Annotated in this window: 40 protein-coding genes and 1 pseudogene (1 of these 41 only partly in view); 27 read left to right on the top strand and 14 right to left on the bottom strand. The window is 33.5% G+C overall.

The features are described from left to right. Nucleotides 1-385 precede the first annotated feature (385 nt). Entirely contained in the window at nt 386-1,069 is a 684-nt protein-coding gene (locus tag Q0975_RS23030; RefSeq protein ID WP_299441308.1) for a response regulator transcription factor, read from the top strand. 19 nt (nt 1,070-1,088) lie between these two features. Here Q0975_RS23030 and Q0975_RS23025 read toward each other — a convergent pair whose 3' ends face one another. After that, the gene (locus Q0975_RS23025; protein WP_299441305.1) at nt 1,089-1,919 is read right to left on the bottom strand and encodes a type IV pili methyl-accepting chemotaxis transducer N-terminal domain-containing protein; all 831 of its coding nucleotides are present in this window, start codon (nt 1,917-1,919) and stop codon (nt 1,089-1,091) included. Nucleotides 1,920-2,389: 470 nt separating this feature from the next. On the opposite strand from Q0975_RS23025, the gene Q0975_RS23020 reads away from it, so the two are divergent. The 9 genes from Q0975_RS23020 to Q0975_RS22980 all read left to right on the top strand — a co-directional run bounded on the left by Q0975_RS23020 (nt 2,390) and on the right by Q0975_RS22980 (nt 14,954). Then, nucleotides 2,390-3,790, top strand: a complete 1,401-nt coding sequence (locus Q0975_RS23020) for an MFS transporter (protein WP_299441302.1) — start codon at nt 2,390-2,392, stop codon at nt 3,788-3,790. A 348-nt stretch (nt 3,791-4,138) separates the two neighbouring features. Then, entirely contained in the window at nt 4,139-5,545 is a 1,407-nt protein-coding gene (locus Q0975_RS23015; RefSeq protein ID WP_299441298.1) for a CmpA/NrtA family ABC transporter substrate-binding protein, read from the top strand. 99 nt (nt 5,546-5,644) lie between these two features. Next, the gene (locus Q0975_RS23010) at nt 5,645-6,742 is read left to right on the top strand and encodes an ABC transporter permease subunit (protein ID WP_299441295.1); all 1,098 of its coding nucleotides are present in this window, start codon (nt 5,645-5,647) and stop codon (nt 6,740-6,742) included. Between the two features lie 12 nt (nt 6,743-6,754). Continuing rightward, complete coding sequence (locus tag Q0975_RS23005; protein WP_299441292.1) at nt 6,755-7,618, top strand: ABC transporter ATP-binding protein; 864 nt, start codon at nt 6,755-6,757, stop codon at nt 7,616-7,618. An 11-nt stretch (nt 7,619-7,629) separates the two neighbouring features. Next, nucleotides 7,630-8,451, top strand: a complete 822-nt coding sequence (locus Q0975_RS23000; protein ID WP_299441289.1) for an ABC transporter ATP-binding protein — start codon at nt 7,630-7,632, stop codon at nt 8,449-8,451. Between the two features lie 375 nt (nt 8,452-8,826). After that, nucleotides 8,827-9,156, top strand: a complete 330-nt coding sequence (locus tag Q0975_RS22995; RefSeq protein ID WP_299441286.1) for a hypothetical protein — start codon at nt 8,827-8,829, stop codon at nt 9,154-9,156. 89 nt (nt 9,157-9,245) lie between these two features. Further along, entirely contained in the window at nt 9,246-9,572 is a 327-nt protein-coding gene (locus tag Q0975_RS22990) for a hypothetical protein (protein WP_299441283.1), read from the top strand. Nucleotides 9,573-9,993: 421 nt separating this feature from the next. Continuing rightward, complete coding sequence (locus Q0975_RS22985) at nt 9,994-13,515, top strand: nitrate reductase (protein WP_299441281.1); 3,522 nt, start codon at nt 9,994-9,996, stop codon at nt 13,513-13,515. 2 nt (nt 13,516-13,517) lie between these two features. Further along, nucleotides 13,518-14,954: a rubredoxin gene (locus Q0975_RS22980; protein WP_299441278.1), complete on the top strand. Its 1,437-nt coding sequence runs from the start codon at nt 13,518-13,520 to the stop codon at nt 14,952-14,954. Between the two features lie 14 nt (nt 14,955-14,968). Here Q0975_RS22980 and Q0975_RS22975 read toward each other — a convergent pair whose 3' ends face one another. Continuing rightward, entirely contained in the window at nt 14,969-15,487 is a 519-nt protein-coding gene (locus Q0975_RS22975; protein WP_299441275.1) for a lipocalin family protein, read from the bottom strand. Nucleotides 15,488-16,211: 724 nt separating this feature from the next. On the opposite strand from Q0975_RS22975, the gene Q0975_RS22970 reads away from it, so the two are divergent. The 13 genes and pseudogenes from Q0975_RS22970 to Q0975_RS22910 all read left to right on the top strand — a co-directional run bounded on the left by Q0975_RS22970 (nt 16,212) and on the right by Q0975_RS22910 (nt 33,045). Then, a complete protein-coding gene (locus tag Q0975_RS22970) occupies nt 16,212-19,814 on the top strand; it encodes a hypothetical protein (RefSeq protein WP_299441273.1) in 3,603 nt (1,200 codons plus the stop codon). 15 nt (nt 19,815-19,829) lie between these two features. Beyond that, complete coding sequence (locus tag Q0975_RS22965; RefSeq protein ID WP_299441270.1) at nt 19,830-26,699, top strand: DUF6443 domain-containing protein; 6,870 nt, start codon at nt 19,830-19,832, stop codon at nt 26,697-26,699. A 10-nt stretch (nt 26,700-26,709) separates the two neighbouring features. Beyond that, nucleotides 26,710-27,225, top strand: coding sequence for a hypothetical protein (locus Q0975_RS22960; RefSeq protein ID WP_299441267.1), 516 nt, complete (start codon nt 26,710-26,712; stop codon nt 27,223-27,225). A 39-nt stretch (nt 27,226-27,264) separates the two neighbouring features. Continuing rightward, on the top strand, nt 27,265-27,573 hold the full coding sequence (locus Q0975_RS22955) for a hypothetical protein (RefSeq protein ID WP_299441264.1): 309 nt from the start codon (nt 27,265-27,267) through the stop codon (nt 27,571-27,573). A 2-nt stretch (nt 27,574-27,575) separates the two neighbouring features. Next, nucleotides 27,576-28,025 (top strand): hypothetical protein, encoded by a 450-nt coding sequence (locus Q0975_RS22950; RefSeq protein WP_299441261.1) that lies wholly within the window; start codon nt 27,576-27,578, stop codon nt 28,023-28,025. A 344-nt stretch (nt 28,026-28,369) separates the two neighbouring features. Then, nucleotides 28,370-28,510, top strand: a pseudogene (locus Q0975_RS22945) (transposase); the annotation flags it as partial. A gap of 268 nt (nt 28,511-28,778) precedes the next feature. Continuing rightward, the gene (locus Q0975_RS22940) at nt 28,779-29,045 is read left to right on the top strand and encodes an addiction module protein (RefSeq protein WP_299441258.1); all 267 of its coding nucleotides are present in this window, start codon (nt 28,779-28,781) and stop codon (nt 29,043-29,045) included. Beyond that, nucleotides 29,020-29,313 (top strand): type II toxin-antitoxin system RelE/ParE family toxin, encoded by a 294-nt coding sequence (locus tag Q0975_RS22935; RefSeq protein ID WP_366889451.1) that lies wholly within the window; start codon nt 29,020-29,022, stop codon nt 29,311-29,313. Before Q0975_RS22940 ends, Q0975_RS22935 begins: the two co-directional genes overlap by 26 nt. A 507-nt stretch (nt 29,314-29,820) precedes the next feature. Beyond that, the gene (locus Q0975_RS22930; protein ID WP_299441256.1) at nt 29,821-30,339 is read left to right on the top strand and encodes a hypothetical protein; all 519 of its coding nucleotides are present in this window, start codon (nt 29,821-29,823) and stop codon (nt 30,337-30,339) included. 196 nt (nt 30,340-30,535) lie between these two features. Next, complete coding sequence (locus tag Q0975_RS22925; RefSeq protein ID WP_299441253.1) at nt 30,536-31,108, top strand: hypothetical protein; 573 nt, start codon at nt 30,536-30,538, stop codon at nt 31,106-31,108. 162 nt (nt 31,109-31,270) lie between these two features. Continuing rightward, nucleotides 31,271-31,420 (top strand): hypothetical protein, encoded by a 150-nt coding sequence (locus Q0975_RS22920; protein ID WP_299441250.1) that lies wholly within the window; start codon nt 31,271-31,273, stop codon nt 31,418-31,420. 123 nt (nt 31,421-31,543) lie between these two features. After that, nucleotides 31,544-32,017: a hypothetical protein gene (locus Q0975_RS22915; protein ID WP_299441247.1), complete on the top strand. Its 474-nt coding sequence runs from the start codon at nt 31,544-31,546 to the stop codon at nt 32,015-32,017. A 149-nt stretch (nt 32,018-32,166) separates the two neighbouring features. Continuing rightward, a complete protein-coding gene (locus Q0975_RS22910) occupies nt 32,167-33,045 on the top strand; it encodes a hypothetical protein (RefSeq protein ID WP_299441244.1) in 879 nt (292 codons plus the stop codon). Nucleotides 33,046-33,193: 148 nt separating this feature from the next. Here Q0975_RS22910 and Q0975_RS22905 read toward each other — a convergent pair whose 3' ends face one another. The 11 genes from Q0975_RS22905 to Q0975_RS22855 all read right to left on the bottom strand — a co-directional run bounded on the left by Q0975_RS22905 (nt 33,194) and on the right by Q0975_RS22855 (nt 43,510). Then, entirely contained in the window at nt 33,194-34,645 is a 1,452-nt protein-coding gene (locus Q0975_RS22905; RefSeq protein WP_299441241.1) for a S41 family peptidase, read from the bottom strand. A gap of 175 nt (nt 34,646-34,820) precedes the next feature. Continuing rightward, the gene (locus Q0975_RS22900; RefSeq protein ID WP_299441238.1) at nt 34,821-36,128 is read right to left on the bottom strand and encodes a carboxypeptidase-like regulatory domain-containing protein; all 1,308 of its coding nucleotides are present in this window, start codon (nt 36,126-36,128) and stop codon (nt 34,821-34,823) included. A gap of 240 nt (nt 36,129-36,368) precedes the next feature. After that, nucleotides 36,369-37,772 carry an ATP-binding protein gene (locus Q0975_RS22895; RefSeq protein WP_299441235.1) on the bottom strand — a complete coding sequence of 468 codons (1,404 nt, stop codon included), beginning with the start codon at nt 37,770-37,772 and terminating at the stop codon, nt 36,369-36,371. A 127-nt stretch (nt 37,773-37,899) separates the two neighbouring features. After that, entirely contained in the window at nt 37,900-38,928 is a 1,029-nt protein-coding gene (gene moaA, locus Q0975_RS22890; RefSeq protein WP_299441232.1) for a GTP 3',8-cyclase MoaA, read from the bottom strand. Next, nucleotides 38,918-39,832 (bottom strand): bifunctional molybdenum cofactor biosynthesis protein MoaC/MoaB, encoded by a 915-nt coding sequence (gene moaCB, locus Q0975_RS22885; RefSeq protein ID WP_299441229.1) that lies wholly within the window; start codon nt 39,830-39,832, stop codon nt 38,918-38,920. Before moaCB ends, moaA begins: the two co-directional genes overlap by 11 nt. Nucleotides 39,833-39,917: 85 nt before the next feature. Then, nucleotides 39,918-40,358: a molybdenum cofactor biosynthesis protein MoaE gene (locus tag Q0975_RS22880; protein WP_299441226.1), complete on the bottom strand. Its 441-nt coding sequence runs from the start codon at nt 40,356-40,358 to the stop codon at nt 39,918-39,920. 15 nt (nt 40,359-40,373) lie between these two features. Further along, nucleotides 40,374-40,613 (bottom strand): MoaD/ThiS family protein, encoded by a 240-nt coding sequence (locus tag Q0975_RS22875; RefSeq protein WP_299441223.1) that lies wholly within the window; start codon nt 40,611-40,613, stop codon nt 40,374-40,376. Then, entirely contained in the window at nt 40,604-41,176 is a 573-nt protein-coding gene (locus tag Q0975_RS22870) for a molybdenum cofactor guanylyltransferase (RefSeq protein WP_299441221.1), read from the bottom strand. Before Q0975_RS22870 ends, Q0975_RS22875 begins: the two co-directional genes overlap by 10 nt. Beyond that, nucleotides 41,173-41,505, bottom strand: coding sequence for a LysR family transcriptional regulator (locus Q0975_RS22865; RefSeq protein WP_299441219.1), 333 nt, complete (start codon nt 41,503-41,505; stop codon nt 41,173-41,175). The genes Q0975_RS22870 and Q0975_RS22865 overlap by 4 nt, the downstream gene beginning before the upstream one ends. A 143-nt stretch (nt 41,506-41,648) precedes the next feature. Continuing rightward, nucleotides 41,649-42,824 (bottom strand): gephyrin-like molybdotransferase Glp, encoded by a 1,176-nt coding sequence (gene glp, locus Q0975_RS22860; protein WP_299441216.1) that lies wholly within the window; start codon nt 42,822-42,824, stop codon nt 41,649-41,651. Between the two features lie 152 nt (nt 42,825-42,976). Then, nucleotides 42,977-43,510, bottom strand: a complete 534-nt coding sequence (locus tag Q0975_RS22855) for a hypothetical protein (RefSeq protein ID WP_299441213.1) — start codon at nt 43,508-43,510, stop codon at nt 42,977-42,979. 359 nt (nt 43,511-43,869) lie between these two features. Between Q0975_RS22855 and Q0975_RS22850 the strand changes: the two genes are divergently transcribed. The 4 genes from Q0975_RS22850 to Q0975_RS22835 all read left to right on the top strand — a co-directional run bounded on the left by Q0975_RS22850 (nt 43,870) and on the right by Q0975_RS22835 (nt 54,413). Beyond that, nucleotides 43,870-46,191: a hypothetical protein gene (locus Q0975_RS22850; RefSeq protein WP_299441210.1), complete on the top strand. Its 2,322-nt coding sequence runs from the start codon at nt 43,870-43,872 to the stop codon at nt 46,189-46,191. A 55-nt stretch (nt 46,192-46,246) separates the two neighbouring features. Continuing rightward, nucleotides 46,247-46,699 (top strand): antitoxin Xre/MbcA/ParS toxin-binding domain-containing protein, encoded by a 453-nt coding sequence (locus Q0975_RS22845; protein ID WP_299441207.1) that lies wholly within the window; start codon nt 46,247-46,249, stop codon nt 46,697-46,699. Beyond that, nucleotides 46,699-47,154 (top strand): RES family NAD+ phosphorylase, encoded by a 456-nt coding sequence (locus Q0975_RS22840; RefSeq protein WP_299441204.1) that lies wholly within the window; start codon nt 46,699-46,701, stop codon nt 47,152-47,154. The genes Q0975_RS22845 and Q0975_RS22840 overlap by 1 nt, the downstream gene beginning before the upstream one ends. A 488-nt stretch (nt 47,155-47,642) precedes the next feature. Beyond that, a complete protein-coding gene (locus Q0975_RS22835; protein ID WP_299441201.1) occupies nt 47,643-54,413 on the top strand; it encodes a reprolysin-like metallopeptidase in 6,771 nt (2,256 codons plus the stop codon). A 61-nt stretch (nt 54,414-54,474) separates the two neighbouring features. Here the strand turns inward: Q0975_RS22835 and Q0975_RS22830 are convergent, their stop codons facing one another. Then, on the bottom strand, nt 54,475-54,691 hold the 3' portion of the coding sequence (locus Q0975_RS22830; RefSeq protein ID WP_299441198.1) for a hypothetical protein. 428 nt of this gene lie beyond the right edge of the window; 217 of the gene's 645 nt are visible here — the last part of the coding sequence; the start codon falls outside the window, past its right edge; its stop codon occupies nt 54,475-54,477.

Genomic DNA, 54,691 nt, shown 5'->3' with positions numbered 1-54,691 from the left:
GAATGAGATTACCAAAACCGTGTAAATATTCTAATCGTGGTCTTATATCTGCATCAATACTTAATTCCTGAGCTTTTCCCTTAAATACCAGTACTAATAATAGTACGGTAAAGCGTAACTTGTTTTTCATCTCTTAAATTTTGTTTGATGTGTGAGTATGTTGCTCACACAATTGCTATGTTTTTTCAATTAATTCTATTAGCTGATGTATTAATTGAATTACAAAACTAAGTATTTATACTTATTTTTATTGTTTTTTATATTTAAAAATACTTATTTTTTATTCCTAGATTATCAATTTATTAAAGCTATTTTTGAATAATTCATATCTTTGATGGATAAACCGCTTCGTGATAAACAAAAGCTTAATTAAGTAATATAGAATATGGTTAGTATTGTATTGGTAGATGATCATTTTTTAGTAAGAGATGGTATTCGTTCGTTACTGGAAGATGAAAAACAATATGAAGTTGTGGGAGAAGCTTCGGATGGCAGAGAAGCTATAGATCTTGTGCAGTCTTTGCAACCTGATATTGTGATCTGTGATATAAGAATGCCAGAAATGTCTGGTATTGAAACTGTAGAAAAGCTCACTGATTTGTCTGTTTCTTCTAAAACGATTATGTTATCAATGCATGATTCTGATGAGTATATTTTGCAATCTATAAATGCTGGAGCGGATGGTTATTTATTAAAAGATGCTAGTAAAGAAGAGTTTCTTAAGGCCTTATCTACTGTTAGCAAGGGAAATAAGTATTTTAGTGGTGATGTGTCATCCATATTGGTAAAGAACCTTTTGAAAGGAAATGAGAAAGGAGTTGTGGAAAAAATGACTCTCCCATCCGAAGGTGTTAAGAAGGTAAATAGCAATCCATTTGATCTTACAAAAAGAGAAAGCCAGATTTTAGAATTAGCAGTGTCTGGTATGACTAATAAAGATATTGCGGCAAAACTTGATATAAGTAAACGAACTACAGAGGTACATCGTTTTAATTTGATGAAAAAAATGGAAGTTAAAAATGTACTCGAGTTAAGTAAAAAGGCCAGAGAGCATAATATGGTTCCCTGACCTTAGCTAGGGGCGATGACTAGTTATTGGCGATACCTTCGTATAAACCGGTAATCTTATTAAAAGATTTGGTGAGTTGATTTGTGGTTGTAAAGATTTCTTGTAATTCGAAACTTCCGTTTAATAATCCTTTTTGATTTGTTTGAAATTTTTCCCATAATGACATAGTAACTCCTAGTTCTTCTTCTATCTCTGTACTATTGTAGCTGCTAATTAATAAATCGCCTATTGCATTATCGAATTCTGAATAAACATTGTTTAATATTTTCTTATACTCAGCACTATCTTTAAAGAACATTGATGTAGCTGTGTAGTATAAGCACAGTCTTTGTGAAAGCATCCTTTGTCTACCAGACTTATTTATGATGTTTACTAATTCTTTGTTTTTGTTCTGAAAAAACTGATTATTATAATTGAAGCTGTTCTCTATGTTTACGACTGCATCATTACAGGTTTTGAGTAGATTGGTGTTAAGTTTCATTATTTTCAAGGAGTTTTGTGTATCTGGAGTGCTCGTAATCACTTCTTTGAATTCTAGCCAAAGCTTGTTTATCCTTTTTAAGGATAACTTAACGTTAGAGCTTGAGGCATTTTTTATTAATATTTGAAGTTGTTTTTCAAAAATAAACTTACTGGAATTTAACTCCTTCTTAATAGATTCTTCATTTATTCCTTTGGCTAATAATAAATAAGCTTTAGACATTTTCTGGGATAACATTCGTTGTTTTCCCGAAATATTTACTGCTTTAGCATATGTAATCGCTCCAAAATTTTTTGATTGTCCGATTATGTTGTTAAAAGTGCAGGATATCATTAAAACGGTTAGTAGTGTGGTAATTTTTCTTCTCATCACGTGCGGGTTTTAAAAGTGGGTGTTAGTTTATATTCTGGGTATAACGGTAATAAATAGAGATGTAATGCTATTTAATGGTGAAAATACGTACCGTTGTTGTAATAAAATAAGTACGAAAATACTTATTTTTTGTTCAAAACCAAATTTTTAATACTTAGTGGGTGGTAAGTGTGTAAGTAGTGGTTTTTAGCTGATTAAGAATCCATGATAAAAATGTTATTTTTTTATTAAATATTTGTTAATCAGTTTTTTATTTTTTGTTTTTGCTAATTTTCAATATCTTTTTGCTTTCTTGTTAGCTTTATTATTAAATACGTAATTATAAACTATGTAAATTATTAAGTACGTAATTATTACTATAAATACTTATTATTTTATGTAAAACTATTTTTTAATACGTGTTAATACTTAGTTTTGAGGTGTGAATTATTAATTAATAGAAATTTAAACTTCAAAATAATTTAGATATGGATACCATAGGAAAGTCAACGACATTAAGGCTTTTAAACTTTAAGGAACTACCAATTAGAACTTTCTGGATAACCTCTATAGCTTTTTTCTTGTGCTTTTTTGCGTGGTTCGGGATTGTTCCTTTTATGCCTGATGTAATTAAAGATTTGGGTTTAACACCAGATCAAAAATGGAATTCTATTATTGTGGCGGTTACTGGGACAGTTTTTGCCAGGCTCTTGATAGGTAAATTATGTGACAAATACGGTCCTCGTATTTGTTATACTTGGTTATTGATGTTGGGCGCTATTCCTGTAATTTTATTAGGTTTAGTTCAAACTCCGTTACAGTTCATTGTGTGTAGGTTGTTTATTGGTTTTATAGGAGCTTCGTTTGTAATAACGCAATTTCATACATCTATTATGTTTGCTTCGAATATAGTGGGTACAGCTAATGCAACTTCTGCTGGATGGGGTAATCTTGGCGGTGGTGCAAATAGGTTAGGTATGCCTCTTATAGCTGCTGCAGTGGTAAGTTTTGGTGTTGCAGAAACAGAGGCGTGGAGATATTGTATGGTGGTAGCTGGTGTTGTTTGTTTTTTAATGGGTATTGTGTATTACTTTTTTACTCAAGATACTCCTAATGGGAATTACGCGACATTAAAGATTAAAGGAGAGTTGCCTCAATCGAAAAAAGATGAGGTTAGTTTTATGTCTGCTATCAAAGATTATAGAGTTTGGATTCTTTTTGTGGTGTATGCTGCTTGTTTTGGTATGGAGCTAACTGTTTATGGTACTATGGATGATTATCTTCAGAATACATTTAGGTTAGAGAGGGGTACAGCTGGTAATCTGGTTCTTTCCTTTGCTTTAATGAATATTTTTGCAAGAACATTAGGTGGTTTTTTTGGAGATAAATTTGGGAAACTAAAGGGGTTACGTGGTCGTGTATTGTTTTTAGCTGTTATTCTTGCGGTAGAAGGAGTAATGCTTTCCTTGTTTTCTGGAATGAATGGATTGACATTTGGTATTATCTTTTTGGTTGGTTTTAGTTTGACGGTTCAGATGGCAGAAGGAGCTACATTTTCGGTTGTTCCTTTTATTAATAAAAAAGCAATAGGGTCTATTTCTGGGATTGTTGGAGCTGGAGGAAATGTAGGGGCTTTTGTTGCTGCTATGGTTCTAAAGTCTAAGTCAGCAGTGGCGGAGGAAATAGCTATTTCAAAAAATCAGAATTTGGGACAAGAGGCTATAGATGCGGCTCAGGCTATTGCGTCTTCTGAGGCAGTGTCTGAAGGGTATTTTTTAATAGGAGGTTTTGTTATTATAACAGCCGTTATTTCATTATCAATAAAATTTTCTACGGAAGACGAAAAAGCAATACAGCAAGAGATGAAAGGTGCTCCTGTGCTAGGCTAAGTTTTTAGTGTAATTAAGTAAAGTAAAAGGCTTTTATGTAATTGATTTTCTCGACTATATAAAGCCTTTTTTCATTTCCTTCTAGTTGTTTTTTGATGTTTTTCGATGATTTTTCGATGATTTGAGTTTTGTAGCGTGTTGATTTTTAGGGTTTTTGTTAAGGTTTGTTTTGATGGTATTGCGATTCTCTCAAAAATTAGCAGGTAATTTTCTCTAGAAAATAATATTTATCTAAGATTTTTTGCAAATGAGAAATACTTAGTTAAATGTGTTTTATGATTTATTTAATTAAGTATTTATACTTAGTTTTGACTCATTCTATTAGCTGAATAACAAAAAGAATAAATTATGATGAAACTTAATTTTAAAATAATAGCGGTACTCACGGTTTTTATATTGATATCCTGTGGGGGAGAAAAGAAAAAAGAAATTGCATCAAGTGATACTGACTCAAAAGAAGAGGTGTCGAAATTAACTATAGAAAAACCTCAATTAACTTTTGGTTTTATAAAGTTGACTGACATGGCTCCTTTGGCAATAGCTAAAGAAAAAGGTTTTTTTGAAGATGAAGGTTTATTTGTTTCCGTAGAAGCACAGTCAAATTGGAAAAATGTATTAGACCGCGTAATTGATGGACAATTAGATGGTTCTCATATGTTGGCTGGACAACCTATTGCGGCAGGTGCTGGTTTTGGGAGGCAAGCAGAATTAGTAACGCCTTTTTCTATGGATTTAAATGGTAACGGTATTACAGTGTCTAATGATGTTTGGTCTAAAATGAAACCAAACGTACCTAAAGGAGAGGATGGGAAACCTATTCATCCGATTTCTGCCCAGGCGTTGAAGCCTGTAATAGAATCTTATAAGAATGACGGAAAGGCTTTTAAAATGGGAATGGTATTTCCGGTTTCTACTCATAATTATGAAATAAGATATTGGTTAGCAGCAGCAGGAATTAATCCAGGAATGTATTCTAAAGATAATATTCAGGGGCAAATTGATGCTGATGTATTATTGTCTGTAACTCCACCGCCACAAATGCCAGCAACACTTGAAGCTGGTACAATATATGGATATTGCGTTGGTGAACCATGGAATCAGCAAGCTGTTTTTAAGGGTATTGGTGTTCCTGTGGTAACAAATTATGATATCTGGAAAAATAATCCCGAAAAGGTATTTGTAATGACTAAGAAATTTGTTGAAAAATATCCTAATACTGCAACGGCTGTAACTAAAGCTTTGATTAGAGCTGGTAAATGGCTGGATGCACCAGGTAATCGTCCAGAAGCGGTAAAGATATTATCAATGCCAGAATATGTTGGTGCTGATGAAGTCGTGCTGGCAAATTCTATGACTGGAACTTTTGAATTTGAAAAAGGAGATAAAAGAGAGATGCCTGATTTTAACGTGTTTTACAGACATGATGCAACATATCCTTTCTATTCTGATGGAATCTGGTTTTTAACTCAAATGAGACGTTGGGGGCAAATTCCGGAAAGTAAGCCTGTGGAATGGTATGATAAAACAATTAAAGATATCTATCGTCCAGATATTTGGACAAAAGCAGCGAAGCTGTTAGTGGAAGAAGGGCATCTTGAGGCTTCAGAATTACCAAAAACAGATGGTTATAAACCGGCAACTACAGATTTTATTGATGGAAACAAATACGACGCTAAAGATCCGATTGGGTATATAAATAGTTTTGGTATTGGAAATAAAGAAAATGTAGAAGGTGTTTCAAGTATTGAGAAATAAAAAGAGCTTTTATGACTAAAATAATCAAATTATGTCTGGTATTGCATGCGATGAAACATAAAGTAGTAGCTGGAGAAATAAGTTTTTAAAAGAAATAAAATGAAAGATAGATCTATACATATTCTCAATTTTGTGGGATTAGGTTTTTTTGAACCAGCGATTAGACTGGTGACAGGAGAGGAGATAAATAAAAATTTAATTGCTTTATTAAAAAAAGTGCTATTACCTGTGGTAACAGTTGGGTTGTTTTTGGTGTTGTGGCATTCAGGAGCAATGTATCTGTATAATATCGAGAAAGATGCTAGAATAGAAAAAGCTCTAATGGATCAGGGAGAAGCAGGAGCATTAGAGATGCGAACTTGTATTGAATCGGGTGATATAAGTTGCCAGCCTAATACATTGCCATCTCCAGCTCAGGTTTGGACAGCATATAAATCATTGCTAACAGATCATGCGATTATATCTGAGAAAAAAACAGCTTTTGCAGAGAAAGTGGCGGTAACTAATGCTCAAAGAAAAGAGCAAGGTTTGGCAGCGATAACATATACTGGTAGACCTTCATTTGTGGATCAGATTTTTACAAGTCTTAAAACGGTATTTGCAGGTTTTTTATTAGCATTGTTTATTGCAGTTCCAATTGGTGTTATGCTTGGACTGAGTAAAACATTGAGGTCTTCTGTGAACTGGTTGATTCAGATATTCAAACCTGTATCTCCAGTTGTTTGGTTGCTATTGGTTTTTATGATTGTAAAAACATTGACTCGTGGTTCTGATTCGGATAGTTCTTTTATTATTTCTTTTATAAGTGTGGGGTTGTGTTCCATGTGGGCAACATTGGTAAATACAAGTATGGGAGTTTCTTCAGTAGATAAAGATTATATAAACGTAGCTAAAGTTCTTCAACTAAGTGTTGCGCAAAAAGTTTTTAAGATAATTCTGCCATCTTCATTCCCTTTAATATTTACAGGACTAAGGATTACATTGTCTGTAGCCTGGATGGTGCTAATTGCTATTGAATTATTAGCACAAAGTCCCGGATTGGGTTCTTTTGTTTGGGAAGAATTTCAGAATGGAGCTAATGATTCTAATTCAAAAATTATTGTTGCCATGTTTGTTATAGGTATTATAGGGTTCATGCTGGATCGTGTTATGTTGACTATCCAAAAATTTGTCACTTTCACTGAAGAAACGGCTTAAAAATTTAGAGGTATGGCGTATTTAGAATTAAGAAATGTATCCAAATCTTTTGGAACCGGAAAAGATCGTACGCAGGTGCTTTCTAATATCAACTTAGAAATTGAAGAAGGAGAGTTTGTAGCGATTGTTGGGTTTACAGGTAGTGGAAAGACAACACTAGTTAATCTTATATCTGGATTATTGATGCCTGATGAGGGGCAGGTTTTATTCAAAGGAGAACCTGTAACAGGTCCCAGTCATGAACGAGGAGTGATTTTTCAGAATTATTCACTATTACCTTGGTTGAATGTTCGGAATAATGTAGGTATGGCAGTAAAGGAAGCGTTTAGAAAAATGTCTAAAAAGGATAGAAATAAGCGTATAGAGGATTATGTTGAAATGGTTAATCTTTCACCAGCAATAGGGAAGCTTCCAAAAGAACTTTCTGGTGGTATGAGACAACGAGTATCTGTTACCAGAGCATTATCTATGAGCCCGGATATGATTTTGATGGATGAACCGTTAAGTGCTTTGGATGCTCTAACTAGAGGAAATTTACAACAAGAGATTCTAAAGATTTGGAACAAGGATAAAAAGACAGCTTTGTTGATTACTAATGATGTAGATGAAGGGATTTTAATGGCTGATCGTATTATTCCTCTAAAACCTGGGCCTAAAGCGACACTGGGGCCAGAATATAAGATTAATTTAGAACGACCTAGGGATAAAACAGCCCTTAATCATAACGATGAGTATAAACAACTTCGTAATAGTATCATGGAGTATCTTATACAGATTGGAGAACAAAGAGCTTCTAAAAAAGATAATGGGTATGTGTTACCGGATATTAAGCCAAGAATAAAGTCTTTACCGTTTAAAAGAATAAGTTTTAGTTAAAAAAGAGCGTAATGGATACATTAGAACAATTAGAAGTAAGAAGATCTGATAATGGATTGTTTGAAGATAAATATATGTTGGATATTTCTCAATTAACTAAAATTTACCCAACTCCGAAAGGGGATTATGTAGTTTTAGATGATCTTGATTTAAAGGTGAAACATGAAGAATTTATATCTATAATTGGTCATTCTGGTTGCGGGAAATCAACATTATTGACAATGATTGCTGGTCTCAATCCTATTTCTAGGGGGACTATAGTGGCTAATAATCAAACTATCAAAGGTCCTGGGCCTGATCGAGGAGTTATATTCCAGTCTCCAAGTTTATTGCCTTGGATGACCGCATATGAAAATGTAATGTTAGGAGTTAAACAAGTATTTGCCCATGGAACTAAAAAGGATAGAGATGATATTGTGAAATATTACTTGTCAAAAGTGGGTCTTGAAGATGCTATGTATAAAAAGGCAAAAGATTTGTCTCAAGGAATGCAGCAACGGGTAGGGATTGCAAGAGCATTTGCTCTTAAACCAAAGGTGTTGCTGTTGGATGAACCATTCGGAATGTTAGATTCTCTCACAAGAGGAGAGTTGCAGGATGTGCTTATAGAAGTTTGGAATCAAGAAAAAATTACGGCCATTATGATAACACACGATGTGGATGAGTCTATTTTCTTAGCGGATCGAGTGATTATGATGACAAGTGGTCCAAGAGCTAAGGTTGGGGATATACTCGAAATTGATTTTGAACGCCCTCGTTTAAGAAAAGATGTTTTGGATCATCCGGACTATTATAAGTATAGAGAGCATTTGATTAATTTTCTGGAACATTAATAGTACTTAGAAAAGAGTATATAATTTTAATAACACCTCATTTTGCTGTTTACACTTAAACAGCAAAATGAGGTGTTTGTTTGTTATTCTTTTTGAAAAGAAAGGATTTAGATTGTTTTTCTTGCTTATTAAGCTTAGTGAATTTTAAAATTTCTTTATTTCAAATTATAAAAAAAATAATTTATTGAAACATTTTTTTGCTAAAATGTAATTATTTGTGTTGTTGGGTATTTTTTTAGGGGTCATTTGTGTTTTTAATCGTTTTATGTATAGATTTGTATTGTTTTTATAGGGTTGATCATGATAAAAATAGCTTTATGCGTATGATTACCCTTAAAAAATAGGGGTGTTTTTTAAATTTTAAAAACAAGAAGCATGAATATAGAAGAATTGATAACTGTATCAATTACGGAGTTTTTAGATATTGAGGTCCATAGGGATACTGGAAACCTTGATTTTTCTTCGAAAATTGAAATAGTAAAAAAACGTATAACAAGCAAGGTTAAAAATAGTCCTGATGCTTATGGAATGGTAAATGGATTAGGAGGCTATGAATATGAAATGTTTTTTAGCAGTAATCCTAATGATATGATTAAAATTGATGGATGGATTCCTATTGATACAAGTAGGATTGAAAAAGCAGACAAAATAGATGAATACATAGAAATAGGGCTGTTAAGAAGAATAGGCAGCTCTTTAAACTAACAAACATTAGTTATTAAATTACGGTTAATAATATGTTACGTTTAACCATTTCTTTATAAGTAAATATGAACCCAAAAATAATATGAATTATGAAAGTAGATGAACTAATTGCCGAAGCTATCACAGAATTTTTAGATGTAGAGATAGATGTTGATACAGAAAACCTAAATTTTGCATCCAAAATAGAAATAGTAAAGAAGCGGATCACTAATAAAGTTAAGAATAACCCACATTCCTATGGGGTTAATAATAACTCAGAAACGTATGAATACGAAATGTTTTTTAGTAGCAACCCTAATGATATGATTAAGATTGATGGGTGGATACCGATTGATACGGGTAAGATAGAAAAAGCTGATAAGATTGCAGAGTATATAGAAATAGGTTTATTGAGAAGAATTGAAAAAGCAGCCTAAGCTGTAACGTTATAGTTCATAAATTTTTCCAAAAAGAAACAAGTTTTAACCTCCGTTTATGGAATATTGGTATATTTAATCTAATATTTGCTTAGGCGGATTTTTTTTGACCAGAAAATTAATTAATATTTAAAAATATATAGTAGGAGCTGTCCTAACAATTTAGTGTTTGAAACCTTAAAGACTAGTAGCTTTAAGTGTTTCTTGTGTTGCCGGTTATGAGAAGTTGTAACCGGCTTTTTTGTACTTGTGAGTTAATAAAAGTTATCCCCTTATAATTCAATAATCATTTTTTAAAGACACATATTTTATTGAATTCGTAATTCTTACCGATCTGCAGGAGAAAAAGGTTTTGGAGTTATGTGAAATACGTATTAATACTTAGTTTTGAGAGGAAACTTGAGTATTTTTAAATTGATATATGACTGTATTTAAATCTTATAAAACTACCTGTTCGTATTGTGGTGTTGGCTGCGGAATAATAGCTAAAAAAGATGCTAAGGGAGTGATTACAGTAGAAGGAGATCCTGATCATCCTGTGAACAAAGGAATGCTATGTTCTAAAGGAATGAATTTACATCATGTGGTTCAGGATAAGAGTGATAGAATTCTGTATCCAGAGATGAGGTGGAGTAAAGGACATGAACTCCAACGAGTATCCTGGGATCAGGCTTTTGATCGTGCAACGGCAGTTTTTAATACAATTATTGATAAATATGGACCAGATAGTGTTGGGTTTTATGTTTCTGGACAATGTCTTACAGAGGAATATTATCTGGTAAATAAGCTTACCAAAGGATTTATTGGAACGAATAATATAGATACTAATTCTAGATTATGTATGAGCTCTGCGGTTGTTGGTTACAAGCAAGCGTTAGGAGAGGATAGTGTTCCGATTGCTTATGATGACATAGAATTATCGGATTGTTTTATGATTGCCGGAGCTAATCCTGCTTGGTGTCACCCAATTTTGTATAGAAGAATAGAGGCACATAAGGAGCAAAATCCAGACACTAAGATTATCGTAGTAGATCCAAGAAAAACACAATCTTGTGATATTGCAGATCTACATTTGCAGATAATACCCGGAACAGACGTTGTATTATATAATGCTATCGCTAAACGATTAATCGATCGAAGAAAAATCGATAAAAATTTCATAACAAATCACACCGATAATTACGAATTGCTAAAACAATCTTTGCAAGCCACTTCGTTAACAGAAGCAGCAAAAGTTTGTGGAGTCACAGTGGCGGATATTAAAAAAGCAGCTTCCTATATAAGTAATGCTAAAGGATTCATAACGCTGTGGGCTATGGGACTAAATCAAAGTTCTATAGGAGTAAATAAAAATAATGCACTTTTAAATCTTTCCTTACTTACTGGTCATATCGGAAAACCTGGATCAGGTCCTTTTTCATTAACCGGTCAACCCAATGCTATGGGAGGTAGAGAGGTAGGAGGAATGGCTAATTTACTGGCTGCTCATAAAGATTTAAGTAATAAAGAACATAGAACACAGGTTGCTAATTTTTGGGGAGGAAAAGAAATTTCAGAGAAACCTGGATTGACCGCAACAGAAATGTTTGACGCACTTGAAAGTGGAAAACTAAAAGCTGTATGGATCATTTGTACCAATCCACTAGTCAGTCTTCCTAATGCTAATAAAGTTGAAAAAGCGCTTCAAAAAGCCAAATTTGTTGTTGTACAGGATATTTCGCATCGCTCAGAAACTTTAGAATATGCAGATTTAGTATTGCCTGCTGCGGGTTGGGCAGAAAAAGAAGGAACTATGACTAATAGCGAACGTCGTATTACCTATCTAAATAAAGTGGTGGATCCACCAGGAGAAGCATTACCCGATTCAGAAATTCTATGGAAGTTTGCTCAACGAATGGGGTATAGAGGGTTTGATTATACATCTGTAGAAGAAGTGTATAAGGAACATTGTCAATTGACGAAAGGAACCAATATTGATATTACGGGTTTAAATTATGACCGATTAAAAAATGAAGGTAGTTTTCAATGGCCAGTGCCAGAAAGCAGCCATTCGGGAACAGCTCGCTTATTTGAAGATAAACGGTTTTATACCGATACCGGAAATGCGAAGTTTGTAGTACCGAGATTTACCAAACCAACTTCAGAATTATTAACAGAGAAACACCCATTGATTTTAACAACAGGTAGAGTTCGTGATCAATGGCATACCAGAACTAAAACAGGAAAGGTCAACAGACTACTAACGCACATTCCTCATCCTTTTTTGGAAATCAATCAAGTAGATGCTTTTCTCCGAAAGATTAAAGATGGTGATATTGCTGTGGTAGAAAGTAAACGTGGAAAAGTACAGGTTAAAGTAAAAGTAACAGATACGCTAGGCAAAGGAGTCGTATTCTTACCCATGCATTGGGGTAAAGTTTTAGGAAACGACTATGGTAGAGCCAATAATCTAACAACCAGTATTATTGATCCCGTTTCTAAAGAACCTGATTTTAAGTTCTCCGCAGTACAGGTTTCAAAATTTATAAAAGAAAAACAAAAGATTTGCATCATTGGGGCAGGTACTGCTGCATATCGTTTTATACAAACATATCGAGAGTATAATACGGAAGATGATATTACAGTATTTTCTAAAGAGCCATATCCTTTTTATAACCGTGTTTTATTACCAGAATATGTGAGCGAAGAACTTACATGGGAACAGTTGCAGAAGATGAGAGAAGGAAGTATGGAATCTCTTAATGTTAATTTATCCACAAGCAATCCAATAGCTGAGATCAATAGAGAAGAAAAGTACCTTGTAGACAGTAAAGGAGAAAAACACGATTACGATATAGTGTTAATGGCAACAGGTAGTCGTGCTTTTGTGCCAAAAGAAGTACCTATTCACTTACCAGGAAGGTTTACTATGAGAGATCGCGGTGATGCGGACAAGTTAAAAAACTATTTGGATGATACTGGCTTACCAGAAAAGGAACAACATGTTACGATTGTGGGAGGTGGATTATTAGGTTTAGAGCTGGCAGCTGCATTACGCAAAAAAGAAGTGAAAATCACTATTATTCAAAGAGGTAACCGTTTAATGGAGCGTCAGTTAGATATTGTGGCAAGTCGTTTGTTAGCAGAAGATGTACGTGAAAAAGGAATACAAATTCATTTTGATAACGAAGTAGATACTGTTTTTAATAAAGATTCTGGATCATTATTGGTGAATCTTAAATCGGGAAAATCTTTTTCTTGTAATGCAGTTGTTTATTCTATAGGTACGATTCCTAATATTGATTTAGCAAAAGCTGTTGGTGTAAATTGTCGAAGAGGAATTGTTGTTAATCAATATTTGCAATCTAGTGATCCAGATATATTTGCGGTAGGAGAGATTGCCGAATTTGAAGGTAATTTATTTGGGATTACTGCAGCCGCAGAACAACAAGCGGATATTGTTGCCAAGTATCTTTTAGGGGATTTTAGTGCTATTTATAAAGGATCTGTATTTATGAATATTCTAAAATTTGAAGATTTAGACCTTTGCAGTATCGGTAATATCGATATGCCAAAAGATGATCCATCGTATGAAGAAGTGATTTTTATGGATGTCGGAAAGCGATTTTATAAGAAATGTATCATTAAAAACGATTGGTTGGTTGGTGCCATCTTGATGGGTGATAAGAGTGAATTTGCAGATTTTAAAAGGCTAATCGAAGAGAAAATAGAATTGTCCGAAAAAAGAGAAGAACTACTAAGATCATCAAAACCAGATGAACCCGTATTAGGAAAATTGATTTGTTCATGTAGTCAGGTGGGAGAAGGTAATTTAGAAGAAGCTATAAAATCCGGATGTGAAGATTTTTCAGAACTGTGTTTAAAGACTGGAGCTGGATTAGGTTGTGGTAGCTGTAAACCAGAAATAAAAGAAGTGCTAAATAAAGTAATGCAATTAGCTTAGGTATGGAAGAGTTTATGCATCGAGTAAATATTAAAGGAGGAATGTTATCACCTAGCGAATTGCAGCGTATTATTGTATATGCTGAAGATTTGGGGTTGGATACTTTTCATTTTGGATCCAGACAAGATATTATTTTTCCATCTAAAGATCCTAAAGGTAGTATAGTGTCTGAAAATGAATCATTCAATTCTGATTTTTTCGCACCAGAAACAGAACAAAATATAAGTTGTTCTTACGTTTCTATAGATATTTTTAATTCTACAGTTTGGTTGCGTGGCACAACCTATTTATATGTTTTAGAGCAATTTAGATATAAACCAAAATTAAAAGTAAATATTACCGATCCTCAACAGCAAATGGTTTCCTTGTTTTCTGGAGATCTGAATTTTATCGCATCTGCTCACGAAGATTATTGGTATTTATTTTTAAAATTACCTGGTTGGGAAGAAGTATTTTATCCCGTTTTAATATTTACATGGGATATCGCTAAAGTTGCTCAAGAAATTGAAAATATATATCAGAAAGTAGAAAATGTTGATGAGCTTTTTCAGTTCCTTAATGAGAGTATCGATACAAATAATAGGGTTATAGAAAAACCACTCAGCGTTAGCTTTAAACCTTTTCCTTATTATGAAGGAATGAATAAAATGGGAATCAATCAATACTGGTTAGGACTGTATTGGCGAAATAATCAATACGATCTTGTATTCCTAAAAGCACTGTGTGAATTTTGTATTGAATATCGTATTGGTAAAATATGCTTAACACCTTGGAAATCTTTTGTAATTAAGGGGATTCCTAAAGAATGTAAGTTAGCGCTAGAAAAGCTTTTAGGACAGTTTGGGATTAATGTACGTCATTCTGCTTTAGAATTAAATTGGCATTTGCCAGTTGCTAATCAAAAAGCTTTAGATCTTAAGAAGTTTTTGGTTATGAATTTTGACCAAAATGATATCAGTACTTATGGCATGACCTTTACGATAAGTATTAGGAGAAATCAAAAAAGATATTTTACATCGGTTGTTATTGAAGAAAATAAAACACCAAAAGCAGTAAAAGATTTTGTGATCAGACCAACATATAATGTTTTATATGCTAAAAAGTTTGATCCCAATACACGTAAGTATATTGTATATGCACAGGATATAGATCAGATGGATTTGCCTGCTATATTATTGGAGCTTACTAAAACATATTTCCAGAATCTGGGAGAAGGAGATGAAGAAAGTTTTGTAGGTGTTTCTGCTAAGAAAGAGAAAATGGAAATCGAAGTTTTTCAATGTAAAGATTGCCAGACAATATACGATCCATCTGTTGGCGATCTTGTATCAGATATTCCAGTAGGAACCGAGTTTATAGATTTACCAGAATCCTATCAATGCGCACTTTGTGATGCTTCTAAAGATAATTTCGAAAACATGACACTAGAGGTGTTTTAGTAAACCAAATAATATTATTTATTATGAAAATCCCGATTAGGAATTAAAGCATCTTCCTGAACATAGAGATCAACAATAGTTCGTACTTGACCGGAAAATTGCGCATGCCTATATCGTAATTGCAAACTATCTTTATTGAGATATGTAATCTGAAAAAACTTATAATCTTTTTCGATATTCATGAGCTCAGGAAGTTGATCACTTTTTAGTTTAATAAAGTAATGACCTTCTTTGTTTTGTGTGATTTTCCAATTAGCGATAAGCGAAGGACCACAGTCATGTTGATCTCCATTATTATCTTTCATTATCATATTTGGAGAATATGTAGTTCTATAAGATAAAAAGCAACCAGCCATATTCATTCTGGTACCATCATTATGTCGTTTAGCAATTTTCCAGGTTTTACCAGATACTCCTGCGATAAGTTCTTCTGAGTTTTTAGGAATTTGATAGGGTTCTTTATTTCCGTCAGAACAAGAGTAGCTTACTAGTAATAGGATAGTCAATAATAGTATTGGATAGTTTGTTCTCATAAGATGAAGATTAATGATTTTATCTTATCAAAAACTGTTCCCATCTAAAGGGGGCTCTTCTTCTAAGAGAGGATAGGATATTTGGATAAACTTAGCAGAACTTTTTTTTCGTGAGATTATAATCTTACCAGAAAAAAGAAGCTTTATTCATCTAAAATGTCAAAACCTCATAATTCTCAAAGGATTAATTGAAAATTTAGCTTCGTTGTAATTAAATTTTTCTCTTCATTTTTTATAAACCTAACAAAAGACTTTTGAAAGCTATGAAAATAGAGTGTAACCAATTGTTAGATAGGTGTTTGTTTTTAATTTAAATCGTTTTGAAATCACCTTAAATTCAATATTCAGGATACTTTTTAGAAATAAAAAAGAAAAAAAAGCAAGAATTACAGGTAACGTTTCTTTTTCTCAAGACACATACGTATAGGAAAACAAATAATAGGTGATCATAAATAATATAAAAAGAGCTAAAAACTGCATTTATAAAATGTTAAAGTTTAGTTTTTAATTTAATTAAAAAGGTTGTTTTTGTGTTGTTGATCTTGTTTTTAAAACGATCATCCGATACTAGATAAAGGAACACTAGATCGTTGGATAAATGAAAGATTACCTATTGTATAGACGGGGGTTTTCCCGTAAGTTTGCCGCCGGAAAAATTGAAAAGGGATTATTAACTATTAGTTATTTTTTTATGAGAAACATCACCACATTACTCATTATTATTATGAGTACGTGCATTTACGGACAACAGGAGTATTATGGAGGCTATACGCCATCAGCAACAACAGCTCCTACAGCTGCCAAAGTTACTGCTGCTGGAGGTGCTACAGTAAACCGTGCTACCGGTACCGTACAACAAGCAGTACCTATTCACACCATTAGTCAGAATGGAGTGAGCTGGAATGTAGGATTGCAATACAGTTACTCTGGCCTTCAGGTAATGGCAGAACCATCTCCCATTGGACTTGGTTGGGATCTAGCTGCTACAGGAATGGTATCTAGAGAAGTTCGCGGATTACCAGATGATCATCCTAAGGGATATTATGGGTCACAAAATATTCGGGAGCAATTCCATCTTAATACCTATTATGATTTTAATCCTTTAGGTGTCAGTTTGGATGATCCTGATTATCTACGTCCTCATTATACTGAAACCGATAATAAAAAAGTAATTAAAGAACATCATGCCTATTTATTAGCACAGGGATTAGCGGATGGGGAGCCCGATGTATTTAGAGTAAATGCTGGACGATTAAATTTCACATTTAAATTGGGTGAAAATCTTCAACCAGTATTATTATCACATCATAATGCTAAAGTAACATTTAGTTGGAATCAGATCGAAGTAACCGATTCTGAAGGGGTGCGATATGTTTTTGCGAATAAAGAAGTTTTTACTCCGGTACCAGAAGATGATATTTTTCATACTGGGATTAATGGGCAACAACAAATACTACCTATAGAACCAATCTATTCATATACACGTAGCTGGTATTTAACCAGTATTATACCACCGAATACAACCAAAGAAATTACGTTTAATTATCAAGATCATCTATTCCAAACAAAGGCATTCTTACCTAAAATATATTCTTATAAAGGATTACAATCAGAATTCTTGATAGGACTAAGTAAAGAAATTGAGTTACTTAGTGGAGTAGGAGATCAACAACAAGATTTAGAATATGGACAAGATCCTTATGTATACACACATACACGATTGGATGTAGATGTCACTAAGCCAGTATTATCCAATATTACTTTTGCCGAAGGTTCCTTGAATTTTATAACCAAAATGGTTCCAACGGGTATGCAACATCAGTATGAACGTATCGAATTAAAGGATTTTCATAATACATTGATCAATAGCTATTCATTGACTACTTCAGGAAACAGACGATTATTAACTGATGTTACTATTAATGGTGAATTTGCCTATGGTTTTGAGTATTATCATCAAAATGATCCGAATGCAATCCCTGCATATGCATTTGATCAGGACGAGGTGTTTTCTAAGATGGATTACTGGGGATTCTATACAGGAGCGCAAGCTACTGAAGATGTATTAGAAGCATCAGAGGGAAATGATCCTGTGTTTAATGCTACAGTAGCTGGCGCATTACAGCGAATTCGATATAAAACAGGAGGATATACGGATATTATGTATGAAGCCAATGTATTGCCCAGAGTCATTGATTATACGCCTCATTCGGCAACTTCTTTTGATTATATACATAATTTTGAATTAAAAAGTATTGGAGCAAATAGTATCGGTGTTCCACAAGAAAAAGCTATTACCAGAACTTTTGATACCCCTACCCAAATATCTATCGGCCATATAGCCAAAACCACTGAAATCGGAGGTGCAGTACAAGTAAAAATTTTCAAACACGGATCCAATCCATCTGTGACTTCATATTACGACCAGACACTAACCAGTTTTGCTCCCTACCTCAATTTGGATATCAAAGCAGATCCTAATGAACAACTAGATGATTATATCCCCTTTAATACGAGTAGAGGTGGATCTCTTACGATCCAGCCAGGGACTTACACATTTTATGTGCAAACCAATCACGGATCAGAAGCTTCTATTTTTGTGAATTATTTAGACCAATCTAGATATCGAAAAGAATCCTACGATCGTCCGTATGGTGGGATTAGAGTCGCTAGTATTAAAAGTACTGCAACAGATACTGGTGAGTATACTGTTAAAGAATTTTCTTATACGGATGACAATTTATTATCTAGTGGAAAAGTATACTCCGTATTACAAGAACTACCAAAAGAAATTATTGACAATGAAATTAGAACAGATTTGGTCAATTTTAAATATCCTTTTTATGTAGAAAATCGTGGAGTACCAATGTATTATAGCCAAGTAAGCGAATCGATAGTGTCTACGAATGATGGAACTAAAAACGGAAAAACGGTATACACCTTCGAGGAGCCGTATTTCTTTGCTTCAGAATTAGATTTTAGAACCAAAGAGTTTTATGATCGTATGCCTAAAGGAAGTAATGAATCAGGAATTCGTATTGCAGCTACCAAAGCCTATAAGTTTAAAACAGATTTAGAAATTGGTGCCAAAGAAATATTGATTTCAGAAAAAACATATGATTATGAACCTGTAGTAGTAAATAGAGATGCTTTCGGAAATTCTTTGGATGCTAACTATCCGTATGCAATCAAAGTAATCTCTAAGACTGGTGTAAAAAGAAATATGCATTATCCAGATTGGATTCCATGGCAATATCAATTAGGAAAACTTTCAAATATTCCGGTGATCCTATTACAAGATTTTGAAGACAAATATATCAACGGGACACAGGCTGAATTCGAAAACTATGCTAAGTCATTGGTAAGCGCTACGGGATCACATTCAAATAGTCTTCCTGGAAGTGGATTAAGACAAATGGCAGCCGGAGTTAGTAATGTGGAGATAGAACATCTTCCAGGATGGCAATTGACATCTAGTTTAGATGATGCAATTAAGCATGAACTATATACCACCTTAGAATATAAGGAAACTAATGTGCAATATCTAAGGAGTAAGGTAACTACCAAAACCTATTCAGATATTGATCCTAATCAGTTTGCTACAACGGTTCAGGAATATGCCTATGATAATAACAATCAACTTATAGAACAAACCACTACGGATTCTAAAGGCGATAGTAAAAAAGTGAATTATTTTTATCCGTACCATCCACAAGTGAACGAAAATATACTAATCACAGATAACAGAATTTCATCACCTGTGAAAACAGAAACTTATCATCAAAACCAAAAGCAGAGTACGGCTTTGGTCAACTTTAAGCAGTGGGATACAGGTGAATATCTTCCAGAAACAATACAAGCGGCTAAAGAAGATACCAGTCTGAGGGATCAAACGGTATATCATAAGTATGATGGAAATGGGAATCCATTAGAAACATCCGCAAGAGAAGGAGTTCATACCATTTATGTTTGGGGATACCAAGAAACAGCACCGATCGCTGTGATTGCTAATGCTACCTATGAAGGAATGCCACAAGACGTAAAAAACCTAATAGCAGCAGCACAATTAGCATCCAACGATGATAAAAATCCTACTTCAGAACTAGCATTGCGCACTGCATTGCAAGAACTACGTTCTCATACGTATTTCAACAATAAACAGATGGTTACCTATACCTATGATCCACTTATTGGAATGACCAGTCAAACCGATCCAAGAGGCTATACGATGTATTATGAATATGATAGCCAACATCGATTACAGTTTGTAAAAGATGAACGCGGTAATTTGATATCTGAGAATCAATATAAGTATAAAAGTAATTAAACAACAGAAGAACAGATGAATACTAAATATATATACCTTATACTGATATTTTTCACAACACTTCCTACTGTTGCTCAGTTAGGTGGTCCTGGAGATGGTATCCTTATAGGACCTGACGGAGATAAAATAACATACTACAGAGATGCTGATGGAGACGGTTATGGAAATAATAATACCTTAAGCCTGGATATTAAATATGCTCCTACGTCTGGATATGTTTCCAATCATACCGACTGTGATGATACCAAAGCCAGTATAAATCCAGGGATTACCTGGTATCGCGATATTGATGGAGACGGTTATGGAACTAATTCAATAACTAAAAAACAATGTTATCAACCCTCAGGTTATGTAAGTGCTGGAGGCGATTATAATGATGGTAATGCATTGATTACTAATATTGCTCCCCGTAATTTTTATAGGGATGCTGATGGAGATAGTTATGGAGATTATAGTGTTAAAACATATCGTAGTGTAAGACCTAACGGATATGTAACTAATAATAAAGATTGTAATGATAGTAATGCATCCCTTAATTTATTAAAAACCTGGTACCGAGATAGTGATGGCGATGGCTATGGTAGTGAATATCTTGGATCTATTGTTATAGGACAAGCACCTAGACAATCTTGTGCGCAACCTAGCGGATATGTGCTGAACAAATTGGATTGTAATGATAGTAATGCTGCCATCCGTCCAAATACAGTTTGGTATCGAGATGCCGATGGAGATGGATATGGGATTGCCAGTAGCACCAAAACAGGATGTTCTGTAGGACTTGGATATGTGTTAAATAAGCTAGATTGCAATGATAGCAATGCTTCACTAAACCCTAATACGGTTTGGTATCGAGATGCTGATAATGATGGATGGGGAAATAAGAATGTAACCAAAAAACAATGTTCTAGACCCAGTGGATATGTAAGTAATGATGATGATTACAACGATGGTACTAATCTGATCACTAATATCGCTCCTCGTAATTTTTATAGAGATGCAGACAATGATTCCTTCGGGCATCCTACCAACAAAACCTATCGTAGTACTCGCCCAAATGGTTATGTAACAAATAGTAGCGATTGTAATGATAATAGCGCAGCTATTAACCCAAACACTCTTTGGTACCGTGATGCTGATGGAGATGGGTTTGGGAACTCTTCGGTAACCAAAAAGCAATGTACACAACCTAGCGGTTATGTATTAAATGATGACGATCTTAACGATAGTAATAGTTTGATTACTACCATAACCCCAATGCATTTTTATAGAGATGCAGACAACGATACTTTCGGAAACCCTGCTAACAGTAAATACCAGAGCATACAACCAAGCGGATATGTAGTCAATAGTAGTGATTGTAATGATAACGATTCCTCTCTAAACCCAAATACTCGTTGGTATCGTGATGCTGATAATGATGGATGGGGAAATGCCTCAGTACTAAAAAAACAATGTACTCAGCCTAGTGGATATGTACGTAATAATGACGATTATGATGATAACAATAATCTGATTACCAATATCGCACCCAGAACCTTTTATGCAGATTCAGATCTAGATACTTATGGTAATCCTTCGGCAAGTATTTATCGTAGTGTACAACCTGGTAGCTATGTTACTAATAACAGCGATTGTAATGACAATGATGCAGCAATCAATCCCAATACCAAATGGTATCGTGATGCGGATGCAGATGGTTGGGGAAATGCTTCGGTAGTCAAAACACAATGTGTACAACCCTCAGGTTATGTGCGTAATGATGATGATAACGATGATAGCAATAACTTAATAACCAATATCACTCCTAGTAATTTCTATCGGGATGCTGATCAGGATACCTTTGGTACTAATACGGATAAAAAATATCAAAGTACACAACCTAGCGGTTATGTAACCGATAATAGAGATTGTGATGATAGTAATGCTTCCATCAACCCCAATACGGTATGGTATGTAGATAATGATGGAGACGGTTGGGGAAATAGGTTAGTTACCAAAACTCAATGTACGCAACCTGTCGGATATGTAGAAAATAATACGGATGTTGATGATACGACAACTCTTATAACCAATCTAACACCAAGTACTTTTTATAAAGATACAGATAATGATGGCTTTGGTGAACCAGACAATACCATACTAGCTAGTTTACAACCCGTAGGCTATGTAGGTAACTCATTAGATCAATGTCCTGATGAGATGGGTAATTATGGAGGATGTATATCAAGACCCTATAATAATGTAGTTTTTAGCGATGAGAACTATGTTTTTACCAGAGCATATCAAGCTCCAATGCAGTCCTCATCAGCTATTAAATATGATAAAGATGTTATAGAGAGTATTACCTATTTTGATGGTTTAGGTCGAGCGAAGCAACAAATAGGAATCAATGCATCTGCGATATCGTTCAATACCATAAATAATGAACTACCGATGGATTGGGCAGAAGGATCTGGAAGTACAGCATTTTTTAATCAAAATGGAGCTACAGCAGAGAATCATAGAATTCGGGACGTAGACCCTCGTGGAGAACGCTCACTTGTTTGGCGTTGTGGTAATGATGAATATAATAATGCAGATGGAGGTTGGAACACCGATTACTTTGCTGTAGATAAAAATGTAGGATATCGATATAGCGTTTGGGTAAAAAGAACAGGGTCTCAGAATGGAGCTACCTATCACGGTACCCAAAATGTAAATAACCTAAGTGGTACCGCCAATAACAATCCATATTTCTGGGCGAGTGATCTTCCAGAGCTAGATACATGGTATATGGTTGTTGGAGTAATACATCCATATCAATACGGTGGAGGTAATACAGGAGTTAGTGGAGTTTATGACATTAATGGAAATAAAGTATTAAATGGTCACGAATTTAAATGGAGAGATAATACCACCACTTCACGATTCAGAAGTTATTTATACTATAGTACTGATGTACTAACGCGTCAATATTTTTGGAAACCACTAGTGCAAAAACTGGATGGTACACAAACTAGTTTAGCCGATATTTTTAAGGATCTTAACCGAAACCCTAAAGATATTGTATCTCATATAGAATATGATCAATATGGTAGAACGACCAAAAGTTATTTGCCGTACGCTGCTGATGGCAATAAAGGAGAATATCGTGACAGTGCATTAGAAGCCTTACAAGGATTTTACAATACAAACAAGTATCAGCATACCTTAAATCCGTATAGTGAAACTATTGTTGATCAATCTCCTGCTAATCGTGTGCAAGAACAGGCAGCACCCGGTAATATCTGGGAATACGATTCCTCGAATGTTACCTATGAAAATCCAACATATACTTCGTATCCGATAACTACTTCCTATGCTAAATTTTGGGAGGCACATAAATTATTTGCTATAGCCGAAGGTTCAGAGGAGAATAATGAGGGTAGTCCTCCAAATTTATCTAATAATTATGTTAGAATAACGATCAATAATGGGGTGTTGACGCTGGATATCAAAGCAATCGATAAAGATGCTATTAACACCTTACCAACAGGTCGTTTAGATCGTTTGGATATATATCCAATAATTAAATCTATCGATTTAGGAGCAATCACCGATGCATCTGGAAATCCCACACATTATAAAGCAGGGATAGAAAACAACTATTTTGTGATCACTAAAACATCAAATAACCCTGCTCCGACAGGAGGACTGATAAGTGTACAAACGTATGATCTAACCCAAATACAAATTCTTACAGACTATGAACAGGTAGTATCCGGTAATGCAACCGTAAAATCTGGGTATGCATTAAATGTAGCCAATGAGGTAGCACGTTTTGATGTAGTGATTACGGGAGGTGTTCCTGCTTTAGTATCAAATGGGTATTATCCTTCTGGAGAACTAACTAAAGTAATCAGTAAAGACCAGAACTGGGCATTCCAAGATCAGCAAAATAGAACTACAGAAGTATTTACCAACAAATCCGGGCAATCATTATTACAGCGCTCCTATAACAATGACATTGCTCATGATACCTACTCTGTATATGATGATTTTGGGAATCTTACTTTCGTGATCCCGCCAAAAGTTGATATTACTAATGGAGTATCGGTTAGCGAGCTTGCCGAGCTATGTTATCAATATAGATATGATCAATACAATAGACTTATAGAAAAGAAAATTCCTGGAAAAGGATGGGAATATATCATATATAATAGATTAGATCAGCCAGTGATGGTGCAAGATGCTAATCAGCGTGCTGCATCGGTCAAAAAATGGATGTTTACCAAATATGATACCTATGGTCGAGTTGCTTATACAGGTACAATCATTGATTCACGTAATCGACAGGAGATACAACAAGAAGTAACAGCACTTACTGCGCCATTATGGGTAGAAAAAGGAAGTGAAGTTCTGCTTGGTGGTGTTGGTATGTATTATAATAATGACGGATACCCTAATGTGCAAGGACAAAACGCCGAAGTATTAACTATCAATTATTATGATGATTATAATTTTTTAAGTACCGAATCTTCGATATTTAACCGTCCTGATCAAGTGTATGAAAAAGACCTAGCGATCAGAACAAAATCATTAGCTACCGGTAGTAAACAAAAAACACTAGGAACCAATGATTGGTCTACATCAGTAACATATTATGATACTCAAGGAAGATCAGTGTATGCAATTGTAGAGGATGTGTATTTAAACTCTATTAATAAGGTAAAATATAAACTGGATTTTGTAGGGAAAGTAATAGAATCTACCACAACACATATAAAAGATACCACTACCCCAATAGTTACGGTAGCTACTTTTGAGTATGATCATATGGGTAGAGTACTTAATCAAAAGCAAACCATACAAGGCAATAGTGAAGAAGTAGTTGTAGAAAACACCTATGATGAGCTAAGTGCATTACAATCAAAAACTGTAGGTGGTGGATTACAAACAGTAGATTACACCTATAATATAAGAGGATGGCTCACCAGTATTAATACGCCTGATCAATTAGGTAATGATCTTTTTGCATTACAGCTTCATTATAATGATCCATTACAAAATGGTACAGCATTATATAATGGAAATATTTCTGCAATATCATGGAGAACAGCTAATGACGATACTACACGTAGTTATATGTATGAATATGATACCATGAATCGTATTACATCAGCAATTGATAATAGCGGTAGGTATAATTTATATGGCGTAAGTTATGATAAGAACGGTAATATATTGACCCTAAAAAGAAATGGAAATACCAATACAGCGGCAACCAGTTTTGGTGCGATGGATGATCTTGTGTATACCTATGCTGATACCAGTAATGAGCTTGTCAAGGTTAAGGATTATGCAGCTAGTGGCCAAGGATTTATAGAGGGTGTAGATATTGCAGAAGAATACACCTATGATGTTAATGGTAATATGATTACAGATCGTAATAAGCAGATTGCTGATATTACATATAACTATTATAATCTACCAACACAGGTAACAACCAGTACAGGAACGATTACCTATGTATATAATGCCAGCGGAGCCAAAGTAAAGAAAATTGTTACCCAAGGAAATAATACAATAACAACCGAATATGATGGAAGTTATGTATATAAAAATGGGCAGTTAGAGCATTTTGGTCATTCGGAAGGCTATATAGAACCTGATGGAAACGGAAATTATAGTTATATTTACCAATTCACAGACCATTTGGGTAATATCCGATTAAGTTACTCGGATAGAGATGGAGATGGTCGTGTAGACGTTCTTAGAAATAACATAGATGTAGATGGAGATAGTGAGAACGATCATGAGATTCTGGCAGAGAATAACTACTATCCTTTTGGTCTGCAACATAAAGGGTACAATAACCAAATATCTGGTAGGGAACATAACTATAAATACAATGGTACAGAACTGACAGAAGACTTAGGCTACAATATGTACGAGATGCCACTTAGAGCCTACGATCCTGCGATTGCCAGATGGAATCGTATTGATCCGGTAGTACATCACGGATTATCCCCTTATAATGCCTTTGATAATAATCCAGTGTTTTATGCTGATCCTAGTGGTGCTGATTCTTGGGGTCTATCTGGTGGAAACCATTATGGAGGTTTTGATGGATCAACGGGTTCTTCTATTTTTTGGGGAAGTGGAGATTCTTTTCAAAATAGTGGTTTGGATACCGATGATTTTAGTTTCTATGGTAGTAATGTGAGAGAAGGTTTAGCAGCTGCAGGGTTTATGCCTGATGCTAATAATACACCTGCTCCAATTACCTCTATTAATGGAGATAGTAATTCGGCAATAGTGTATGCTGAAGAATTAAATCATGATATATCTGATGAAGAATGGAACGCTATACAATCTCAACAGAGTTGCTGTGATGATTTACCAGAATCTTTTGAAGCATGGTTTAGCACATTATTCAATTACTTTGTTACTTCGAATGAAGAGTATGAAGAACGTGAATATCGAAGAGAAGTCTTTTTTGAAAAAGCTGAAGAGGCAAACGAGGTTGCAGAAATCTATTTAACGGGAATGGTTGAAGTAGGTACTCTTCCGTTTGGTGGAGTAGGAAAAACTCAAGGAATAAAGCAATTTTACAGTCAATTTAGATGGTTTACCAAAGGTAATTACAGGTTTAATTTAAAATTATTCACCAATTCTTTTGGAAAAGGTAAAGATGCACACCATATTTTTCCTCAAAAATTTGAAGACTTTTTTAATGGTAAAATGATCAACATTCATCATCCAGAATTTATGACGTGGTGGCAGAAAAACTCCCATAGAAGAAGTGCCAAAGAATTTAATGACATTTGGGAAGGTTATATTCAAGAAAGTCTTCATGGAGGTAATTTCAAGAGACAAGAAGTGTTAGATTTTGGGTTTGAGTTAATGAGAAATTATGGGTTTTAAATAATAATATATGTTTTATATTTTAAGAAATGCTCAAAAACGTGGAGAAGCTGTTTTAGAATGGGTTAATAAGGATTTTGAAAGATCTGATTTAATTTTGGGGAAGTCCAAGGGAGATCAACCTTCGAAGTTTAAAATAGCTATGGGTAAACGTTTATACGATGCGAATTTTTTTAACGATGGTATTAACAAATCAATATCTCAAGAATTTTTGAAAATTTTAAAGGATAATGCCTTAAAGGGTTGGGATGTTTATAACCTAGAAATGGATAAACCTAAAGATAAACGTTACGGTTTACAGGTTACAGGGCGATGTGGTAAATTGATAAAGCCAGAGCAAAAAGGTTTTTATATCGGTTATAATTTTGATCATAATAGTTGGGATGGTTCAGATTTTTTCTGTCCTGAAGGCACAGCTTTAATTTTTTGCACAGAGAAAGCAAAAGATATACTTACAAAAAGTAAAATCTCCAATATAGAATTTGAGGATATTACAAAAGTAAAAGCTTATAGCTCGGGTAAATAAACGCTAGCAAGAGCTTCTAGCAAGTTAGATGATGTTTCGGTGACTGTATTAGAAGGGTACGAACTATCAGCTATTACGGGAAGTAGTAGTTTATCAGCACTTGGACTTGGTTCCACGGGAAGAACTGTAGCAGGGAATCTAGTTGAACAAATGGCTATGCAGAGTGCAAGGTCAAATCCTAGTATAGGAGTAAGGATAATGGAAGGAATGACAGATCCACGCTGGTTAGGATGGTCTAAAATGGAATATAAAGTTAAAACTGCTGAAGGTGTAAATGCTATTATTCATTATGTTGCGAAATGGGACAAAGGAGTTTTAAAAGCAGTTGATGATTTTAAATTTAAATAATTATGAAAGTTCGTTGTTTATATAATACAGGTGAATCTTTAAGGTCTTATGAGTATAGTTCATTAGAGGAAAATATACTTGGGAGGTTTGGTGTAACTGCACATAGTGAATATGGAGACTTGGAAATAGGGAAAATTTATTCAGTAATGGGAATAATAATTTTTGAAACTTATCAGGCTTATTTAATTGATGATGATGAGTTTGTTTTCGCTTGTCCTTGTCAGTTGTTTGAAGTTATAGATAATAAAATAGATAAAAAATGGTATTTTAGATCAACCGATAAAGATGAAGATATATATCCTTTTATACAAGCTACTTTAGGATATTTTGAATTATGTGATGACAAGAAGACCTATGAGAACCTTATAATAGAGAAAGAAGCAAATGCTGAACAAGTCTATTTTAAAAGGAAAAAAGAGTTAGAAAACGAAACTAGCCCCCGATTTCCATGATTAACTGATAGTGATGATTTAAAAAATGCTCTATCGCGAGTGTTAATTAGTTATATTCCAGCTCTCCGAAGAGTGATTAGGCTCTGCGACAGTTTTTAACTTCGCAGCGTTCTGAGTGAGCGGCATGGATACTAAATAAAAGAGAAAGACCAGTTGCAGAAATGTAGCTGGTTTTTTTATTGTGCTAGTTTTTGTGTTAGATCCCCCAGCTGCCGCTAGAGTGATCGCTACCGCTAGTCTGTGACTAGTGGCGTCAACGATTGGCAGGTCAGAGTAAGCAATAAAAAGAGAAACAAAAAGCTACTAGCATGTGCATGCTAGTAGCTTTTTTATATTTTAGTAAGATGAGTAGGAATTACAAATTTCACAATAAATCAGGTTTATATTTTGTGAGTTTTGCTACAGTTTATTGGATTGATGTTTTTACTAGAGAAAAGTATCTATCTATTCCTTCACAAAGCATAGATTATTGTAGAACAGAAAAACTATGGAAGAATTATTATACAAAAAGCCCTATTATTGGTTTACAATAATAGGACTAAGAGTAAGCTGTAAAGCTATTTTAGGATTAATGTAAAATATGTAAACTTTTTTTAGGACGAGACAACATTAAAGCCACTAGTCACAGACTAGGGGGAGTGAGGGATCTAGAAAATCTATACGAAATCGTGAATAATTATTATCCGATACACTGAAAACTAATAGTATTAATATTTGTGCATATAATATAAATTATATTAAATTATCTTTGTTATGAATATAAACATGAATGTTATGGATTTACAGGCAGATATCGAATGGATATTAGAGGAGTTGAAAGATGTAAAAGATCCTACACTTATTGAGGCCTTCAAAAATATGTTGAAATATAGAAGAAAGGTAAGCGAATCATCTTATGAAATATCTGATGAACATAAAAACATCTTAGATCAACGATTAGCAGATCATAAAGCAAATCCTAATAGTGGAAGAAGTTGGAGAGAAGTAAAATCCGATCTACAATCGAAACATAGGATATAAGTTAGTTGTTAAACCTGGAGCTGAACTGGATATTACCGAAGCTCTTGAATGGTATGAGGAAAACACAGAATTATCACTTGAATTGCTGAATGAAATAGATGAAGTTCTGATTAGAATAGAAAGTGATCCTGATAACTTCCAAAAACGATATAAAGAAATTAGAATTGTATTTACGGAGCACTTCCGTTATGGAATTCATTATACAATAGAAAATAAAACAGTTTATGTACAGGCTGTTTTACATACCAGTAGAAAACCAAAAAGTTAAAACAATCCCGATGGCTCGGATATGCTAGCGCAGATTTGGAATCTGTGCTGGGTATGAGTAAGCGGTAAGAGCTTGTCTGCCAATGGGTAGATATTAAATAAGAGTAAAGACCAGTTACATTAATTTGTGGCTGGTTTTTTTATTGTGCTAGTTTTTGGACTTTACTTTTTTTATCAATGCATCGAGAGTATATAGAACAAGAAAACAAGTGTAAGTAACTGTTTTTTAAATATTGTATGGCTTTTTTGATCTTTTTGACAATTATTCAGAAGTCAATTTCTCGTATACTTGCAAAAAAAATTGAAAATTACAGGTAACATTTTTCCTCTTCAGAACACATACTTATAGAAAAGAAGATAATAATGACTTTCTAGAATTCCTACAGCGGATAGTTTATGACTAGCTGTCGTAAAATTTAGAGAGTATAAATAATAAACAAAAGTACTGACAAGTTGCATGGAATTGATGCAGCTAGTTTATCAAAACGAAGTAAAAAAAAAGATAATAATGAAAAAAAGAATACAACTAATACTAGTATTGTTGAGTGTAATTGTCCTTAGTTCTTGTAATAAGGATGATGATTCTGTGTTGGAAAACACAATGGAAATTGACGGACAATTACACTATATCAATGGAGGTTTTATAGATGGTGCACATGTACTTAATGATGATTTAACCTGGGATTTTGCCTCTATAATCACATTGTATGGTGATGGTATTAATTACGATCCTAGGTTGGCTCGATTTACTGGTCGGGGTTTTGTCATCCGTATGAAGATGCATTCTAGTATTCATGGTTTGCAGCTGGGTAATTATTCTTATTCGGAATCTGGAGAACCCTTAACTTTTAATGAGGCTGGGTATACAACTAATTTTGATGTAGACAGTGATCAAAATGAGTTAGATGCTATCATAGTATCTGGAAGTATGAGTGTTGCTCGACAAAATGAGCACACAATACATTTTAACCTTACGGATAGCGAAGGCAGGAAGATTATAGGTCATTCTGAATATTATATGTTTTAATATATTTTATACTTCATTTCTCCGAAGCGTGATTAGGTTCTGCGATAGTTTTCAACTTCGCGAGGTTCTGAGTAATCGGCACGAGCCTGTCCGCCAGCTGGTAGATCTTAAATAAAAGTAAAGACCAGTTACATTAATTTGCAGTTGGTTTTTTAAGGAGTTTTTTTAATAAACTAAAACAATAAATTATATATAGATGAAACACTTAACCGTCCTTTTTCTTTTATTCACTAGCGCTATAACATTATCCCAACAACATGAGATTATAGATAGTGATGAAATTTTGTCTTGGGATCCAGTAAGAAGGTTGACTTGGGAGGATTTTAAAGGAACCAAAGACCCTAATAAGTTTGGTTTAAATGATGCCATGACCACTTATAAGTTAGAAATCTTACCAGAGATGGTTCCTGTAGATGAAGATGATAATATCCATGGATATGACAAGATGGATATCGCTACGTACTTTTATAAAAAGAAGTCATGGATGGTAAAAAGAGATGTTAATTTATTGGTGTATGAGCAACTTCATTTTGATATTGCAGAACTGTTTGCTCGTATGATGAGAAGGGGATTTGAAGAACTAAAAAGAAAGAAGATTAGTAAGTTTAATGACTATCAAAGAGTGTATGCTGATTTCTGGAGATATTGTAAATCTTATCAACAAGAAATGAACGCAGAAACACAAAACGGTAGAGATCAGGAAGCAGTGCAACAATGGATTGATAAAATCTATAAAGAACTCAAAGAGGTAGAGGCGTATGCGAAGTAACCTCAGTTAGCCTGAGAGTACCGCTTATATGCTCGAGGTTTGACGGTTATCTGTAACTTTATTGATTTAGCGGGTTCTTTAAAACGATTTAATGGAATAAGATATTATTCAGTAAAGCTTTTCGTATTTTAGTAATATTCTATAGCTTTTAAAAACCACCACATGAAAAAATCAATATTAGATATTAAAGAGCTAACAGTATTAAACAAAAACCAGCAAAGCTTACTTTCTGGAGGTTCTGAGTTTTCTTCGCATTACAACTGCTATCCTAGTTTGGATAATGATGCATACGATGAGTGTTATTGGGAATAGTATTAATTGTTATAAAATCACTCTCATTTTTTAGAGTTGTATTGTAAGTCTTTAAAGTATATATAGAAGTATCTTCTTAATATTTTTCCTAAGTTCGTATAAACATAAATTTACTTACCATCTATGAAAGCTGCTACTGTAAGAGAATTAAAATTAGAATTAACTAATTGCACACAGCAGGAACTGGTAACGCTTTGTCTGCGATTATCTAAATTCAAAAAAGAAAACAAAGAGTTACTTACCTACTTGCTCTACGAAGCATCAGATGAAGGTAATTATATAGCAGAGGTGCAAGAAGAAATTACTAAAGAGTTTACTCTTGTTAATACGAGCAGCTATTACTACATGAAAAAAAGTGTTCGAAAAATTCTACGTATTAGCAAAAAGTATATCCGATATTCTGGTAAAAAAGAAACAGAAGTGGAAATACTTCTTCATTTCTGTTCAGAGTTAAAAAATATGCATCCTTCTATTAAAAATAACAAAGTGCTTTTTGGGATCTATGAGCGACAAATAGCTAGTATCAAAAAGATCATAGGTACGTTGCATGAAGATTTGCAATACGACTATGAGCTGATGTTAGACTCATCAGAATAGTATTGTTTCTTATGAGAAACAAGTAATTTCCCCCGTATTTTTTTTTAAAACACGGGAAAACCCTTGAGATATTCCATCTTCATTTTAAGTTAGTTTGTATGTACACAAAAAATAAGTACTAACAATTTTTCTAACTTAAATTAAATATCATGGGTATTAGCATTAGTATTGTTGCCGGACAAGATAAGTCGGCATCTAGCGTAAACGCAAGTGGAACTGTTCAACATGTAATTACAGACGAAGAGAGAACTTCCTTTAAGCTTGGGGATAAACAATTAAAAGACGCTGTAGCAAAGTATTTTGGTAAGTCTCCAAATGATGCTTATCTGCATAGTCCAACGCCTTGGGGAGATTTGTATAAAAAGTATAGCTGGCCGCAAGTACAGATGGTTTTAGTGGTGCAAAGCGCAGAAATTCTTGGGATCACTTCAGAACCAGTGATTGTAAAAACACAGGATTTTACTAATAATAGTAGTAAAAAGGGAACGTTTAATGTAGCGATCTCGGAATCTCTGAACAATACAACATCTTCTAATTGGAGTACAGGAGGTACACTAACCGTAGGACAAAAATTTAGCTATGGAGTAAAATTTCTTGGAGCAGGAGCAGAAGGTGAAACTTCATTATCATATAGCCAATCTTGGGGAGTTGGCGGTCAGGAAGCTAAATCAATCACTGTAGGGTCGACATCGGGTGTAAGTGTAGAATTAGATCCTGGAGAATCTGTAGTAGCGGAACTTTCTGCCAGTAGAGGTGTTATGAAAGTAAGAATCAGATATAATGCCTACCTTATTGGTAATTCTGCAGTAAACTATAATCCTACATATAAAAAGCATCATTTCTGGAGTTTAGGAATTGGTGGTGTGATGTCAAAAGGAGGTGTGTCTAATTCCATAAAATCTACAGAAGATATTGAAATTGGATATTATTCTAATTCCAAAATAGAATTAAAGAATAAAGCAAACGGTAGGTTAAAAGCGAGTCATGCATTAGCAGATGCTGTCGCTGGAGAACTTACATTGGCATAACTTTACATGTCATTCTGAGTTCGCTGGAGTGTTATCCAAAAGGATAACGCATCAATTTAATATATAGCTTATTGCTTTTTCCCGACTTCAATAGAGTAGAATAGTACTTTGCTTTGTTGGAGTCTTTGGGTTAAAGAAAGCGCAGTTTCTATCCTTTTATTAGCCTTAATATATAATCTAGCTGGCTGTCCTTACCTTTTATCAAATCCTGTAAGGAAAGCTGTACCGTGCGATCAGGAATAACACCAGAACCTTTTGGGAGTGTAGTATCCTTTACATAATGAGTTATCTTTTCCATAGACATGACCATGATAATCTTGGAGTTTGGTAATTCATAGTATACGGGAAATTGACCGGTATGAAAGTAATGACCGCCACCAGTTTCTTCTCCAACCAAAAGAATATCTGGATCGTTTTTAGCTAGTAGTGCTAGTGCTGAACCTGCAGAAAATGTAGTGCCACCTGCTAACACATAAACCTTACCACGAAATCTATTTCTATTAGGAACCATCATAGTTTCTAAATCGTCAAAATTTAGTTTCCATCCATCATATTGCGGATGGTTGTAAAACTTATCTTTTAGGAACTCCTTCTCACCATAGGTTCGAGTAACATGTTTTCGTTCAGGAATTTCTAACGATGCTACAAAAGAACTAGTTCTTTGCTTAAATAACTTGTTGCTAATAAAAGAAAAAAGATGCACTGAATTGGGCCTGAAACCACCATCATTGTTTCGTATATCTATAACCAGATGTTTTATTTTCTTTTTATTGATTTCCTTAAAGAGTTTAATCAAACGAGATTTAAATGCTCTGATATCTACCCCAAAAGAATTAGCTACTAAAACAGCAGTTTTAAGATCATTTTTGTAGTATACAAATGGTTCTTTTGTATTGATGTGTTTTGTAAAAAAATCAACCTTATCTTTTTGTAAATGATACTTTGAGAAATAAGAATTTCTGTTAATATTTCGGTGTTTAGCTTTGACAAAAGATTCTGCTTTTAATGTGATCGTTTTCTCGGTGCCATCTGGTTCTAAATAATCAACGATATATTCTTTTTCAACACCATATTCATACATATAAAATAACCCAAACTTTAATTCGATATCTCTGTATTTTCTGGTAAGATTATAGCCGTCGGTAGGCGAATATTTCTTTAAAGCTTCGAGGATGTGTGCAATTGGTTTCTCATTAACACGAAGTATTTTGGATCCAATAGGTATCCCAAAATCATCCGTATCGGTATAGAATTCTGCTTGTATGATCTTTAATATTAATGGAAAATAATATTGCGTTGTATTCAGTGTATTAGGCGCAAAAAGTAACAAATGACCATCTCTTATTTGGTCAGTAATTTGCTGCATTTTCTTAAACAATTCGATATCAGAAATCTCTTCTGTAAAAGATTCTTTTGTAGCGCTTAAAACAGAATCCAGTACTGTTTCGCTAGTATATTCATAAAGAGCAGGATGTCCTTGTTTTAAAATGTTTTCAAAAACTCGAAAATCTTCCTGAGCTTTTGTTAAGGTCAGTTTTTTTTGAGCAAAAAGTGTAGTAGATGTGACGATAAAAAATACGATGCACAAAATGCGATTCATGTAATTACTTTTGAATATATAATCTTAAAAGACTTTTCATAAGAAAAGATGTGACAACCCCTTGTTTCCTGAGACGTAAATTTAATAAATTTGATGTCACTAGCTAATATACTCAGCTAAAAAAAACAGGCGCTTATTGGGCACCTGCTTTTTTAAAAATGTTATCAAGTTTATCTTAGTTTAATTTTCGCAATTGTTTCTGAATTTTACGAATAGCAGATTCTATAGATTTTTCAGGTTCTATTACATTATATTCACCCCAGAATTTAGGGTCAGAAAATCCAGATGCTTCATCACTAATAACTACGGTAGATTTTAAGCGATCTTTAGGTCTTATGTTTTCGTTTTCAAGATTCTTTTTCCAATCTGTAATTGCCATTTCAATATTTAATTTATAAGTAGAATTGAATAATTTCTTTTTCCAATTTACTTTAAAGACCAAATCAATTTTGCCATATCCATAATACCATTTTCCATTTTTCTCTCGGTAATTCATATTATAAGTGGCGACTGTAGGATATACTTTAGCTCTCGTTGGTTTTTTTCTAACGAATAACTTACTAGCCTCTTCTCTGTTTTCTAAATTAAGGCTAAAAACGGCTTTTGTTAATGCTAAAGTTTCTGCATCTATATATAGTTTTCCATAGTAATAAAGATCTTTTATATAAGGTCTTTGTTTGAAATTCAGAACATAGATATAACGATCATTGATGTTAGTTGACTTATCAAAACTAAATTCATAAATCTTTAAAATATCCTCTGTGAAAAGAAGATCAGGATTTTTCATTACATCAATAAATAATGTACTGGATGGCCCTCCTTGAAGTTTTAGGGTTAGTGTATCGAGCTTTTTATAATCTGCACTTTTTCTAGCTCTGTACAGCTTAATAATATCATTCTTATTAGACTGATAAGGTTTTTTATATACATCTACGACAGCTTCAGAAAGTGATACATAAGTTCTCCTTTTTTTGATAGTTTCTCTATAGAAAGCTGTCATAATGGTATTATCACTTTGATAATTAGCACCTCTTCGTTTCATAACTTCTCTGATAAGCGCTTCAGGATCTTTCGGATCGATATTTACTGCAGATAGTTCTGTTATGGATGCATTTAATTTAATTTTTGTTTTAGTACCTTTTAATGTGGAAAGTAAAACTACTTTATCCTGATATCCCAGAAAAGAAATAGTGATCTTGTCGTTATTAGAGCTTTTAGGAACTTTTAATAAAAATTCACCTTCATTATTGGTTATCGTCGAGATATTGGTTCCATTTAGGGAGACCGTAGCCGAGACTAGTGGGTCATTAGAGGCTTTGTCTACTACAATACCTTTATGTTCGGTGTAGCTTACATCATTTTGGATATCGGTATCTTGAAAAAAGCTAAATGCTTGTAGACTATTAGAGTATCCAATAATTAGAAATATAGATAGTAAAAATGTAAAGCCATTTTTACGTAAAAAAATACTTTTCTTGTCCATAATGTATTTATTCAGTTAATAATTACATTCTTAAATAGTTGAGGTAGAATGCTAGTTATACAAGATACTAAAATTACCGATGAGTTTTGGTATACAATAGTTAAAAATGAGCTAATTATAAGCTGCCTTAAAATTGATAATACAATAGTTGGACTGTGTTTTTATTATTATAGTTTATTGTAATATAGTGAAGTAGGTTTCTATATTTTGTTTATTGAATACAGAAATAAGTTTAAGGGATTAATGATATCCACGATGATCACTAAACCAATTCTTAAGCTTAATATTTAGTATTTCTGTGGTAAATGGTTTGGTTATATAGTCATCGAGACCTTTAGCAATAAACCGTTCTGCATCACCCGGAAGTGCATTAGAAGTAATTGCAATTACAGGAGGAACTTTTTTATATCCTTTGCGAATTAGTTTACAAGTTTCTACACCATCTAATTCTGGAAGATTGATATCCATAAGAATAAGATCATACACATCTTCTTCATACATTTCTATAGCTTTTCTGCCTGTTTTTGCTACATCCGCCGTGCATCCCAGGTACTTGAGAATTTGTTTAGAAACAAGGATATTTGTATCAGAATCTTCAACCAATAAAACGTGAAGATCAAACTTTTGATCATTACTTTTATCAAAAGTCTTATCAATACTAGGTACGACAGTATCAGATATTTTACTTTTAAAAGTAAACCAGAAATTACTTCCTTTTCCTATATCACTGGTGACTCCCAATTTTCCATCCATTAGATCCACTAGTTTTTTGCTGATTGTAAGCCCTAATCCACTTCCTTCTCCTACTAGGATTGCATCATTATGAACTTGACTAAATCGATTGAAAAGTGATTCCTGATCTTTTTTGCTAATACCGATTCCGGAATCAATGACTTCTATTTTAATGATCAGCTCTTCATTTTTTTTTGAAACTAAAGATGGCTTTACGGTAATAGTACCTTCATTGGTGAATTTGATAGCATTTCCGATGAGATTAGACAATATTTGAATCAATCTATTATCATCCGCATAAATGGACTCTGGTAACGTATCAGGATATTCAGAAACTAAGTTGATTCCTTTTGCTTTACTATTGGCAAGAAATAGATCTACGTTTTGATTTATTAGTTTCTTAAGATTAATTCCTTTAGGAGATAATGTGAATTTTCCTGCTTCTATTTTCGACAAATCGAGTATTTGATTTAGAATGTCTAATAAGTTCAATGAAGATTGATGAATTGTACTCATGTATTCTTTTTGTAAATCATCCAACTTAGTATTTTTGAAAAGCAGATCAATCATACCAATAACTCCCACCATGGGTGTTCTAATTTCATGACTCATATTGGCTAAGAAATCCTGCTTAAATTTTGAAGCTTGTAAAATTTGATGGTTTTTCTCTTTTAATTTATCCAGATTGCGACCTCCAAACATAGCAAACAGGCCAAGAAAAAAGGGAGCGGTATCAATGATATAGTGAATTGGATAATTTTTTTGTACAAATAGAACAGATTCCCAAGAAAATTCTAGATCTAATTTGCCTATATCTATACTAGTTGCAAGGATAGGAAACATCAGTCCAAATAGAACACCATATACTGTATATGTTGCAGCTTCAGATTTTAACCATGATTTTTGATTCATAGATGCGCTTTTGATTAAGACCTTACGTTAGTTAATCATCCGACAAAGTTAGTTTGGGGTCTTACTAGGATATAGGTTTAAATATAGTGGTTTTTTTGTAAATGAATAAGATTTTAATTTACAGGAATTAACCACCAATACTAATCATACTGCGATTTTTGGAATGTAATTCAGGGTTTTTTAATTTATCAGAAGTATCCATTCCTCCTCTGGTGGCAAATTTGTGTTTTAGTGCAGACTGTATGGCAGGAACTATAGATTTTTGTGCTCTTAATGGAGTTAATAATGAAAATTCTTTACCGGAGAACAAACAATTTTTCAGCTTGCCATCAGCTGTAATTCGTATACGATTACAGGTGTCACAGAAGGGATTAGTTACAGAACTTATAATTGCAAAACTGCCAGTGTACCCTTCAATCTTATAGTTACGAGAGGTGTCATTAGGAGCGTCTGTTAATCGTTTAAGTTGCAAAGGAAAAGTATAGTTTACTTTATCTAATATTTCCTGCTGGGTTACAAGTTTGTCCATATTCCATTGATTTCCATCAAATGGCATAAACTCTATGAAACGTATGATTAGATTTCGATCTTTTGTCAAGTTAATGAAATCAATAATTTCATCTTCATTAAAGTTTTTTATCAAAACAATATTTAGTTTGATTTTAAAACCTTCATTTTGAAAAAGTTGGATCGTATTCCAAACTTTTTCGAATTCATTACGACGGGTGATTTTTTCAAACTTGTCTTTATGCAGTGAATCTATACTGATAGTAATAGTCTTCACGCCGTTTTCCTTTAAGACTGATATAAAACGATTAGCCAATACACCATTGGTAGTAATTCCTAATTCTACTGGCAAACTAGCCAGTTTCTCTAATATCAAAGGGAAATCTTTTCTCACCATAGGTTCTCCACCAGTGAGTCTTATTTTAGTAACTCCAAGATTTACAAATTCTTTTGCGATTGTATAAATTTCATCTGCTGACATCAGATTTGCTTTGGGGCTTAAGGGGATCCCATTAGCTGGCATGCAATATGTACATCTTAGATTACACTTTTCTGTCAATGAAATTCTAAGATAGGTATGCTTACGCTCGAACTTATCTGTTAGTATGTTTTGATTTTTTATACTCACTTGGTTTATTTTAATTGCCATCGTGTTTTGCTCCTTTCAGAACTCTAAACGTATGCAGTACTGCTGGAAAAATAGCTTCCATAGATTCTTTTGCTCCATTTGTAGAACCTGGTAATGCGAGTACCACAGATTCTCCAATCACTCCAGCTACACTGCGAGAAAGCATAGCATACGGCATACGATCTTGTCCATAGTTACGAATTGCTTCTTCGATTCCTGGAATTCTACGTTCTATTATTGGTAAAAGGGCTTCTGGTGTTACATCTCGTGGTGATAATCCAGTGCCGCCAGTAAAAATTATAAGATCATTATCAGCTTCTTTTAATTGTTTTACCTGTTGTTGTATTTGATCTGTTTCATCCGGAATAATTGTATACGCATTAATAGTAACTCCGCATTCCTCTAGCTTAGCTATAATGGCTTTACCAGCTTTATCTTCTTTGTGGCCGGCAGAAATTGAATCGGAACAAACTATAACCCCAGCAGTAAAAGGAGCTCCACTATCTTTATAGCTAGATTTACCACCTTTTTTATGAAGTAGTTTTATCTGTTGGATTTCTACATTTTTATCCACTGGTTTTAACATATCGTACATGGTGAGCGCAACTACAGATGCACCGTGCATTGCTTCAACTTCTACGCCAGTTTTATAGATTGTTTTTACCGTCATCTCTATCGTGATTTCGAGATCATTGATTTTGTAGTCTATAGCCGTATATTCAATAGGTAATGGATGACAATCCGGAATCATATCACTGGTTCTTTTTACTGCAAACAACCCAGCAGTTTTTGCCATTTCAAAAACATCTCCCTTGGGAATACTTTTGGATACAATGGCTTCTATAGTTTTCGAACTTCCAACCTTAACTATTGCTTGAGCCACTGCAGTTCGAAGTGTGTTGTTTTTATGTGTTATGTCTACCATGTCGATTGTTTAATCGTTTTTTTAGTTGGTCCTATTTTTGTTTTTAAATAATTGAACTTCCTTCAACAATTTTTCTTTTTACTCATTAAACTTTATTTACTTTCCAAACATGAGTTTCATCTTCAAAAATTTCTTTTCCAAAGACTGGGACTTCTTTTTTTATTTCGTCTACGAAAAATTCAAGCGCTTCAAATGTAACTTTTCTATGAGGAGCAGAAACGAATACAAAAAGACAAATTTCACCAGTTTTTACTTTTCCAAGACTATGATAAATATGCATACAGGTTAGCTCATATTTGCTAAAAGTGGTTTCACGTATTTCATGAAATTTTTCTTCCGCCATTTCCGCATATGCCGAATAATCAATTGCCTGTACTATTTTACCATCGATTTCATCTGCTCGTACTTGACCTAAAAATATATTATGAGCGCCAATTGTAGTTTTGGTTTGATGTTTTTCTATAGAGTTGGCTATAAAAGAAGGACTAATCGGACCTTCTACAAAAACTGTTTTTCTTTTTTTCATGTTTTTATAATCTATTTATCCTCCAGAAAAAGGAGGTAATAATGCTATTTCATTATTTGGACTAAGTACTACTTCATTTGATGAAATTTCCTTATCAACCGATACTTTAAATGATAAATGTTGTAATTTTTTATATTTATCTTTTAAAAGATTTTGAAGTTGATCTACGTTACCACCGAATTCCAAAGAGATTATCTCTTCTTTACGATCAGTAGCTTCAGCAATCATCCCGAAATATAAAACCTTTAGTTCCATTGTGTTGCTTCTTTATATTGTTGAGGAGTATTGATGTTTTTTACATATGGTTCGATATTTTCTTCAATAGGTATACTTTTTACCTTTAATGTAGAAAGCGTTTTTCTCAGGCTAAGACGTTTCTTTTCGATACTTTCAAAAAAAATTCTTTCTGCCGATTTACTATATAATGTTATAAGAGGAATGTCTTCATAAGTAATGACATCATAATTCGATTCATATTCAGAAATAAGGTTGTTGAGAACAGTAGAAGTAACAAAAGGAACATCACAGCTTAGTACCAAATTCTGCTCTGTTTTTGTATGTTTTAAACCGGTGTAAATCCCGCCTACAGGACCTTTGTCTGGTATTAAATCCGGAATACAAGGGTACTCAAATATTTCATAATCGATACTGCTAGTAATAATTAGAATTTCATTGGTAACGGATTCGATTGCATTTATAATATGTTGTATAAAGGGTTTACCATTATGAAGTTTTAGCCCTTTATCCTGACCCATTCTGCTGCTTTTGCCACCAGCAAGTATGATTCCAGTTATGGTTGGTTTTTTTCTTAACGTCATAACTGTTGTTCTTTTAATTGTTGATCTAGGAAATCCCAACAGTTTTTATTAATATTTTCGAAAGCGGCAATCATTTTTATTCCGTATTCCGTAATTTTTGTACCGCCTCCGCCGCTGCCACCAGTATTTGTAGTTACAATCGGAGCCGAAGCATTTTTGTTGATAGAATCGACTAAGTTCCAGGCTTTCTTATACGACATTCCCAGAGATTTAGCAGCCTTAGAAAGAGAACCTTCGCTAATGATCGCTTTAAGGATTTTGATTCTTCCTTCTCCCAGAAAAACCCCTTCTTCTCCTTCGATCCAAATTCTACTTTTAATATGGTACATGAATATCGTTGTTTCCTGCAAGATATAACGAAAAAAGTAAAGAATATACTCTTTCAGAAATTTTTATGATTTATTCAAAAAGAAAGATAAGTAATGGTTAAAATGGAAATTAACAGTGTATTTTTTTTTGAAAAACAGAAAAATTATTGGGGTAATAAAATAGTTGCTACGATATCTCCTTTTTCAATTCTGTCAATGTTTTCCGGAATATAAACTAATGCATTTGCAATGGCGTACGTATATAACATGGCCGAACTTTGACCTTCTAGAATCTCTACAGTCTCACCGGATACTTTTGCTTTCAGAAATTGTGCACGATCTCCTTTTTTAATAAAATCGGCAGTGATGGATTTGGCAGTTCTGGTAAGACCCATTGATTTCATACCTTTCATTTTTTCGATAATAGGTAACACATAGATATAAAAACAAGTGAGGGAAGAAGCTGGATTGCCCGGCAATGCGAAAACCATAGTTTTATCATTAATACCAAAAAATAATGGTTTTCCTGGTTTTTGCTTAATCTTATAAAATAATTCTTCTGTATGAAGCTCTGCTAAGGCCTCTTTTACAAAATCATAATCACCAACAGAAATACCACCACTAATTAATACAAGATCATTATTATCAATAGATTGTTTGATAGTTTCTTTAGTACTTTTATATTCATCCTGCACTACATATTGGGTGATTTTTTTGATATTACATTGTGTAAGAACGGCTGCTAGTTGTAAAGAGTTACTTTCATAAATTTTTCCTTCTTTAAGTCTTGTTCCGGGTGGTATTAGTTCATTACCAGTGGTAATAACCCCTACTCGTGGAGGAGTATAAACTTCAACTTTGCTAACTCCTAATCCTGCAAGAAATCCAATGCCTGCCGGAGTCAATTTTGTTCCTTTGGGTAATGCAGTATCGCCTTTTTTAATTTGCTCTCCTTTGAGTCTAATATTCTGACTTTTATTTATTTGACCGTCAATAGTTATACTATCTTCTGATCTGGATACTTTTTCCTGAATTACCACAGTATCAGCATTATCTGGAACTCTGGCTCCTGTGAAAATACGAACTCCTTGTCCTGGTTCTAATGTAAGGTCATCAGAATCCCCAGCTTTTACTTCGCCTATAATTTGATAAGAATTTTTATCGTGGAGTAACAGTGCATATCCATCCATTGCTGATTGACGAAAGGGAGGCATGTTTATTGGAGAGACAATATCTTCACTAAGAACTAATCCATTGGCCTCTTTTAATAGGATGGTTTTAGTATTTGGGAGGTAGGATATTTTTGAAATTATTGATAGCGCTGTGGAAACAGAAATCATACACCATTATTTTCTTTCAAAAATATTGCTTTGTTCGGAAGAAACCTAAATTTTGGATTACTCAAAAAAGAAATTTACTCTTTTAAAATAAAAAAAGCGCGACAATTATATAATTGTCGCGCTATCATAAAACCTTACTTTTTATGATTGATTTAACCTTTAAAAACGATTTTTCTTAATTTGTATCCTTCTATTTTAATGAAGTATGTTTTTGGATCCATATAATTATGGATATAGTCATCAATTTTACCGTGGTCTAATAGTCTTCCAGTTAGCGTGTAAAGACTATAGTTAAGACCTTGGGGAACGTCTTTAATATCTTTAAATGTTTCTAGACCTGTACTTTGTTGACAAGTTGAGTCAGCTAGAAATCTATCTATAAAGGTAACTCTTCCTTTTTTCTCTCCTTCTAAAGTTACGGTTGCTGTTTCGTCTACATCAAGAATTCCATTTCCTGAAATATCTCCTAAAACAATTAAGCAAGCGTTTCTAATCTTAATGCGAACACCATTTTCGAGATGTAAGCTTTCTGTTATAAAAATTACACCTTCTTCAGTATTTTCATCTAAACCGTTGATTACGGTATTTTCGGTCACAGACATTAATTTATAAGAAATGTCAATTTTTACATTCGCAAATGCAACACTTGCGAAAAGTAATGTTAATAGGGGTAGTAGTTTTTTCATAAGGTTCAGCTTTTTGGGTTAAACTGCAATTTAAAAAGTAAGTTTTATCTTACTTAGTTGATGATTTTATCGTCGTAAAACACATAATCAACGACAAGATACAACTTTTTGTGTTAAAACCGTACTTTTATTGATTTAAATATTGATTTATTAATTAATATTTTCCAAAACAATCTCGTCTTACCTATAAACAGTGGGGTTTAGACAAATGTTAAAATTTACAATTTCATTAACATATTGAGACCTAGTTTATTGCTTTTGGGTTTATATCTCATAAAATAGCAATGAGCGATAATTATGATAGTTATTTTTAAATTGATTCATGGAATTAAGGATATTTAATTCTAAATTTGATTATAATGATGATCAAACTACTACTTTTTTTCCAGGGCTTCAGTATTTGGTTTAAAAACCTATTAAGAGAATTAACTAATAATATTATTAGTATATTTTTTATTGTTTCTGTTTATCTAGCATTATGGCACTTTCCTCAAACATTAGATTTACTGTTAATTTTAAATCAAGCGGATACTTTTTTATTAGAAGTTCCTTTATATTTTAGTTTACTTACTATTGCTGCTTTCTTAATCTGGAATGCTCCCAAATATTTTTATTTTCATAACTACAAAGATATTTCAATCAATAACCTTATTGGGTTTATACCTAATCAGCATTACAAATTTCAGGATAGAAGTGAATCTGCTAGTTACCCTTATATGACTAGAATTCACATGAGGAAAACATTGCCCAGAATTCTAGCAATTCTATTATTGGCAATATCAGCATTAGGTATTCTTAATGCGATGGAGTTATTCGGATTAGAAAACAGTTATACAAGGTTCCTAGATCCAATAAATACTTTAATTCTGATTATCTTGTTATTGTTATTGTTATCTGAACCTAAATTATATAAGGTACTAAAAGACGTTCTTAATAGAGGTTCCAAAACAACTGTCATCTTTTTTGGTGTATCTATAGGATTAATGCTTTTAATTATATCGTTAGGAACCTTAAATACGCAGGCAGAAAAGGACTTGGGTAATCTATTTCTTTCTAATTGTGCTTTAGCGTTGTTGTTTTCTACGTTGTCATTTAATAGTTATAGATTTCTAAAAGATTTTCCTAAGAAGCTGTTTTATGGAATGATTCTGATAGCTGGATGTTTACTGTTAATTACATTCTTAGTTTTAAATTTTTATCCTAATCTAGCTACTGGAATAAATCCGTTATCCATTTTGATACTTTCTTTGTTAAGTCTGTTTATGATTTGTTTCATATTAATCTTACTAGGAAAAAAGATTAAACTGCCACTTCTTTCTATTGTTGCTGTATTCTGTGTTTTTTCGGCTAGATTTTTTTCTGATACCTCAGATCATTATCAGCTTAAATTAAAAGAAACTAATATAAATAGGTTACCATTAAATACTTATGTTTATAATTGGTTAAAGAGTAGGGAAGAGATTATTGATAGTAGTGATAAACTTTTTCCAATCATTATGGTTTCTGCCGAAGGAGGAGGGTCGAGAGCTGGGCTTTGGTCATTTTTGGTGCATAGTTATTTATACGAAAAATCAAATGGAGCTTATTTTGAAGAAAATTTACTTTCATTAACAGGTGCCTCGGGCGGAAGTGTAGGTAATGCTATGTTTTTTGCAGAAGCTAGAACTGCAAGTCTTAGTAATAGTATATCAAGTTTTAGCATACCTACAGATACTGAATATCTTGGCTCAAAATATAAGGCGAGTGTCATATATAAAGAAAATTATCTATCCGTAGCATTACTGTCTTTACTAGGTAGAGATTTGTTTAAGGAGATTACCAGCTTGTTTAATTTTGAAAATAGAGGACAATTATTAGAGGAACAATGGGTCCAGGCTCATAAAAAATATTTCGCTGACTCAAAAAATCAAAGTATTCTTGATAAAGAGTTTTTGTCTTTTTATAAAGATGTTTCTGAAGGAAACTTTGAAGATTCTAACCGGAAAATTCCGCCCTTGTTGTTCATTAATACGACACATACGCAAACAGGAAATTACAATATCATTAGCCCGGTAAAGTATTCTCATTTAAGACCTTTGGCAGGAATGAATGATTTTTTGGATAATGTACAATCAAGTTATCCTAATAATTCTATAGCACTTTCTACTGCCATGCGCATTAACGCAAGTTTTCCTTTTATAACACCAGTAGGAGATATTAGAAAAATTACAGAAACAGATGAATCAAAGTCGGATCAATATGCAGATGCAGGATATTATGATAATATTGGAGGTAGAGTGTCTAAAGGTATTGAAGAGGTTTTAAAAAAAGTATTAAATGATTCTTTTCCGGTATTAAAAGAAAAAATAATAATCAAACACCTGCTTATAACTAATGCAGAAGAACGCAAAATAGCAAAAACAAATACACAATTATCAGCTCCGTTAACTACATTGAGAAATGTAAGATATGGTCATACGCGAGAGATTATGAAAAGGTTGGGAGAGGAGTATATAATTGAGTTGAAACCGACCGAGATAATTTCATCCTTAGTTAATTCATTTGATGATAATGAAGAAAAAGAGGAATTAATCATAAAGCCGGTTTTACCTTTAGGTCGATATTTATCTACTATTGCAATTCGATCTATGGAGGCTCGAGTGGATTCGATTAGCCAGGAATTAGATTTAATTTTAAAATAAACAAGTCATTTGTCATTTATTTTTGTACTTTTGTCACAAGAAATTCCTTTGTATTATGAGCGCAGTAACCCCATTAGATTATGATGGTTTAGAGAGTAAAGGTTTGTTAAGGTATCTTAATATTGATATTCCTTTACATAATGTTTATGATTTTATAGAATTATCTCGGAATGGGATAGATAAAAGAGCATTACTACACCTTGCTAAAACGATCGATTTTGATTTAACTGAATTAGCACATGTATTGCATTTGTCTGAACGCACGATACAGCGTTATGAATTAAATAAAAAATTGAGTACTGAGGCAAGTGCAAAAGCACTGCAATTGGCTAAGCTTTATTCTAGAGGAGAGAATATTTTTGGTGATTTAGATCGTTTTAAACGATGGATGGAATATCCTAATATTGCATTAGCTACAAAAAAGCCAAAAGAACTTCTTGATACTACATTTGGATTTCAATTATTAAATGAAGAATTAATTCGTATTGAGCACGGAATTTTTGCATAATGCTAGTATATAGAATTGCTAAACAAAAGTATATAAAAGACTTAACTGGTATTGGAGCGAAAACTGTTGGAGGTAGATGGAATCCCAAAGGAGTTGCAGTACTATATACAAGCACAACAGCTGCTCTTTCTGTTCTAGAAGTGCTAGCTCACTTACCTGCCGCATATTTTCCTGATGACATGGCAATTGCCACTATAGAACTGCCAGATGAATTGACCACATCAATAGATATTAAAGAATTACCTAAGGATTGGAATAAAATCCCTCCATCAACAGGTATTCAGCATTTTGCTATGAATTGGATATCTGAAAATAAGTACTTAGGATTAAAAGTCCCCAGTATTATTGTACCTAGAGAACAAAACCTTCTTGTTAATCCTCTACATCCAGATTTTAATTTGGTTAAGTTAATCGAGATAGAACCTTTTAGTTTTGATACGCGCTTATTAAAGTAATTTTTTTCAATTTACCGTCTTCAAACGTACAATTATTAAAAATATCACTCTTTTAGGGGTAACATTTTTCCTGTTTTATACACTAAATAAGTAAACGATTAATGCTGTTCAATAATTCGTGTTTTAACAATTGGACAATGGTATAGATCATAGGTTTTTATAGATCAGTTTTTTAATTAATACATCTATATAAGCAACTTGAAAAAAAGGTATGAGTATAAAAATATTCGTGTATATTCGCGCCGAAATTTTCACTCCTATACACAATCGTTTTTTAAATAAATAATATGATGATCATTCATAGAGTGATCACATTTGTCAAAGATTATTGTTAGATATTTATAATGTTTTTAGGTTATAGTTATTTCTAAAAAGCGAATTGAATTTCATGAAATAACCAAGAGAAAACAAGGGGAAATCTTTACACATTATTAAATATCCATTTTTTTAAATTTTTTAAAACCAATTCATTTTAAACCGCACAATTTATGAGTAAAATTACGTTACCAACTTTTATTAGAATATTCTTTTTTTTAGCCTTGAGTACTCAATTAAATGCTCAGGATATTTGGTGGGAAAAATCAGCTAAATCGGATTCTGAAATTAAAGTTACCTCTGAAAATCAATACTCCGCTTTTGATATTAACAGTAATACAGTGGATAATGTACTCGATCAAATTTATTCTAACGTTTTTTATAACGAAGGAGATTTAGTCATGAGTTTTCCGAATGATAAAGAGGGTTATACCAATTATACCATTTCTGAAACAGAGGTTATGCATCCTAAACTTGCTGTTAAATATCCTCAAATTAGAACATTTGTTGGGTTTTCAATTGAGAACCCTAAAGAGGTTATTCGATTTAGTTATTGCCCAGTAGTTGGTCTAAATGGAAGTATAATAAGTCCAGGAAAGAACACTTTGATTATAAAACCAATAAATAAGACATCTCATATACTATATAATGCAAAAGCCGAAATTTCGGACTCTTTATTTGATTGCCAAACAGAAGAACTATCAAAAGCAATAGGTGTTCAAACTTTTGGAAATGAAAAAAATGCTAATGATGGTAATCTAAGGAGATATCGTTTAGCATTATCTGTAAGCGGAGATTATTCTCAATTCTTTTTAGATGGAACAGAAATAGATGACATAGAAAGAAGGATTAAAGTTATGACCGCTATGGTTTCATCGATTAATAGGGTGAATGGTATTTTTGAAAGAGATTTTGGTGTTACGATGCAAATTATTCCGGAGAATGATTCATTAATATTTCTGGATCCTTCATCAGATCCATATACTACCGGAGGTAATTTAAATGGGCAATTACAAAGTTCTATAGATACAGATCCTTCTATAGGTTCTGCAGCATATGATGTAGGACATTTATTTCATTTTGAAAACGCTGTTTATGGTAATGCAGGATGTATTGCTTGCGTTTGTACTGATGGTTCTAAAGGAAGTGCTTTTACAACGCATAGAGATCCCTCTTCTGACAATTTTAATTTAATTGTTGCTCATGAGTTTGGACACCAGTTTGGAGGATATCATGTACAGAGTAGTTCCAATTGTCGAAGTGGGGTTAATAGTGAAGTAGAACCTGGTAGTGGAAGTTCTATAATGGGATATGCAGGTATTTGTTCACCTGATGTACAAAACACTCCAGATGATTATTTCAATTTTGTCGATATAAGAGATGTAGCTATATGGACTATAGATAATAGTAATTGTGCAGAAATAATACCAACAGGAAATACAGCACCTGTTGTAGACGCAGGTAATGATTATACAATTCCTGGATCTACTCCATTTGTATTAGAAGGATCTGCTACGGATATTGATGGAGAAGAAAGTTTATCATATTGTTGGGAACAAAATAATCCAGAAGATCCTTTTTCTTCAAGTTTTCCGCAAGCTACTTGGGTTAATGGTCCATTATTTAGATCTAAGCTCCCATCGGGTTCAGCAAAAAGATATCTACCTCAATTAACGGATGTGCTAAATGGTAATCTTACTCCAACTTGGGAAGTACTGCCATCAGTTAGTCGTACTATGCGATTTGAATTAACTGTTAGAGATAATATACCGCAAGGAGGACAAACCAATACAGATGGTATATTAGTAACAGTTGATGGAAATTCTGGACCATTTATGGTAACATCCCAAAACACAGCAGAAGTTTGGAATGTTGGAGAAGAAGTAACGGTTAATTGGGATGTAGCAAATACAAATCTGACTCCAGTAAATGCAGGTAATGTTGATATTTTGCTTTCTGTTGATGGAGGATATACCTATCCTTATACAATACAAGATGATATAGTGAATGATGGTTCAGAGACTTTTAGTTTACCAAATGTAGATGGAACAACTACTGCTAGAATTATGGTAAAAGCTTCTGATAATATTTTCTTTGCTGTAAATAGTATTGATTTTACTATCCAAACGTCAGAATTTATAATTGCCCCTACAACAACTACAGTAGCGGTTTGTCAATCTGATGATGCTATTTACAATATAGAGTATAGAACGTTTTTAGATTTTAATGAAGAAGTTACGTTTAGCGCGGAGAACCTTCCGTTTGGAACTCAAGTAAATTTTACTCCATCTTCTATAAGTGGTTCTCATGTAAATGGAACTTCTATAGAGGCAAGGATTACGGGAACCGAAAATCTTGCCGTGGGATTTTATGAACTATCCATTAAAGGAAATTCAAATTTTGGTATTGAAAAAGAAGCAACTGTAAATCTTGAAATATTCAGTAATACAATAGTGCCATCTACGCTGATTTCTCCTACTAATAATGAAATAGGATTTGGTATTGATTCACTTTTTGAATGGTCTAATGATGTTAATAGTGATACATATGAAATTCAAATTGCGACCGATAGTAATTTTTTAGACATTATTGAATCAGCAATTGTTACAGAAAGTAATTATACTGCGGAACTTTTAGGGTATGATAGTTCCTATTTTTGGAGAGTTAGAAGCAATAATCCTTGTGGCATAAGTGAGTTTTCAATTAATAATTCATTTACAACACAGTGTTCAAGTCCAGAAAATTTTCGATCCATTGCTAATGGACCTTCTTATGTAGAGCTTGATTGGACAGATGTAAACTCAACGGAGTGGGAAATAGAGTATGGCTTTTCTGGTTTTGAGTTAGGCAATGGGAATGTAATTACTGTTACTTCTGTACCTTATCAGATACCAGGATTAGACTCATCAACAGACTATGATTTTTATCTTCGGTCTACATGTTTGGTTGGAGGAATCAGTACTTCTTTGGGACCTGTATCTGTTGCAACTACTCAGGATTTTTGTGCAGGAGATCATTTTTATGATTCTGGAGGAGTTGATGGTAATTATACAAATAATGAGAATATTACCACGGTTATAAGCCCTAGCAATTCTGCGGATAGAGTTAGAGTTGTGTTTGATGCTTTTAGTTTAGAGTCAGGATTTGATTCTTTACGAGTTTATGATGGACCAAATGATAGTTATCCAGCACTTCATCAAGGAGGAGGGTTTACAGGTGCTTCTATTGCAAGTGCCTTTGTTTCATCGGATATTTCAGGAAGTCTTACCTTTGTTTTCACTTCTGATGGCAGCGTTACATATTCAGGTTGGGATGCTCGCGTAATTTGCGAACCAAAACCTAATTGTGATGTACCATATGATTTTGTTGTGAATACTGTAAATAGCGATTCTGTAACTTTGAGCTGGAGTACGGACAACCAATCTTCTTCTTGGGATTTGGAGTATGGTTTGCAAGGATTTGAAGAAGGTACAGGAACTGTAGTTGTTAGTAATAGTCAAGTAAATTATAGTATTGATCAATTAGATCCAATAACTACTTATGATGTATATATAAGAGGGAATTGTGCTATTGGAGGAGTTAGTGATAAGGTTGGACCTATAACATTTCAAACGCTTTGTGATATTACGCAAGCTCCATTTAGTGAAAGTTTTGATGCGTTTAGCACCCCACAATGTTGGTTAGAATCTGGAATTGGTGCTTGGAATTATAGCCTTTCTGCTAGTTATGATGCTTCTCAAGCAGGAGATCGTAACGTTCAAGGAAATACAAATTATGCTTGGATAGATGGTTCTGCTCCAAATGGAGAGAACCAAATATCTATACTAACTACTCCGCTTATAGATATTTCTGCATTAACAATACCATCTGTCCAGTTTTCTGTATTTAGCAAGAACACCATTGATAATACCTATAACTCATTACAAGTTGATTTTTATGACGGTATTAATTGGAATACTATTTTAGAATTACAAGAAAATACGGGAGGTTGGAGAGATATCGCAATAAATATAGAGAATTATATAATCTCTGGACCTATACAGGTTAGATTTACAGTGACAGAAAATAGTACAGGTAATTCTGAATATAACGATGTTTTGATAGATGAGATTAAGATTGATGAAATGCCATCCTGTCAAAACCCTTATCAACTAGAAGTTTTAGAAGTTAAAGGTAGATCAGCAGTATTATCTTGGATTGCATCGGATATGGAATTAAGTTGGGAATTGCAATATGGTCTCCAAGGATTCACACCTGCAACCGCTATTAATGAAGTGGTTACTGTAAATCCCTATGAAATAACAGGTTTAGAACCGACAACGACTTATGAGTTATATTTAAGAGCAATATGTGATAGTGCTACAGGTGATAATAGCGATTTTATTGGACCGATAATTTTTACTACTGATTGTGATCCATACACGGCACCATTTATCGAAAACTACGCTTCTTTTGGAAGACCAATTTGTTGGCAAGAACAAGGTGATGTTAATTGGAACTATGGTCTTTATTTTGATAGTAATATTCAGGCTCAAATCCCTGATAGAACTACTGGGGCAGAAACAAATTATACATGGAAGTATAATAATTTTAATAATATTCAGGATCCTGAATATCTAATTTCTCCATTTATAGATGTATCTGCATTGAATATACCATCAATTCAATTTTCATTGTATAGTAATTCTATAAGTAATGAAAATTACAATACACTTACCGTAGAGTTTTTTGATGGCCTCAATTGGAATACACTATTGACTTTTGAAGAACCTACATTGGGGTGGAAAGATTATTATTATGATATTTCATCTTATACTATTACCGATGATATAAAAATTAGATTCGGTATTTTGGAAAATATCAATAGTTCAGAATATAATTATATTTTAATAGATGATGTTAAAGTTGATGAATTACCTTCTTGCTTTAATCCTAATTCTTTATTGGTTACTAGTGTAACTACGGATTCAGCTACAGTATCTTGGTTAGTTGGAAATAGCGAAACGAGTTGGCAGATTCAATACGGTGAAGAAGGTTTTGGACTAGGTAGTGGAACTATAATCGACACGATCGATAACCCAGAGACTATTACGAATCTTAGTTCAAATACAAAATATGATGTCTATCTTAGATCTAATTGTGAGGTTAATGGTTTTAGTGATTGGATAGGTCCAGTTTCTTTAAAAACTCAGGCTGATTTTTGTTCGGGAGATCGTTTTTATGATTCAGGTGGAGTTAATGGAGATTATTCAAATAATGAAAATGAAACAACAGTCGTTTCTCCTCAAAATTCACAAGATAGAATAAGAGTGGTGTTCGATTCCTTTCTTTTAGAAGGTTGTTGTGATTCACTTTCGGTTTATGATGGGCCCGATACGTCATCTCCTTTTTTAGGTTCTTTTACTGGGAGTAATTCACCTGGAGAAATAGTTTCAAACCATGAATCAGGATCACTTACTTTTGTTTTTAGATCCGATGGTAGTGTTACTTATTCAGGTTGGGATGCACGTGTAATTTGCGAACCAAAACCAAATTGTGATGCACCTGTAAATGTTTTTGTTTCTAATATACTTTCTAATGAAGCTGATTTATCTTGGACTGCATCGGGATTGGATTCAAATTGGGAAATAGAATATGGTGCAATAGGTTTTAACCAAGGATCTGGAACAACAGTGACGGCATCTTCTAGTCCATATACCTTGATAGAACTTTCTTCAGACACTTCTTATGATGTTTATATAAAGACTATCTGTGATGCAGGAGGATATAGTGATGTTAGAGGACCATTTAACTTCAGAACCCAGGTTTCATGTCCAGTTCCAACTGGTTTTGTGATCAATGGAGTTACAAGTAATAGCGCCGATTTAGGATGGAATGCAAATGGAGGAAATGAATTGTTTTGGGAGTTAGAATATGGTATAAGTGGTTTTGTACAAGGGAGTGGAGATTCTTTACGATCTAATACAAATACTATTGAACTAGAAAATCTTGAATCTACTGCTACATACGATGTTTATATAAAAGCAAATTGTGGTAATAATGATACTAGTACTTGGACTGGTCCATATAATTTTAGAACTTCTTGTAGTACGATTTCTGATAATCCAAATGAATATATCCAAAACGGAAGTTTTGAATGTGGAGACCTTGGATCGTGGAGATCTATTGGACCTGGAAATACTTCGGGATGTAGAATGAATTTTACAGTTTTAGATAATTCATCAAATGTATGTGTGATAGTTCCCGAGGTTAACCCTTCCGAAGGACAATTTGCAGCCTATACTAGTTTTGATGGTAATGCCGGAGATACTTATATTTTAGAGCAGACAGTTTCTCTCCCATCAAATTTGTCTACTTCATTATCGGCAGTGATATCTTTTGATTTCAGAGCAGAGTATGATGTTACCTATGGAACTGCAACAGCCGAAAGAACATTAAATGTTGATTTATATGATTCTTCAAATAATTTTATTAGATCCATAGAGGAACAATCATTTGGCATAAATCCTCAGATCGGTAGTATTGATTTATCTTTTAGTCAAGATATATTAAATGAAATACTTAGCTATAGTGGACAAGAGATTATTTTGAGATTTAGCGCTTATATTCCAGATTCTAGCACAGGACCAGCTAAAGCAATGATTGATAATGTCTCTCTTATTATAGAAAATACGCTTTCTACAGAAGAAGAAGAAATAGTAAGTAATGAGGTATTGTTATTTCCAAATCCTAATAAAGGAAGTTTTGTATTGAATTATAAAGGACAAAATAATTTAGAGAAGCTATTGATATATGATATTACTGGTAAAATTGTGTACGAAGAAACTTTGTCAGGTTTTAATGAACAAAAACAAATCTCTCTTAATAATGCACAAGCTGGAATCTATCTTGCTAGGATAATTTCTGATAAAGGAGTTGTAACAAAAAGAATAATTATAGAGTAAAATAATAATAATTTATAAGTGTTTAAAAAGCCTATAAAGTTTTTACTTTGTAGGCTTTTTTTTAATTTTCTTTAATTTCATTCATTAATAAAAAAGCGTCGTTTACATACTCTTTTTCTAAAAATAAAGTAAAATAATTAGAAGTAGATATCATTTCAAAAACCGGAATACCTTCATATGCTAAGAGTTTAAAGATATAAAAATACAATCCAATAGATCTAGAACTATCATCAGGCAGCGCAATGGACATAGAGGATAAACTATCCGTAATTGAAATA

It is taken from the genome of uncultured Aquimarina sp., from assembly GCF_947500065.1.
Taxonomy (GTDB): Bacteria; Bacteroidota; Bacteroidia; order Flavobacteriales; family Flavobacteriaceae; genus Aquimarina.
The sequence above is the reverse complement of the archived record's forward strand: the minus strand, read 5'-3'. Positions and strand labels throughout refer to the sequence as shown.

What these genes read in the sequence shown, in the direction of transcription:
- Q0975_RS23030 (WP_299441308.1), top strand. Translation starts at nt 386, where the DNA reads ATGGTTAGTATTGTATTGGTAGATGATCATTTTTTAGTAAGAGATGGT.
- Q0975_RS23025 (WP_299441305.1), bottom strand. Translation starts at nt 1,919, where the DNA reads ATGAGAAGAAAAATTACCACACTACTAACCGTTTTAATGATATCCTGC.
- Q0975_RS23020 (WP_299441302.1), top strand. Translation starts at nt 2,390, where the DNA reads ATGGATACCATAGGAAAGTCAACGACATTAAGGCTTTTAAACTTTAAG.
- Q0975_RS23015 (WP_299441298.1), top strand. Translation starts at nt 4,139, where the DNA reads ATGATGAAACTTAATTTTAAAATAATAGCGGTACTCACGGTTTTTATA.
- Q0975_RS23010 (WP_299441295.1), top strand. Translation starts at nt 5,645, where the DNA reads ATGAAAGATAGATCTATACATATTCTCAATTTTGTGGGATTAGGTTTT.
- Q0975_RS23005 (WP_299441292.1), top strand. Translation starts at nt 6,755, where the DNA reads ATGGCGTATTTAGAATTAAGAAATGTATCCAAATCTTTTGGAACCGGA.
- Q0975_RS23000 (WP_299441289.1), top strand. Translation starts at nt 7,630, where the DNA reads ATGGATACATTAGAACAATTAGAAGTAAGAAGATCTGATAATGGATTG.
- Q0975_RS22995 (WP_299441286.1), top strand. Translation starts at nt 8,827, where the DNA reads ATGAATATAGAAGAATTGATAACTGTATCAATTACGGAGTTTTTAGAT.
- Q0975_RS22990 (WP_299441283.1), top strand. Translation starts at nt 9,246, where the DNA reads ATGAAAGTAGATGAACTAATTGCCGAAGCTATCACAGAATTTTTAGAT.
- Q0975_RS22985 (WP_299441281.1), top strand. Translation starts at nt 9,994, where the DNA reads ATGACTGTATTTAAATCTTATAAAACTACCTGTTCGTATTGTGGTGTT.
- Q0975_RS22980 (WP_299441278.1), top strand. Translation starts at nt 13,518, where the DNA reads ATGGAAGAGTTTATGCATCGAGTAAATATTAAAGGAGGAATGTTATCA.
- Q0975_RS22975 (WP_299441275.1), bottom strand. Translation starts at nt 15,487, where the DNA reads ATGAGAACAAACTATCCAATACTATTATTGACTATCCTATTACTAGTA.
- Q0975_RS22970 (WP_299441273.1), top strand. Translation starts at nt 16,212, where the DNA reads ATGAGTACGTGCATTTACGGACAACAGGAGTATTATGGAGGCTATACG.
- Q0975_RS22965 (WP_299441270.1), top strand. Translation starts at nt 19,830, where the DNA reads ATGAATACTAAATATATATACCTTATACTGATATTTTTCACAACACTT.
- Q0975_RS22960 (WP_299441267.1), top strand. Translation starts at nt 26,710, where the DNA reads ATGTTTTATATTTTAAGAAATGCTCAAAAACGTGGAGAAGCTGTTTTA.
- Q0975_RS22950 (WP_299441261.1), top strand. Translation starts at nt 27,576, where the DNA reads ATGAAAGTTCGTTGTTTATATAATACAGGTGAATCTTTAAGGTCTTAT.
- Q0975_RS22940 (WP_299441258.1), top strand. Translation starts at nt 28,779, where the DNA reads ATGAATATAAACATGAATGTTATGGATTTACAGGCAGATATCGAATGG.
- Q0975_RS22930 (WP_299441256.1), top strand. Translation starts at nt 29,821, where the DNA reads ATGAAAAAAAGAATACAACTAATACTAGTATTGTTGAGTGTAATTGTC.
- Q0975_RS22925 (WP_299441253.1), top strand. Translation starts at nt 30,536, where the DNA reads ATGAAACACTTAACCGTCCTTTTTCTTTTATTCACTAGCGCTATAACA.
- Q0975_RS22920 (WP_299441250.1), top strand. Translation starts at nt 31,271, where the DNA reads ATGAAAAAATCAATATTAGATATTAAAGAGCTAACAGTATTAAACAAA.
- Q0975_RS22915 (WP_299441247.1), top strand. Translation starts at nt 31,544, where the DNA reads ATGAAAGCTGCTACTGTAAGAGAATTAAAATTAGAATTAACTAATTGC.
- Q0975_RS22910 (WP_299441244.1), top strand. Translation starts at nt 32,167, where the DNA reads ATGGGTATTAGCATTAGTATTGTTGCCGGACAAGATAAGTCGGCATCT.
- Q0975_RS22905 (WP_299441241.1), bottom strand. Translation starts at nt 34,645, where the DNA reads ATGAATCGCATTTTGTGCATCGTATTTTTTATCGTCACATCTACTACA.
- Q0975_RS22900 (WP_299441238.1), bottom strand. Translation starts at nt 36,128, where the DNA reads ATGGACAAGAAAAGTATTTTTTTACGTAAAAATGGCTTTACATTTTTA.
- Q0975_RS22895 (WP_299441235.1), bottom strand. Translation starts at nt 37,772, where the DNA reads ATGAATCAAAAATCATGGTTAAAATCTGAAGCTGCAACATATACAGTA.
- moaA (WP_299441232.1), bottom strand. Translation starts at nt 38,928, where the DNA reads ATGGCAATTAAAATAAACCAAGTGAGTATAAAAAATCAAAACATACTA.
- moaCB (WP_299441229.1), bottom strand. Translation starts at nt 39,832, where the DNA reads ATGGTAGACATAACACATAAAAACAACACACTTCGAACTGCAGTGGCT.
- Q0975_RS22880 (WP_299441226.1), bottom strand. Translation starts at nt 40,358, where the DNA reads ATGAAAAAAAGAAAAACAGTTTTTGTAGAAGGTCCGATTAGTCCTTCT.
- Q0975_RS22875 (WP_299441223.1), bottom strand. Translation starts at nt 40,613, where the DNA reads ATGGAACTAAAGGTTTTATATTTCGGGATGATTGCTGAAGCTACTGAT.
- Q0975_RS22870 (WP_299441221.1), bottom strand. Translation starts at nt 41,176, where the DNA reads ATGACGTTAAGAAAAAAACCAACCATAACTGGAATCATACTTGCTGGT.
- Q0975_RS22865 (WP_299441219.1), bottom strand. Translation starts at nt 41,505, where the DNA reads ATGTACCATATTAAAAGTAGAATTTGGATCGAAGGAGAAGAAGGGGTT.
- glp (WP_299441216.1), bottom strand. Translation starts at nt 42,824, where the DNA reads ATGATTTCTGTTTCCACAGCGCTATCAATAATTTCAAAAATATCCTAC.
- Q0975_RS22855 (WP_299441213.1), bottom strand. Translation starts at nt 43,510, where the DNA reads ATGAAAAAACTACTACCCCTATTAACATTACTTTTCGCAAGTGTTGCA.
- Q0975_RS22850 (WP_299441210.1), top strand. Translation starts at nt 43,870, where the DNA reads ATGATGATCAAACTACTACTTTTTTTCCAGGGCTTCAGTATTTGGTTT.
- Q0975_RS22845 (WP_299441207.1), top strand. Translation starts at nt 46,247, where the DNA reads ATGAGCGCAGTAACCCCATTAGATTATGATGGTTTAGAGAGTAAAGGT.
- Q0975_RS22840 (WP_299441204.1), top strand. Translation starts at nt 46,699, where the DNA reads ATGCTAGTATATAGAATTGCTAAACAAAAGTATATAAAAGACTTAACT.
- Q0975_RS22835 (WP_299441201.1), top strand. Translation starts at nt 47,643, where the DNA reads ATGAGTAAAATTACGTTACCAACTTTTATTAGAATATTCTTTTTTTTA.